Origin of the sequence: Streptomyces sp. CB02959 (genome assembly GCF_002803155.1) — a bacterium.
Classification (GTDB): domain Bacteria; phylum Actinomycetota; class Actinomycetes; order Streptomycetales; family Streptomycetaceae; genus Streptomyces.
In genome coordinates this window covers 170,080-212,038 of record NZ_NNBP01000019.1, presented here as the reverse complement: position 1 = coordinate 212,038, position 41,959 = coordinate 170,080, and the positions used below count along the sequence as shown (strand labels likewise).

At 74.3% G+C, this 41,959-nt stretch carries 38 protein-coding genes, 3 tRNA genes and 1 pseudogene (1 of these 42 cut by a window edge); 21 read left to right on the top strand and 21 right to left on the bottom strand.

Going from position 1 to position 41,959, the window contains the following annotated elements; genetic code table 11:
* Window positions 1-564 (top strand): sugar transferase (locus CG747_RS28560; RefSeq protein ID WP_146022167.1); only part of this gene is annotated, 564 nt, incomplete at its 5' end.
* Window positions 565-689: 125 nt separating this feature from the next.
* Window positions 690-1,928: a glycosyltransferase gene (locus CG747_RS28555; protein ID WP_100604707.1), complete on the top strand. Its 1,239-nt coding sequence runs from the start codon at window positions 690-692 to the stop codon at window positions 1,926-1,928.
* A gap of 112 nt (window positions 1,929-2,040) precedes the next feature.
* On the opposite strand, the gene CG747_RS28550 is transcribed toward CG747_RS28555, so the two are convergent.
* Entirely contained in the window at window positions 2,041-2,511 is a 471-nt protein-coding gene (locus CG747_RS28550; protein ID WP_100604706.1) for a hypothetical protein, read from the bottom strand.
* A 216-nt stretch (window positions 2,512-2,727) separates the two neighbouring features.
* Here CG747_RS28550 and CG747_RS28545 point away from each other — a divergent pair, with 216 nt between their 5' ends.
* Window positions 2,728-4,170 carry a transcriptional regulator gene (locus CG747_RS28545; RefSeq protein WP_100604705.1) on the top strand — a complete coding sequence of 481 codons (1,443 nt, stop codon included), beginning with the start codon at window positions 2,728-2,730 and terminating at the stop codon, window positions 4,168-4,170.
* Between the two features lie 36 nt (window positions 4,171-4,206).
* On the opposite strand, the gene CG747_RS28540 is transcribed toward CG747_RS28545, so the two are convergent.
* The gene (locus CG747_RS28540) at window positions 4,207-4,806 is read right to left on the bottom strand and encodes a histidine phosphatase family protein (RefSeq protein ID WP_100604704.1); all 600 of its coding nucleotides are present in this window, start codon (window positions 4,804-4,806) and stop codon (window positions 4,207-4,209) included.
* Between the two features lie 205 nt (window positions 4,807-5,011).
* Here CG747_RS28540 and CG747_RS28535 point away from each other — a divergent pair, with 205 nt between their 5' ends.
* From CG747_RS28535 to CG747_RS28510, 6 genes are all read left to right on the top strand, one after another.
* Window positions 5,012-6,214: a hypothetical protein gene (locus CG747_RS28535; protein ID WP_100604703.1), complete on the top strand. Its 1,203-nt coding sequence runs from the start codon at window positions 5,012-5,014 to the stop codon at window positions 6,212-6,214.
* Window positions 6,205-7,752: a hypothetical protein gene (locus tag CG747_RS28530; protein WP_100604702.1), complete on the top strand. Its 1,548-nt coding sequence runs from the start codon at window positions 6,205-6,207 to the stop codon at window positions 7,750-7,752. Before CG747_RS28535 ends, CG747_RS28530 begins: the two co-directional genes overlap by 10 nt.
* Before the next feature lie 49 nt (window positions 7,753-7,801).
* Window positions 7,802-9,160 (top strand): AAA domain-containing protein, encoded by a 1,359-nt coding sequence (locus CG747_RS28525; protein WP_100604701.1) that lies wholly within the window; start codon window positions 7,802-7,804, stop codon window positions 9,158-9,160.
* A gap of 124 nt (window positions 9,161-9,284) precedes the next feature.
* On the top strand, window positions 9,285-9,668 hold the full coding sequence (locus CG747_RS28520) for a hypothetical protein (protein ID WP_180985730.1): 384 nt from the start codon (window positions 9,285-9,287) through the stop codon (window positions 9,666-9,668).
* 251 nt (window positions 9,669-9,919) lie between these two features.
* Window positions 9,920-10,642 (top strand): bifunctional DNA primase/polymerase, encoded by a 723-nt coding sequence (locus tag CG747_RS28515; RefSeq protein WP_100604700.1) that lies wholly within the window; start codon window positions 9,920-9,922, stop codon window positions 10,640-10,642.
* 56 nt (window positions 10,643-10,698) lie between these two features.
* A tRNA-Lys gene (locus CG747_RS28510) sits at window positions 10,699-10,772 on the top strand.
* Window positions 10,773-10,842: 70 nt separating this feature from the next.
* Here the strand turns inward: CG747_RS28510 and CG747_RS28505 are convergent.
* Window positions 10,843-12,048 carry a M6 family metalloprotease domain-containing protein gene (locus tag CG747_RS28505; RefSeq protein WP_100604729.1) on the bottom strand — a complete coding sequence of 402 codons (1,206 nt, stop codon included), beginning with the start codon at window positions 12,046-12,048 and terminating at the stop codon, window positions 10,843-10,845.
* Between the two features lie 402 nt (window positions 12,049-12,450).
* On the opposite strand from CG747_RS28505, the gene CG747_RS28500 reads away from it, so the two are divergent.
* Window positions 12,451-14,280 carry a bifunctional diguanylate cyclase/phosphodiesterase gene (locus tag CG747_RS28500; RefSeq protein WP_100604699.1) on the top strand — a complete coding sequence of 610 codons (1,830 nt, stop codon included), beginning with the start codon at window positions 12,451-12,453 and terminating at the stop codon, window positions 14,278-14,280.
* A gap of 22 nt (window positions 14,281-14,302) precedes the next feature.
* On the opposite strand, the gene CG747_RS28495 is transcribed toward CG747_RS28500, so the two are convergent.
* From CG747_RS28495 to CG747_RS28485, 3 genes are all read right to left on the bottom strand, one after another.
* Window positions 14,303-15,433: an LLM class flavin-dependent oxidoreductase gene (locus CG747_RS28495; protein ID WP_100604698.1), complete on the bottom strand. Its 1,131-nt coding sequence runs from the start codon at window positions 15,431-15,433 to the stop codon at window positions 14,303-14,305.
* A 209-nt stretch (window positions 15,434-15,642) separates the two neighbouring features.
* Complete coding sequence (locus CG747_RS28490) at window positions 15,643-16,368, bottom strand: aspartate/glutamate racemase family protein (protein ID WP_100604697.1); 726 nt, start codon at window positions 16,366-16,368, stop codon at window positions 15,643-15,645.
* A gap of 55 nt (window positions 16,369-16,423) precedes the next feature.
* On the bottom strand, window positions 16,424-17,332 hold the full coding sequence (locus CG747_RS28485) for an aspartate/glutamate racemase family protein (RefSeq protein WP_100604696.1): 909 nt from the start codon (window positions 17,330-17,332) through the stop codon (window positions 16,424-16,426).
* 207 nt (window positions 17,333-17,539) lie between these two features.
* On the opposite strand from CG747_RS28485, the gene CG747_RS28480 reads away from it, so the two are divergent.
* Both CG747_RS28480 and CG747_RS28475 read left to right on the top strand, forming a co-directional pair.
* Window positions 17,540-18,523, top strand: a complete 984-nt coding sequence (locus tag CG747_RS28480; protein WP_100604695.1) for a D-2-hydroxyacid dehydrogenase — start codon at window positions 17,540-17,542, stop codon at window positions 18,521-18,523.
* Window positions 18,524-18,608: 85 nt separating this feature from the next.
* Window positions 18,609-20,027 carry an amidase gene (locus CG747_RS28475; RefSeq protein WP_100604694.1) on the top strand — a complete coding sequence of 473 codons (1,419 nt, stop codon included), beginning with the start codon at window positions 18,609-18,611 and terminating at the stop codon, window positions 20,025-20,027.
* 233 nt (window positions 20,028-20,260) lie between these two features.
* On the opposite strand, the gene CG747_RS28470 is transcribed toward CG747_RS28475, so the two are convergent.
* On the bottom strand, window positions 20,261-20,761 hold the full coding sequence (locus CG747_RS28470; RefSeq protein ID WP_100604693.1) for a DUF3830 family protein: 501 nt from the start codon (window positions 20,759-20,761) through the stop codon (window positions 20,261-20,263).
* A gap of 272 nt (window positions 20,762-21,033) precedes the next feature.
* Here CG747_RS28470 and ehuB point away from each other — a divergent pair, with 272 nt between their 5' ends.
* From ehuB to CG747_RS28440, 6 genes are all read left to right on the top strand, one after another.
* Window positions 21,034-21,858, top strand: coding sequence for an ectoine/hydroxyectoine ABC transporter substrate-binding protein EhuB (ehuB, locus tag CG747_RS28465; protein ID WP_100604728.1), 825 nt, complete (start codon window positions 21,034-21,036; stop codon window positions 21,856-21,858).
* Window positions 21,855-22,595 carry an ectoine/hydroxyectoine ABC transporter permease subunit EhuC gene (gene ehuC, locus CG747_RS28460; RefSeq protein ID WP_100604727.1) on the top strand — a complete coding sequence of 247 codons (741 nt, stop codon included), beginning with the start codon at window positions 21,855-21,857 and terminating at the stop codon, window positions 22,593-22,595. The genes ehuB and ehuC overlap by 4 nt, the downstream gene beginning before the upstream one ends.
* On the top strand, window positions 22,592-23,242 hold the full coding sequence (gene ehuD / locus CG747_RS28455) for an ectoine/hydroxyectoine ABC transporter permease subunit EhuD (protein ID WP_100604692.1): 651 nt from the start codon (window positions 22,592-22,594) through the stop codon (window positions 23,240-23,242). The genes ehuC and ehuD overlap by 4 nt, the downstream gene beginning before the upstream one ends.
* Window positions 23,232-24,059, top strand: a complete 828-nt coding sequence (gene ehuA, locus CG747_RS28450; RefSeq protein WP_100604691.1) for an ectoine/hydroxyectoine ABC transporter ATP-binding protein EhuA — start codon at window positions 23,232-23,234, stop codon at window positions 24,057-24,059. Before ehuD ends, ehuA begins: the two co-directional genes overlap by 11 nt.
* 570 nt (window positions 24,060-24,629) lie before the next feature.
* On the top strand, window positions 24,630-25,388 hold the full coding sequence (locus tag CG747_RS28445; RefSeq protein ID WP_100604690.1) for an IclR family transcriptional regulator: 759 nt from the start codon (window positions 24,630-24,632) through the stop codon (window positions 25,386-25,388).
* Window positions 25,389-25,548: 160 nt separating this feature from the next.
* Window positions 25,549-25,622, top strand: a tRNA-Lys gene (locus CG747_RS28440).
* A 101-nt stretch (window positions 25,623-25,723) separates the two neighbouring features.
* Here CG747_RS28440 and CG747_RS28435 read toward each other — a convergent pair.
* Both CG747_RS28435 and CG747_RS28430 read right to left on the bottom strand, forming a co-directional pair.
* Window positions 25,724-27,604: an AMP-binding protein gene (locus CG747_RS28435; RefSeq protein WP_100604689.1), complete on the bottom strand. Its 1,881-nt coding sequence runs from the start codon at window positions 27,602-27,604 to the stop codon at window positions 25,724-25,726.
* 209 nt (window positions 27,605-27,813) lie between these two features.
* Entirely contained in the window at window positions 27,814-28,407 is a 594-nt protein-coding gene (locus CG747_RS28430; protein WP_100604688.1) for a lytic polysaccharide monooxygenase, read from the bottom strand.
* A gap of 178 nt (window positions 28,408-28,585) precedes the next feature.
* Between CG747_RS28430 and CG747_RS28425 the strand changes: the two genes are divergently transcribed.
* Window positions 28,586-29,113 (top strand): DinB family protein, encoded by a 528-nt coding sequence (locus tag CG747_RS28425; RefSeq protein ID WP_100604687.1) that lies wholly within the window; start codon window positions 28,586-28,588, stop codon window positions 29,111-29,113.
* A 107-nt stretch (window positions 29,114-29,220) separates the two neighbouring features.
* On the opposite strand, the gene CG747_RS28420 is transcribed toward CG747_RS28425, so the two are convergent.
* Window positions 29,221-30,543, bottom strand: coding sequence for a hypothetical protein (locus tag CG747_RS28420; RefSeq protein WP_257980802.1), 1,323 nt, complete (start codon window positions 30,541-30,543; stop codon window positions 29,221-29,223).
* Window positions 30,543-30,962: an SsgA family sporulation/cell division regulator gene (locus tag CG747_RS28415; protein WP_257980801.1), complete on the bottom strand. Its 420-nt coding sequence runs from the start codon at window positions 30,960-30,962 to the stop codon at window positions 30,543-30,545. The genes CG747_RS28420 and CG747_RS28415 overlap by 1 nt, the downstream gene beginning before the upstream one ends.
* Window positions 30,963-31,566: 604 nt before the next feature.
* On the opposite strand from CG747_RS28415, the gene CG747_RS28410 reads away from it, so the two are divergent.
* Window positions 31,567-31,640: transfer RNA gene (locus CG747_RS28410), tRNA-Lys, on the top strand.
* Between the two features lie 34 nt (window positions 31,641-31,674).
* On the opposite strand, the gene CG747_RS28405 is transcribed toward CG747_RS28410, so the two are convergent.
* Both CG747_RS28405 and CG747_RS28400 read right to left on the bottom strand, forming a co-directional pair.
* Window positions 31,675-32,112: a hypothetical protein gene (locus CG747_RS28405; protein WP_100604685.1), complete on the bottom strand. Its 438-nt coding sequence runs from the start codon at window positions 32,110-32,112 to the stop codon at window positions 31,675-31,677.
* 544 nt (window positions 32,113-32,656) lie between these two features.
* Window positions 32,657-32,836 (bottom strand): annotated as a pseudogene (locus CG747_RS28400) (TIGR01457 family HAD-type hydrolase); the annotation flags it as partial.
* A 651-nt stretch (window positions 32,837-33,487) separates the two neighbouring features.
* Here CG747_RS28400 and CG747_RS28395 point away from each other — a divergent pair.
* Window positions 33,488-34,267 (top strand): HAD-IIA family hydrolase, encoded by a 780-nt coding sequence (locus CG747_RS28395; protein ID WP_100604684.1) that lies wholly within the window; start codon window positions 33,488-33,490, stop codon window positions 34,265-34,267.
* 194 nt (window positions 34,268-34,461) lie between these two features.
* On the opposite strand, the gene CG747_RS28390 is transcribed toward CG747_RS28395, so the two are convergent.
* The 8 genes from CG747_RS28390 to CG747_RS28350 all read right to left on the bottom strand — a co-directional run.
* On the bottom strand, window positions 34,462-35,526 hold the full coding sequence (locus tag CG747_RS28390; RefSeq protein WP_100604683.1) for a 2-aminoethylphosphonate ABC transporter substrate-binding protein: 1,065 nt from the start codon (window positions 35,524-35,526) through the stop codon (window positions 34,462-34,464).
* A gap of 60 nt (window positions 35,527-35,586) precedes the next feature.
* Window positions 35,587-36,384: an ABC transporter permease gene (locus CG747_RS28385; protein ID WP_100604725.1), complete on the bottom strand. Its 798-nt coding sequence runs from the start codon at window positions 36,382-36,384 to the stop codon at window positions 35,587-35,589.
* Window positions 36,371-37,396 carry a 2-aminoethylphosphonate ABC transporter permease subunit gene (locus CG747_RS28380; protein WP_100604682.1) on the bottom strand — a complete coding sequence of 342 codons (1,026 nt, stop codon included), beginning with the start codon at window positions 37,394-37,396 and terminating at the stop codon, window positions 36,371-36,373. The genes CG747_RS28385 and CG747_RS28380 overlap by 14 nt, the downstream gene beginning before the upstream one ends.
* Window positions 37,389-38,588, bottom strand: a complete 1,200-nt coding sequence (locus CG747_RS28375) for an ABC transporter ATP-binding protein (RefSeq protein ID WP_100604681.1) — start codon at window positions 38,586-38,588, stop codon at window positions 37,389-37,391. Before CG747_RS28375 ends, CG747_RS28380 begins: the two co-directional genes overlap by 8 nt.
* Window position 38,589: 1 nt before the next feature.
* On the bottom strand, window positions 38,590-39,348 hold the full coding sequence (locus CG747_RS28370) for a phosphonatase-like hydrolase (RefSeq protein WP_100604680.1): 759 nt from the start codon (window positions 39,346-39,348) through the stop codon (window positions 38,590-38,592).
* On the bottom strand, window positions 39,342-40,490 hold the full coding sequence (locus tag CG747_RS28365; RefSeq protein WP_100604679.1) for a TIGR03364 family FAD-dependent oxidoreductase: 1,149 nt from the start codon (window positions 40,488-40,490) through the stop codon (window positions 39,342-39,344). The genes CG747_RS28370 and CG747_RS28365 overlap by 7 nt, the downstream gene beginning before the upstream one ends.
* A 140-nt stretch (window positions 40,491-40,630) precedes the next feature.
* Complete coding sequence (locus CG747_RS28360) at window positions 40,631-41,401, bottom strand: GntR family transcriptional regulator (protein ID WP_100604678.1); 771 nt, start codon at window positions 41,399-41,401, stop codon at window positions 40,631-40,633.
* Window positions 41,402-41,700: 299 nt separating this feature from the next.
* On the bottom strand, window positions 41,701-41,959 hold the final stretch of the coding sequence (locus tag CG747_RS28350; RefSeq protein ID WP_374701826.1) for an ROK family protein. The gene runs 905 nt beyond the window's last position; the window shows 259 of its 1,164 coding nt (coding positions 906-1,164); the start codon falls outside the window, past its right edge; its stop codon occupies window positions 41,701-41,703.

Below are 41,959 nucleotides of genomic sequence, written 5' to 3'. Positions count from 1 at the left end.
CCGTTGGAGACCGCGCGGTCCCGGTCCGGCAGCCCGGCCAAACGGGCGCTCGACCTCGTCCTGGCGTCGGTGGCACTGCTGTTGACGGCGCCGCTGCTGCTCGGCTGCACACTGGCCGTGCGGCTGGTGGACGGGCCCGGGGTGTTCTGCCGGCCGGAGCGGGTCGGCAGGGACGGCCGGCGGTTCGCCCTGCTGCGGTTCCGCACCGCGCGCCCCGGTGCCCGGCCCGGCCGCCTCGGGCGATGGCTGCGGCGCACCTCGCTGGACGGGCTGCCGCAGCTGTGGAACGTGCTGCGCGGCGAGCTGAGCCTGGTCGGGCCGCACCCCGAACGGCCCTCCCGGGCCGCGGAGTTCGCCCGCCGGCACCCCGGCCACGCGGCCCGGCTCCGGATGCCGCCCGGCCTCACCGGCCTGGCGCAGGTGCACGGGCTGCGCGACGGCGCCCGCGCCGAGGACCGGGCGCGCTTCGACAACCTCTACATCGACGGCTGGTCGCCGGGGCAGGACCTGCGGATCCTGCTGCGGGCCGCGGCCCGGTCGCCGTTCCGGCGGGCGGGCCGGTGACCTCCGGCGCGGCGGCACCGACCGGCCGCCCCGCACGTCCGCCGCACCGCCGCGCGCTGCCCCCCCGACGAGGCCGACCCGGCCGCCGACCAGGCCACCCCGACCGCTACCCCTGGAGAGATCCGGTGAAAGTCCTGCACGTCATCACCGGCCTCGAAGTGGGCGGCGCCGCACAGCAGCTGCGGCTGCTGCTGCGCCGGCTGCCCGCCCACTGCGAGGTCGTCACCCTGACCAACCCCGGCCCGCTCGCCGAGGCCATCGAGGCGGACGGCACTCCCGTCACCCACCTCGGCATGACCGGCACCCGCGACCTGTCCGCGCTCCCCCGCCTGGCCGGCCTGATCCGCGCCGTCGGCCCCGACCTCGTCCACACCCACCTCTACCGGGCGTGCGTCTACGGCCGGATCGCCGCCCGGCTGGCCGGCGTCCGGGCGGTGGTCGCCACCGAGCACTCGCTGGGCGACGCGGTCATCGAGGGCCGGCGGCTGACCCGCGGCGTCCGCACCCTGTACCGGGCCACCGAGCGGCTGGGCTCGGCGACCGTCGCGGTCTCGGACACCGTCGCCGCCCGACTGCGCCGCTGGGGCGTCCCCGAGTGGCGGATCCACGTGGTGCCCAACGGCATCGAGGCGCACCGCTTCGCCTTCGACCCGGTCGCCCGGGCCGGGATCCGGGCCCGGCTCGGCCTGCCGCCCGACGCGTTCGTGGTCGGCGGTGCCGGCCGGCTGGTGCCCGGCAAACGGTTCGACGTCCTGGTCCGGGCGGTGACCCAACTGCCCGGCGTCCACCTGCTGCTGGCCGGGGACGGGCCGGAACGGGAGCTGCTGCGGCGGATGGCCGGGCAGTTCGGCTCCGCCGACCGGATCCACCTGCTCGGCGCCCGCGGCAGCGCGGACGGGCCGGCGGCCGGCGACGGGCCGGACATCCCCGGTCTGCTGTCGGCCGTCGACGTCTTCGTGTCGCCGTCGCCCGACGAGGCGTTCGGACTGGCCACCCTGGAGGCCCTGGCCGCCGGACTGCACGTCCTCCACGGCAGCTGCCCGGTCGTCGACGAACTCCCCGACGACCAGGCCCCCGGCGCCCGCCGCTTCGGTCACGGCGTACACGAACTCGCCGCCGCCCTGCGGGAGTTGCGGCGCACCGGAGTGGTCCGGCTGCCGGTGCCCCCGGTGGTGCGGCGCTACGACATCGACCGCAGCGCCCAGGAGCTGATGGCCGTCTACGAGGAGGCCCGCGTCGCGTCGCGGCGGACCCGTCCGGCGGCACCCGCCGGTCCCCCGCCCCAGGGCCTGCCCCCGGGCGTCTCGCTGCCCGACCCGTCCCCGGCGCCGGTGCCCGACGGGCGTTCGCTCTCCCAGCGCTGACGGGCCGGCGGGCCGGTCCGGAAGCGACCGAGGGGCGGCACCGCGGCCGCCCCTCACCGGCCCCGCCGCCCCACCGGCGGACCGGACCCGTCACCTCATCCGCGCCGCCGCCTCACTGGCAGCGGTCGACCGCCTCGATCGTGCGGGCCGCCTCCCCCAGCGCCGCACGCAGCACCACCGGGTCGGTGGCGTCGGCGTACGCCCCCTCCGGCGGCACCAGCCAGCCGGTGCCCTGCACCGGCGGCTCCGGCACCGCACCGCCGAGGGAGCTGCCGCGCGGGGAGGTCTGGGTACAGGCGCTGCCCGGTACGTCCCAGCCGTCGGCCGTCCCCGGCGGGACCAGGAAACCGAGGGTGTCGCAGGCGCCGTCGTGCAGGACCGGGCCGACACCGTCCCGCAGCCGCAGGATGTCCACCGCCTCCAGGCCCTGCCGGGCGGGCACCGTGACCAGGTCACAGGGCGGGGCGGCGGCCACCGGGGCGGTGCGCCCCTCGCGGCCCGCGGCCCGACCCGCGGACTCCTTGCCGCCCCTGCTGACGCCGGTCTCCCACACGGAGAACCCCTCCTCCTGCACGCGCCGCACCCTTTACACCCTCTCCAACGGCGAAACGCGTCAACAGCTACGGCGGCGGAACGCTGCAAAGGATGGCACTTCATGGCGGATCGCGGGTGAGATATTCCGGTTTGTTGCCAAACGCAGGGTGGCGGACCCGTCACAGCCGGTACCGTCGACCCGCCGCACCGCCAGGACGCGGCACGGTCACACGATGGCACGGAGTAGGGCACGGAGAGGTCCGCCATGGCGTCGCAAGCTCAGCGTTCAGCGTCGTCCCGCACCGTACCCGCCCGCCCGAACACCGCCTTCCGACAGCTGCGCGGCCGGCTGTCACCCGGCGAGTTCGCGGCGGCGGTCCGACGGTCCGCCCGTGAGATCGGCGAGCAGGTCTCGTGCGACGCCCGCTATGTGGGCCGCGTCGAGTCCGGGGAGATCCGGTGCCCGAACTACGCCTACGAACGGGTGTTCCGGCACATGTTCCCGGGGCTGACGCTGCCCGACATGGGGTTCGCGCCGCGGGAGACGGTACGCGGACGGGGGGCGCGTACGGCGGCGACGAGCGCCGCGGCCCTGGCGACCGACCCCGACCACCGCGATACCCGTATCCAGAACCGCAAGGAGAGCGACGTGCTACGTCGCGCGTTCATCACCGGCGGCCCGGCGGCCGCCCTGGGCCTGACCGGCCTCTGCCCGGCCGGCCCCCCGGCGCAGGCACCGGCCCCGCCGGACCGCTTCGCCGCGTCCGTGCCCGGACCCCGTATCGCCCCCGGCGCCCGGGCCGGCGCCGCCGAGGCCACCGCCGTCGAGGAGGCCGTCCGCCGGATCCGCCTGCTGGACGACCGGCACGGCGCCGACGGCCTGTACCACCGCGCCGCCCAGCCACTGCGCGCCGCCTACGAACTGCTGGACGCCGGCGCGCAACGCCGCGCGGTCTACGACCGGCTGCACGCCGGTGCGGGCGAACTCGCCATCTCCGTGGGCTGGTTGGCGCACGACTCGGGCCGCTTCGACGACGCCCGCTCGCACTACGCGGAGGCGCTGTCCACCGCCCGGGTCTGCGGCGACGCCGCCCTGGAGGCGCACGCGTTCTGCAACACCGCCTTCCTGGCCCGCGACGCCGGCCGGCCGCGCGAGGCGGTGCGGGCCGCCCAGGCCGCCCAACAGGCCGCCAAGCGGCTCGGCTCACCGCGGCTGCGGTCGCTGCTGGCCTTGCGCGAGGCCGGCGGCTGGGCGGGCCTCGGCGACCGTACCGGCTGCACGCAGGCGCTGACCCGGGCCGAGCGGCTGTTCGCGGCCGGGCCCGGGGAGCGCGATCCGGAGTGGATGACCTTCTACGGGGAGGCCGAGCTGGCGGGCCTCACGGCGCAGTGCTGGGCGGCGCTGGGTGAACGGGGGCGCGCGGCGGAGCACGCACGCCGGGCGGTGGCGCTGCAGGATCCGCACTTCACCCGCAACATCGCCCTGTTCACCACGGAGTTGGCGGGCAACCTCGCGGCCGGCGGCGCCGCCGAGGAGGCCGCCACGGCCGCTCAGCAGGCGCTCACCCTGCTGGCGCAGGTCCGCTCCGCCCGGATCCGGGCGATGCTGGACGACACCGCCCGGGCGCTCGGCCCCTATCGCAGCTGCGGCCCGGTCGCCGACTTCCTGGCGCGCCATCGGTCGGCCGGCGACCCCGTGGGGCGGTAAGCCGCCCCGGGCCGCCCCCGCCGAGGGCGGCGGGGCTCAGCCGAGGTCGAGGTGCCCGGTGTCGTTCCAGCTCACCACGGCCGGTTCGCCGTAGGCCCAGCCGAGCACCGACAGGGACGTCGGCGCCAGCCGGAGCCGCGCCGCGAAGGAGATGTCCAGGCCCAGCCAGCGCGCGCCCAGGACCCGCAGGATGTGGCCGTGCGCGAAGACCAGCACGTCGCGGTCGGCCGCGCGCACCCAGTCGACCACCTCGTCGGCGCGGGCGGAGACCTCGGCGAGCGTCTCGCCCCCCGGCACCCCGTCCCGCCAGATCAGCCAGTCGGGCCGGTCGGCCTTGATCTGCGCCGGGGTCAGCCCCTCGTAGGCGCCGTAGTCGATCTCCAGCAGCGCGTCCCACTCCTGGGCCCGTGCCCCGAAGCCGGCAAGTTCGCAGGTCTCACTGGCGCGCACCAGAGGGCTGGTGCGGACCTCGGCGTCCGGCAGGCCGTCCCAGGGGGCGCGGTGCAGCCGCTCGCCGAGGAGCTTGGCGCCCCGCCGCCCCTCGTCCAGCAGGGGGATGTCGGTCCGTCCGGTGTGCCGGCCGGAGACGGACCACTCCGTCTGCCCGTGCCTGGCCAGGAGAATGCGCGGTGCCATGGGTCGTACCTCTCGCCGGATTCCCGGCTTGTCGTCGTGCTTCGCTGGCGCGGGCGGCGCTGACCGCGGCCCTTCCATCATCGCGCACCCGGCGGGAACCCGGCCGGCGGCCCCGGCGGGGGGGCACCGGCCGGAGCGCGCGGGGGCCGCTGCCGCGACGGAGCCGGTGCGGGCACCGGGCGTGACGGATGGGAGACTTCGGCAGGTGAACGTTTCCCGCGAAAGCCCACCGAGCCTGCGGCAGCGTTTGACCGAGCTGCGCGGACCGGGGGTGCGCCCCCGGTCGCTGGACGCCCGCGCCCTCGCCGCGCTCGCCGCCAATCCCGGCTGCCGACGCCGGGCGCTGCTGGACGGCGCGGGCGTCGACAAGGGTGCGCTGGCCCGCGCGCTGGGCTCGCCCGCCGCGTACGGCCAGTCCCAGTTCGCGCTGGCCCGCGGCAACTCCTTCGAGGCCCGGGTGAAGGCCGACGGCGGCATCGAACTGCTGCGGCTGGTGTGCGAGCGGCTGGCGCCGGGCACGGCGGTGCCCGAGGACGGCGCGGTCGCCCGGCCCGACCTGTCCGCGGCCGGGCCCGAGGGCCGGGCGGCGCGCACCGCGCTGGCGCTGCGCGAGGCGACCGCGGCCGGCGGCTGGGCGCTGCTGGACCATCCGCTGCTGGCGATGGAGGTCGCCGGTTCGCCGGCCTACGTGGAGCCGGACGCCGTGGTCGTGCATCCGGACGGCAGCTGGACGGTCGTCGAGATCAAGTCCTTCCCGATGATCGACGGGTCCGCGGACGCCGCCAAGGTCGGTGCCGCGGCCCGCCAGGCGGCGGTCTACGTCCTCGCCCTGGAGGCGGTGGCCGAGCACACCGCGGCGCACACCGGCCGCCCGGCCCGGGTCCGTGATCGGGCGCTGCTGGTCTGCCCCAAGGACTTCTCCAACCTCCCGACCGCCGCCACCGTCGACGTCCGCAAGCAACTCGCCACCACCCGGCGCCAGTTGACCCGGCTCACCCGCGTCGAGGAGATCGCCGCCGCGCTCCCCGCGGGGACCACCTTCGACCTCGGGCTGACCGACGACGGCCGGACCGCGACCCGCCCGGCCGACGAGCTGACCGAGGCGGTGGAGGCGGTCTCCGCGGCCTACGCCCCGGAGTGCCTGGCCGCCTGCGAACTGGCCTTCCACTGCCGCAAGCGGTCCCGCCAGGACGGCGCGGTGGAGGCCCTGGGCCGCGGCGCGCGGGGCGAGTTGGGCGGGCTGCGGACCGTCGAGGAGGCGCTGGCGGCGGCCGCCGGCGAGCCCGGCGCCGACCCCGACGACCCCGCCGTCCGGGCCCTTCGCACGGCCGCCGCCCTGCGCGCCGCGGCCCTCACCGGGGCCCCCGCCCTGCCGGCACCGCGGACCGGGGAGGACGCATGTCGCTGATCGAGACGCTGGCCCGGATGGAGGCGGTGGCCGCCGGACGCGCCCAGCCGCTGGCCACGGTCCGCCACCGCCACCTCGCCGCCGACCCGCTGGTCCTCGTGCCGCTCACCACCTCCGGTGAGGCCGGTGCCCCGCTGGGCGCCCTGGTCGGCACGGACCGGGAGAAGCCCCTGCTGCTGACGGTCCCCCAACCCCGGGACCGCGACCTGCGGTTCGCCTTCCTCGCCGACCTGGCCGAGGCGGTGCTCCCCTACGTGGACGGCTTCGCCGACGACGTCGGCTTCGAGGAGCGCAAGGAGACCGACGCGGAGACCGGCGAGAAGGTCCCGGTGCAGGTCGAACTGTGCACCGACGCACCCCAGTTGATCGTGCCCAGCGCCGCCGGCGTCGAGTACGTCCGGCTGCTGGGCCGCTCGATGCGGTTCCGGCGGACGGTCGAGCAGGACCCGGAGACGCCCTACCCGGCGCCGCCGCACGTCCCGCTGCTGGGCCGCTGGTTCACGCACTTCGGCGAGCGGGCCCGAGTGCCGGGCGCCTGTCTGCTGCTCTCCATGACGGGCCTGCTGACCCGCCACTGGGCGACCGGCCAGAGCGTCCTGGAGGACCAGCACCTGGGTGCGCTGCTCGCCTGGATCGCCCCGCCGCCGGGCGTACCGGCCCGGCAGGCCGCCGAGTTCGCCGAGGCGGCCCGCGGCGCGGACGGGCAACTGCACTGCCCGCCGGCCGGACCGGCCACCGACCCGGCGTTCGACAACCGGCTGCTGGCCCCCGCGATGGCCCGCTACGACGCCGGGGCACCCGGCGCCGACGAGGAGGTCCGCGCCCTCGTCGAGAGCCAGCTGCGGCCCACCTGGGACGCCGTCTGGCAGGGCATCGACCTGCTCCGCGGCCTCCCCGAGGGCGCCCGGGTCACCGACCGCTGGAAGCGCGACCGCTGGTCGTACACCGCCCACCGCGACCGGATCCGCGCCGGGGAGCCGCCGCAGCCCAAGCAGGACGACGCGGTCACCGCCGCCCGGAAGCTCGCCGCCCGGGAGAGCGCGCAAGCCCAACTGGACGCCCAGGAAGCCCTGGACGACCCCCTGGTGATGGCCGCCCGGCGGCTCGCCGGCGAGGCGCTGCAGGGTAGGGTCACCGCCGTCGAGATGGCCCTCTCCGAGGGCCGGCGGCCGATGCCGCGCCCCCTGGTGACGCTGCACACCGCGGATCGCCCCCCGCTGGCCGAGGGCACCAAGCTCTACCGCGCGTCCCCCGACGGGCGCACCCAGACCGCCGAGTTCGTGGCGTACGCCGCCGGCGAGGAGGGCGCCCCGGTGGTCCGGCTCACCGGCGGCATGGGCCGCGGCCGCACCCCCGAGCCGGGTTCGGTCCCGGAGCCCGGCGACGCCCTGTGCTGGACGCTGTTCGAGCACGCCCCGCGCGGCGGCCCCACCCTCCCGGAGCCGGAGGACACGCCGTGGACGCACGGCGGCCCCCCGGCCGGCCCCGGCGACACGGCGCCCGCCGCCGATCCGGTCACCCCCGAGGACTTCCTGTGACCCGCGCCCACCGCCCCACGCCCGCCGACTCCCCGGAAAGCGCCACGGCATGACGCCCCCTCAGCACCTGCCCGCACCGCCGCCCGCGGACCCCGCCGCGGCGGCGGCCGAGGCGACCGACGCGATCCTCCACGACACCCTGCACAGCACCCGCCGCGGCGTGGTCGTCGACTCCCCGCCGGGCGCCGGGAAGTCCACCCTGGTCGTTCGCGCCGCCCGCGAACTGGCCGCCGCGGGCCGCCGCCTGATGATCGTCGCGCAGACCAACGCCCAGGTGGACGACCTCGTCCTGCGCCTCGCCGCGAAGGACCCCGGCCTCCCGGTGGGCCGCCTCCACAGCAGCGAACCCGGTGCCTTCGACCCCGCCCTCGCGGACCTCCCCGCCGTCCGCACCTCCGCCAAGATCGCCGACCTGGCCGCCCTGGACGTGGTCGTCTCCACCGCCGCCAAGTGGGCCTACACCAAGGTCGAGGAACCCTGGCGGCACGCCATCGTGGACGAGGCGTACCAGATGCGCTCCGACGCGCTGCTGAGCGTCGCCGGCCTCTTCGAACGGGCGCTCTTCGTCGGCGACCCGGGCCAGCTCGACCCGTTCAGCGTGGTCGGCGCCGACCAGTGGGCCGGCCTGTCCTACGACCCGTCCGCCAGCGCCGTCTCCACCCTCCTCGCCCACAACCCCGACCTGCCGCAGCACCGCCTGCCCGTCTCCTGGCGGCTACCGGCCTCCGCCGCGCCCCTGGTGTCCGGCGCGTTCTACCCGTACACGCCGTTCCGCAGCGGCACCGGCCCCGGCGACCGGCGGCTGGCCTTCGGCGTACGGGGCGACGGCTCGGCCGTGGACCGCGTCCTGGACGAGGCCGCCGAGTCCGGCTGGGGCCTGCTGGAGCTGCCCGCCCGGCACACCCCCCGCACGGACCCGGAGGCGGTCCGCGCCCTCGCCGGGGTCGTCCGCCGGCTGCTGGACCGGGGCGGGGCCGCCACCAGCGAGCACAGCGACGCTCCGGAGCCGCTGACGGCCGCCCGGATCGCGGTCGGCACCGCCCACCGCGACCAGGCCGCGGCGGTCCGCGCCGCCCTCGCCGAGCTGGGCGTCACCGGCGTCACGGTGGACACCGCCAACCGCCTCCAGGGCCGCGAGTTCGACGTCACCGTCGTCCTCCACCCGCTCTCCGGCCGCCCCGACGCGACCGCCTTCCACCTGGAGACCGGCCGCCTGTGCGTGCTCGCCTCCCGGCACCGGCACGCCTGCATCGTCGTCTGCCGCGCCGGCGTCGCCGAACTCCTCGACGAGCACCCCGCCACGGACCCCGTCCAGCTGGGCGTCACCGTGAAGTTCCCGGACGGCTGGGAGGCGAACCACGCCGTCCTCGCCCACCTGTCGGAGCACCGCGTCCCGCTGCGGGGGTAGCCGGCCGCCCCGCGTCGTGGCCGCGGTGGCCCGGGACCGCCGCGCGCCCCCGGCGGCACCCCCGGCGGCCCCCTTGCGCGGGGCGGGACAATGGAATGCGGCACACAACCATGGAGGTAGGTACATGTCCGAGCCGCAGCCGGCTCCCGATCCACGCGGTACGGCACCCGCCCCCCGCCGCATGAGGCCCGCGCAGTTGCTGTTCGAGCCCCCCGAGGCCACCGCCGACCCCGAGCACTTCTTCGGGCTGGAGTCGATGGAGGACCCCGGCGCCCTGCTCGGCCGCGCGTCCGAGCTCGCCCTCGCGTTCCGCGCGGCGGCCGACCGGGCGACGGAGTTCCAGGCGATGGCCGCCGCGCAGCTGACCGACCCCCGCCGCTTCGACCGGCTGCCGCTGGCGGTGGTCGCCGAGCGGGCCGACTGGACCGAGGACTACGCGCAGAAGATGGTCGAGTTCGGCCAGAGCCTGATGCGCAGCGGCAGCACCGTCCCGCCCGACGTCGACTGACCGGCGGCCGCGCGTGCGTCCGGCGCGTCCGGCGCACCCGCCGGGACCGTGCGCGCAGCGGTCCGCCCCCACTGCCCCGGCCACCACTCCACAGGAACCCCACCCACCGCAGGCCCCCCTCTCGGCTCATGGTCCAAGATCATGAGCCGCTGGCATATGCGGGCGGGGGAAGATACTCCCCGCCGCCCCGCCCTGTCCCGATTTCCGCCAATCAGCCCTGCCGGGACTCACCGGATCGGTAGACCTGTCCCATGAGCGACTGGCTGCCTGAGACCCCCCGGAACCTCGCCTTTCCCACCACGGCGTACGTCACGCTCGCCGGGGCCGACTGGCTCGCCTCCGCCAGCCCGCATCCGGAGCGCATGCACCGGCTGTGGGCCGAGCACCCCGCGGCGCCGAGCGTCCTGCCGTGCGGCGGGGTCTTCGACGTGATCAACGCCCCGGCGCTCTTCGGACGGCGCATGGCGGACCGCCTGTGGTCGGCCGGTCCGGGGTCGGGGCCGGTGGCCACGCACCGCGGCCGGATCCTGCTGTTCGCGGCCCCCGGTACCGCCCAGCGGCTGCCCGCGCTGCTGGCCTGGGAGGAGTGGGGCAGCGCCGTGCCGCCCCTGATGTGCCACGGGAGCGGGGACGCGGTGACGGTCCCGCCACTGCACCCCGGCCCCGGTGCGGCCGGAGCGGGAACGGGCGGTCCCGGGCACGCCGGGGCCGGCGCCGCACGGGGCTGCGGGTGGGCGTCACCGGAGGCGGGGTGTCCGGACGACCGTGCCGACCCGGGCGACCCCGCCGCGCCCACCGGGTCGCGCTGGCTGGTGGCGCCGGACGTCCGCGCCCCCTGGCTGCCGGGGCCCGAGATCCTGCTGTGGGCCTGCGTACGGGCCGCCCGCGGCGTGCTCGGCGCGGACCGGGAGACCGCCCGCGCGCACCACGAACCCGCTGTTCAGGGCGCGGATGCCGTGCTGACGGGGGGCTGAGGCGAATCGATTTTTGCCCTCCCCGGCCAGGATGCTAATGTTTCCTCCGTCAGCAGGCGCCGCTAGCTCAGTTGGTTAGAGCAGCTGACTCTTAATCAGCGGGTCCGGGGTTCGAGTCCCTGGCGGCGCACAGACGGTCGAAGGCCCCCACTCCGGTGGGGGCCTTCGGCGTGCTCGGGGCCTTCGGTCGCGGCGGGGCCTCATGAGGTGCTCCGGGTGACCTTGACCGCCCATTCGCCGTCGGTGCTCCGGCCCTGGACCTGGATGCGGACGCCGTCCTCGGTGTCGTTGAGGCTCTCCCCGACGCCGAGCGGCGCGTCGGCGAGCGGCGGGTAGACGGAGGTGCCCCAGCAGGCGGAGGTGCCGGGGTGCCCGTCGAGCACCTGGATGGGGCCGGAGCCGGAGGCGGTGGCGCTGCGGACCCGGTAGACGAGGATGCCCTCGGTGCAGGCGGAGCGGTCGTTGCCCTCGGCTCCGCGGGCCTCCATGGCGAGGGCGCTGTCGGGGCCGGTGCGGACCACCAGGAGGCGGGGGCGGCGGTGGTCGCCGGGGTCCTCGGGGGCGGAGAGGGTGCGCAGCGAGTGCATCCGGGGGCGGTCCAGGCTGACGCAGTCGACCTGGCCGTCGGTGATCCAGCCCAGCCGCCACTTGTGCCAGGCGAAGGGGTCGGGGGCCAGCCCGAACTGGCTGCCCATGAGGTCCCAGTCGCCCACGTGGGTGTCCCAGTCGCCGTGGCCGCTCTCGGGGCGGTGGTAGAGGTCCGGCAGGTCGAAGACGTGGCCGGTTTCGTGGGCGAGGACGTTGCGGTCGGGCGGGCTGTGCTCGAAGACGGTGACGAAGCGGCGGAGCTCGGCGCCGTCGGCGTGCATCGGCTGGTCGAGGTTGACGACCTTGGTGGCGTCCGAGTCGACGCCGGGGGCGGTGGGGTCGGCGACGAGGTAGACCAGGTCGTAGCGGCTGAAGTCGATGGCGGGGTCGGCGGCGGCGACCGCGTCGCGGAGGTAGGCGGAGCGGCGTCCGGATTCCCAGTCCCGTTGTATGCCGTACCAGGTGGCGGGGTGCGGCATGCGGACCCAGCGGCGGTGGATGTGGGTGCGGAGGTGGAACTTGCCGTACGAGGCGCGGTCGAAGAAGCGGGCGGTGGCGGGGAAGTAGTCGCCGGACAGCCGCTGGGGGGTCGTGGTGGGGCGGGCGTCCGGGAAGGACAGGAAGATCATCACCGCGTCGAGGCGGTGGTTCGGGCGGGGGTAAGCGCCGTTCCAGCTGTCGACGCCCTCGGAGTGGTGGGCGTCGGTGCGTCCCAGGGCGCAGGAGAGGGCCGCTTCGGAGGCGGTGGCGGGGCCGGCCACGATGGAGGTCGCGATGAGCGCGCTCAAGGAGGTGGCGACGGCTGCGACGCGCCGCATGCGACGGCGGTCCACCCCGTGGAGTGTCTGGACGCGCGGCACGTAGACCTCCAGGGACGGATTCGGGACACCCACTTACCCTGAGGTGATTTCATGCTCTTCGTCTCGTTATGGCAGCCCGTATGAGTGACCGTCGCGCCCCGGCCGCCCCGTAACGGAAAGTCACAAGCGACCAAAGGGGCAATAGGGGCGAACAGAGCCGGGCAGAATTGGCTGAACTTCCGTCATGCGTGCGGATGGTCACGGCTTCGTCGCTGGATCGGCCCTCGTGCCAGCCTCTATGATCGCCACACTTTCCAGCGCGAGGACCCCCTCCGTCACGCGACAAGCGCCATGCGGGAGCGAGCAGTGAGCGGACACCCCGACAGCACGGGCCGCACGCCCGGAGCGACACTGCCCTCGGTGACGGAGCGTGAGGGTTCGACCAACGAATCCACCGCCCGGCCCGCTCCCCCGTCCGCCTGCGACGCCTCGGCGCGGTGCGACGGCACCGCCGCCTCGCTCGGCGACTACCGCGCCGCCTTCCGCACCGCGAGCCTGCCGATGGCCGTCCTCAACCGCGACGGGCTGGTGCTCGCCGCCAACCCCGCACTGGGCGAGCTGGTCGGCACCGACCCGGACAACCTGGTCGCCGCCACCGCCGCCGACCTCACCGACCTGGGCGCCGACCCGCGGGTGTGGGCCGCGTACCGGGAGGTGCTGTGCGGCCGCAGCGACCGGTTGTGCTGCACCCGGCGGCTGAAACGGTCCGACGGGAGCTCCGTATGGGTGGAGGTGACCGTCGAACCGGTCACCGAGGGGCCGCTGGGCGGCGCGGAGCGGGTGCTGCTGTCGATCGCGGACATCAGCGACCGGCACGATCTGCTGGCCCGGCTGCGGCACCTTCAGATGCATGACGCGGTGACCCGGCTGCCCAATCGCACACTGTTCTTCGAGCGGCTCTCCTCGGCGCTGGAGGCGGCCGCGTTCGAGCGGTCCGGCACCGGCCGGATCGGGCTGTGCTACCTGGACCTGGACGGCTTCAAGGCGGTCAACGACACCCTGGGGCACCGGGTCGGCGACCGGCTGCTGAGCGCCGTGGCGCAGCGGCTGACACGCTGTGCGGAGAACGCCGCGGAGCGCGGGCCGGGCCGTGGCGGGCATCTGGTGGCGCGGCTGGGCGGCGACGAGTTCGCGCTGCTGGTCGAGGACTCCACCGGCACCGACCAGGTGGCCGAGCTGGCGCAGTGCGTCCTGGACGCGCTCCAGCGGCCCTTCGACCTGGCCGGGCAGCGGCTGTCGGTGTCGGCGAGCATCGGCGTGGTGGAGCGGACCGCGAGCGGCACCACCGCGACCGGACTGATGCAGGCCGCGGACACCACCCTGTACTGGGCCAAGGAGGACGGCAAGGCCCGCTGGACGCTCTTCGACCCGGAGCGCAACGCGCACCGGATGACCCGGCAGGCACTGTCCAGCACGCTGCGGCCGGCGGTGGACCGCGGCGAGTTCACCCTGGAGTACCAGCCGCTGGTGGGGCTGGGGGACGGCCGGGCGCAGGGCGTGGAGGCGCTGGTGCGGTGGCGGCATCCGCAGTTCGGGGTGCTGGCGCCGAATCGGTTCATCGCGCTGGCCGAGGAGAACGGCGCGATCGTCGAACTGGGCCGCTGGGTGCTGGAGCAGGCCTGCTATCAGGCGCGGGCCTGGCAGCTGGCGCACCCCGGGGGCGAGCCGCTGTTCGTCAGCGTGAATGTGGCCGTGCGTCAGGTGTGGGACTCCGACCTGGTCGCGGACGTCGCCGGGATCCTGGCGGAGACCGGGCTCCCACCGCAGCTGCTCCAGCTGGAGCTGACCGAGTCCGCGGTGATGGGGTCGGCGGGCCGGCCGCTGCAGGCCCTCCAGGCGCTCAGCGACATGGGCGTGCGGATCGCCATCGACGACTTCGGCACCGGGTACTCCAACCTCGCCTACCTCAGCCGGCTGCCGGTGTCCGTACTGAAGCTGGACGGGTCCTTCGTCCACGGCTTCCGCTCGCAGGAGCACCCGAACCCGGCGGACGAGATGATCGTGGAGGCGCTGGTCTCACTGGCGCACCGGCTCGGGCTCACGGTGACCGCGGAGTGCGTGGAGAGCGCCGAGCAGGCCGAGCGGCTCCGCCGGATCGGGTGCGACACCGGTCAGGGCTGGCTCTACTCCCGGCCGGTGGCCCCGGACCGGGTGGAGGCGCTGCTGGACGCGGGGCGCGCCTGCGGCTGAGCCGCGCGCCCCGCGCCGTGCGTCAGGCCCGCGGGAGTCCGTAGGCGTCGGCGATGAGGTCGTAGGAGCGGCGGCGGACCTCGCCGGTGTGGGCGTTGGCGGTGATCATCAACTCGTCGGCGCCGGTGCGCTTGGCGAGGTCGTCCAGGCCCTGGCGGACCGCGTCGGGGGTGCCGTGGACGACGTTCCCGAGCCAGCTGTCGACGAAGTCCTGCTCGATGTCGCTGAAGTGGTGGGCGGCGGCCTCTTCGGGGCTGGGGACCAGGCCGGGGCGGCCGGTGCGCAGCCGGATCATGGCGAGTGCGCCGGTGCGGACCTGGCGGAGGGCCTCCCGCTCGTCCTCGGCGGCCAGCGCGGAGACGCCGATCAGGGCGTAGGGCTCGGCGAGGACCTCGGAGGGGCGGAACGAGGCGCGGTAGAGGTCGAGCGCGGGGACGGTGTTGGCCGCGGAGAAGTGGTGGGCGAAGGCGAACGGCAGGCCGAGCGTGCCGGCCAGGCGGGCGCTGAAGCCGGAGGAGCCGAGCAGCCACAGGGGCGGGCGGTGCGGGGACTGGACGCCGCCGGGGGCGGTGGCCTGGACGGGGCCGGGGACGGCGTGGATCCGGGCGTACGGATGGCCGTCGGGGAAGGAGTCGTCGAGGAAGCGGGTCAACTCGGCGAGCTGCTGCGGGAACTCGTCGGCCCCCTCGTGCAGGCGCTCGGTGCGGCGGAGCGCGGCGGCGGTGGCGCCGTCGGTGCCGGGGGCGCGGCCCAGGCCCAGGTCGACGCGGCCGGGGGCCATCGCCTCCAGGGTGCCGAACTGCTCGGCGATGACCAGCGGGGCGTGGTTGGGCAGCATGACGCCGCCGGACCCGAGCCGGATGCGGTCGGTGTGGGCGGCGATGTGGGCGAGGAGCACCGCGGGCGAGGAGGAGGCGACGCCGGGCATGGAGTGGTGCTCGGCGACCCAGTAGCGGTGGAAGCCGCGGCGTTCGGCGGTGCAGGCGAGCTCGACGGCGGTGCGGACCGCGGCGGTGGCGGTGCTGCCGGCGCCGACCGTCACCAGGTCGAGCACGGACAGGGGGACGGGTGCGGTGCCCAGGGCGCTGCCCCGGATCCCGTCACCCCCGGGCTCGCCGTCGGTGCCCGGGGTCTGCTGGTCTTCGCCGCTCACGGTGCGGGTCCTCCTCGCGTCGTGCGATCTGATGCCGGTGGTCTGCGAGGAGGGTAACCGGAGTAGTTCTCCGGTTATTCCCGGGAGGGGGTGGAGATTCCGGCCGGGTGCCGAACCGGATCGCGATTCCGGCCGCGGCCCGGCCGGTGCCCGGCGGTTTCCGGCCGCGGCCCGACGGCTGCGGGGCGCGGCCGGACGGCGGCCGGGCGCTACCCGCGGGCCGTACGGGAGAAGAGCGCGCCCAGCTCCGGGCAGGGCAGCGGGCGGTCGAGCAGCCGCAGGCCCTCCCAGACCGTCACCTGATTGGCGGTGAGGACCGGTTTGCCCAGCGCGGCTTCCAGGGCGGGCAGGTGGGCGGCGGTGTGCAGGGCGGTGTCGGGCAGCAGGACGGCCTCGGCGTCGGGGTGGTCGCCGAGGCGCGCCAGGTCCAGTACCTCGTCGCGGCCCCAGGTGCCGACCTCGGCGGCGGTGACGATGCCGCTGCCGCGGGTGGCGACGACCTCGGCGCCGGCGGCCTTGAGGAACGCGTGGAAGTACTCGGCGACATCGGCGGGGTAGGTGGCGGCGATCGCGACCCGGTGGACGTCGAGGGCCCGGACGGCGTGCGCGAAGGCGAAGGAGGTACTGGAGGCGGGCAGCCCGGCGGTGGCCGACAGCTCCCGCACCTGCCGGTGGGCGCCGTCCCAGCCGTAGACGAAGCTGGCGCTCGTGCAGGCCCAGACGACGGCCTCGGCACCGCGGTCCCGGAGCGTGCCGACGCCGGCCGCGAGCCGGGCCGCGGAGCCCATCTCCAGCAGGGCGTCGACCCGGTGGGCGTCCTCGCCGATGTCGGTGTGGACGAGCGGCAGGCGGACCGTGCCGCCCAGAAGCGCTTCGAGCCGGGGGTAGTCGTCCTCGGCGGAGTGGCCGGGGTAGAGGAAGCCGACCGATGCCATGCAGGTCTCCCTTGCGGGTGGTGGGTGCGGTGTGCGGTGGTTCGGCGGACCGGGCTCAGCGCGGGGGCTGCGGGCCGGGATCCTCGGGGAGGTACGGGGGCGGTTCGGGGCCGTCGCCCGGCTCCGCGTCGGACGGCGCGGGCGGTCCGGCGAAGGCGGCCTCGGGGGTGGGCGGGGGTCCGCCGCACGGAGGTGGCCCGGTGCCGGCCATGGCGGCCGGGCCGGTGCGCGCCACCGGGTCGAGCAGCGCCTGGTACGCCCCGACGGCCTGGATGCCGATGGCGCGCAGCGCGGCCCAGATGGTCACCTGGTTGGCGGAGAGCACGGGCATCCGCAGCTCGGCCTCCAGTTGGGGGATGACGTCGTAGGTGGGGAGGTTGGTGCAGCTGATGAAGAGGGCGTCGACGGCACCGACGACGGCCGTGCGGGCCATGTCGACGACGTCGCGGTAGGGGACCTTCCAGATGTGCCGGGTGAGTCCGAGGTAGGCGCGGCCGGTGACCGTGATGCCGGCCTCGCCCAGGTATTCCTCCAGGGAATCGGTGACCGATTTGGTGTACGGGGTGACGACGGCGATGCGCCGGGCCCCGATCTCATGGAGCGCCGCGACCGCGGCACCCGAGGTGGTGAGGGCGGGTACCTCCCCCGCCTGGGCCATGGCCGCGCACATCGCGCGTTCGCCCGCCGTGCCGCCGACGAAGCTGCCGGACGTACAGGCATAGGCGATGACCTGGGGCGATACCTCGCACAGCGCCTGGACGGCGGCGTGCAGGGTCTCGTGCTCGCTGACCAGACGGGCCAGGTCGAGGCTGACCTCGACGGGCACGAAGGGAGTTCGGGTGAGGTGGAGGGACACGTCGTCGGGGACCCAGCGCCACAGCTCGCGGTCGAGCGCGAAGTCGAAGGGGGCGACGACGCCCACGCCGAGCTGCGGCTGTGGGCCACCCAGGAAAGAGACGTCCATGAAGGCCCCTAGAAGGCACGAAGGGCTGGTATGGCCCGGCCAGTGGCCGGAGAGGTGGTGCAGCCGGACAAGCCGGGGACGTCGGGACAGAGCCGTTGTTGACACGGTAGATACGACTTCTTAGCGTGGTCAATCCTCGCATCTCAGGCATCTGTCGGCGCCCTGTTCCGTGATACGGGGCACACGTTTCAGAACGGTTTCTGGCCTATGTCCGATAGCACCGGCAGCACCCTCAGCACCCTCCTCGTACTGGGTTCCGAGCCGCGCCCCCGGCTGGACCGGCTCGCCGGCCGGGCCGACGTCGTCTTCGCCGACGAGCAGACGCTGGCCGACCTACTCCCCACCGCCGATGTGCTGTTGGCCTGGGATTTCACCTCCGACGCGATCCGGACGAGCTGGCCGGAGAGCGGCCCGCGCCCCCGGTGGGTGCACACCGCGAGCGCCGGCGTGGACCGGCTGCTGTGCCCGGCGCTGATCGCCGACGACACCGTCGTCACCAACGCCCGCGGGGTCTTCGAGCAGCCGATCGCCGAGTACGTCGCCGGGCTGGTGATCGCCATGGCCAAGGACTTCTACGGCAGTTGGGAGCTCCAACGGCAGCGGCGCTGGCAGCACCGGGAGACGCTGCGGCTGGCCGGGACCCGCGCGGTGGTGGTGGGTTCGGGGCCGATCGGCCGGGCCGTCGGCACCACCTTGCTGGCACTGGGTGTCGAGGTCGATCTGGTCGGCCGCCGGGAGCGGACCGGCGATCCGGAGTTCGGCCGGGTGTACGCCGCGGGGGCCTTGAACGCGCTGCTGCCGCAGGCCGATTGGGTGGTCTGCGCGGCGCCCCTGACGGAGCAGACCCAGGGGATGTTCGGGGCCGCGGCGTTCGCGCTGATGCCGCGCCGGGCCCGCTTCATCAACGTCGCCCGCGGGCCGCTGGTCGACGAGGAGGCGCTGGTCGCTGCGTTGCGGGAGTGGCGGATCGCGGCGGCGGCGCTGGACGTCTTCATGCGGGAGCCGCTGGGCGCGGACAGCCCGCTGTGGGACGTGCCGCATCTGATCGTCTCGCCGCACATGAGCGGCGACACCCTGGGCTGGCGGGATGTGCTCGCCGCGCAGTTCCAGGACAACTTCGACCGGTGGGCGGCCGGGGAGCCGCTGCTCAACGTGGTCGACAAACACCTCGGATACGTACCGGTGCAGTGACCGCGCGGGCCGTCCGGGCCCGGCCCGCGGCGGTCCGCGCCCCCGCCCGCCGTCCCGCTCGGGGCGGCCGACGCTCGGAGGACGCATGACCAACGGACCGACCCGCCTCGCCGACCTGTCCGCCACCCGCCTGACGGCCGGCTACGCCGCCGGCGAGTTCTCCCCCGTGGAGGCGACCCGCGAGGTGCTGGAGCGCGCCGAGGCCGCCCAGGCCGCGGTCAACGCCTTCACCCGGATCGACGCGGACCAGGCGCTGGCGCAGGCGGCGGAGTCGGCGGAGCGCTGGCGGCGCGGCGCGCCGGCCGGACCGGTGGACGGGGTGCCGGTCACCGTCAAGGACCTGCTGCTGACCCGGGGTACGCCGACGCTTCGCGGGTCCCGGACGGTCCGGGCCGAGGGCGCGACGTGGGACGAGGACGCGCCGGCGGTGGCCCGGCTGCGGGAGTCCGGGGCGGTGTTCGTCGGCAAGACCACCACCCCGGAGTTCGGCTGGAAGGGCGTCACCGACAGTCCGCGGCACGGGGTGACGGGCAATCCGTACGCCCCGGGGCGCACCTCGGGCGGCTCCAGTGGGGGCAGCGCGGCGGCGGTGGCGCTGGGGGCCGGGCCGCTGAGCCTGGGGACGGACGGCGGGGGGTCGGTGCGGATCCCGGCGTCGTTCTGCGGGATCTTCGGCCTGAAGGCGACCTACGGGCGGGTGCCGCTCTATCCGGCGAGCCCGTTCGGGACGCTGGCGCATGTGGGGCCGCTGGCCCGGGACGCGGCGGACGCGGCGCTGTTGATGGATGTGATCTGCGGGCCGGACTGGCGGGACTGGTCGCAGGCGGAGCCGCCTTCGGGGTCGTTCCGGGAGGCGCTGGCCGGGAAGGTGTCCGGGCTGCGGGTGGCCTACAGCCCGTCGCTGGGCTGGGACGTGCCGGTGGCGCCCGAGGTGGCGGCGGCGGTCCGCCGGGCGGTGGACACCCTGGCCGGGCTCGGCGCGGACGTCGAGGAGATCGATCCGGGCGTGGCGGATCCCGTGGAGGCGTTCCACACGCTGTGGTTCAGCGGCGCGGCCCGGGTGGTGCAGCCGCTGGGGGCGGCCGACCGGGAGCTGCTGGACCCGGGGTTGCGGGAGGTCTGCGAGCAGGGCGCCCGCTACAGCGCGCTGGACTATCTGGCGGCGGTCGACGTCCGGATGGCGCTGGGTCGGGCGATGGGGCGCTTCCACAGCGTCTACGACCTGCTGGTGACGCCGACCGAGCCGCTCACCGCCTTCGCGGCCGGCGCGGAAGTGCCGCCTGGTTCCGGACACACCCGCTGGACGGGCTGGACGCCGTTCACCTATCCGTTCAACCTCACCCAGCAGCCGGCCGCGACCGTGCCCTGCGGGGTGGACGGCGACGGGCTGCCGATCGGGGTGCAGCTGGTGGGGGCGCGGCACGCGGACGCGCTGGTGCTGCGCGCCGCGCACGCCCTCTACGAGGCGGGGGCGGCGGAGATCCCGGCGCCGCGGGTGCCCTAGGTGTTCTGTCCGGGGAGGTTGTGGACGGGGGCGGAAGGTCCCGCGTGCCGTTCGGGCGGACGACGGGCCTTCGCGGACACACCCTAGGGCGGGGGCGAACACTTCCCGTAGGGGATGCCGGCGCCCCCTGCGGGGCCACAACGTGGCGGTGGCGGAGGGTATTCCGGCATCCCCGGGTGTGCGGGAGGAGCGGCGAGGGCGGGGACGGGGAGCGGCCGGGGAGGGCGGGGCCCTCAGGCCCGGCGGAAATTGAGGGTCTCGCCCAGGGCGCCGGCCCGCCACAGGTCCTGGCAGGCATCGGCCATCCGGTCCAGGCCGTCGACGACCGCGCCCCAGACGATGCCCGGCACCCAGCCCGCGTCGCCGTTGATCAGCAGGTTGTTCCGCTCGTAGAAGAGCGCGAGGTCGACGACGGTGGCGCGGCCCTGGTGCTTGGCCTCCCGCTCGTAGCCGTACGACGCGGTGCCCAACTGGGTGTCGCTGAAGGTGAAGTAGCACAGGTCGCCGGGGATCGGGGTGATCGTCGGGTTCTCCAGCGGCGGCTCCTCGGGCGCGAACGGCGGGACCAGCGCGTAGATCTCGTTGCGGGCGTACTTGGCGTGGTAGACGTCGCCGCCGAGCGGGAGCGCGTCCCAGATGGCGGCGCACGTGAGGGGAGCGCGATCGTCGAGCAACTTGGCCGTGCAGCTGACGCCGCGCTTGTCCAGGGAGACTTCGATGAAGCGATCGGTCATATCCCGAGCGTAGGGGGCATTACCGGCGTACGGAACATCTCCCGTGCCGATGTGAAGGGCTGGAAACCATCGGCATAGGTGTGAACGGTTCGGGTAGCCGCGCGCCCATGGCTCCACCACAGAGCACGGCCTCAGACAATCAAGGTCCTCATGACCCTCCTGGACAGCACAGACAGCACACCCGAGGACACGAAATAACAGGACAACGGACCAGCGGTATCCGCCGCCGGTCGCTGCTCGCGGGGGTGGCGGCGCTCGGCACAGCGGGTGCGATGGGCGCGGCGAGCGGTTGCAGCCGGGTCCCGACCGCGGCCGCGGCGGGCGGCGGCCAGCTGCTGGAGCGGCTCCGCAAGAAGGGCTCGGTCACCCTGGGCGTGGCCGGCGAGCAGCCGTACGGCTACATCGGCACCGACGGCAAGATGACCGGTTCGGCGCCCACCATCGCCCAGGTGATCTTCAAACGGCTCGGCGTGCCGCGCGTCGAGCCGTTCCCGACCGACTTCGGCTCACTGATCGTCGGGCTGAACTCCCAGCAGTTCGACGTGGTCGCGGCCGGGATGTACATCAATCCCGACCGCTGCGCACAGGTCATCTTCGCCGACCCCGAGTACCAGATGCTGGACGCCTTCATCGTCCGCAGGGGCAATCCGCTGAAGCTGCGCTCCTACAAGGACATCGCGCGGACCGGGGCGCGGATGGCCACCGGTGTCGGCTACGCCGAGATCGGCTACGCCAAGGAAGCCGGCGTCACCGACATCACCACGCTGCCGGACCAGTTGGCGGGACTGCTGGCGGTCGAGCAGGGGCGGGTGGACGTCTTCGTCGGGACCGCGGTGACGGTGCGCAACGTCGTGAAGCAGTCGCGGACCACCAAGGCGGAGGCGACGCCCGAGGTCACCCCGTACGTGAAGGGGAAGCCGGTGATCGACGTCGGCGGCTTCGCGTTCCGGACGCCCGAGACCAACCTCCGTGACGCGTTCAACCGCGAACTCCACAAGATGAAGCGGTCCGGGGAACTCCTGGACCTCATGCGGCCCTTCGGCTTCACCGCGCAGCAGATGACGGAGATCACCGCCAAGGAGAAGTGCCGGCCATGACTGACATCACCTGGGGTCTGTGGGAACTCCTCCTCAAAGGCGTCTGGATCACCGTCCAGCTGACCGTCTACAGCGCGGCCCTGGCCGCCGTCGTGGCCTTCGGCATCGGCCTCGCGCGCACCCACCGGCGGTGGATCGTGCGCTTCCTGTCCGGGGCCTATTTCGAGATCTTCCGCGGGACCTCCGCGCTGATCCTGATGTTCTGGATGTTCTTCGTGCTGCCGATGGGGTTCGGCTGGCAGTTGGTCCCGATGTGGGCCGCGGTGCTGACGCTGGGCCTGACCTACGGCGCGTACGGCTCCGAGGTCGTCCGGGGCGCGATCGCCGCGGTGCCTCCGGGCCAGCGCGAGGCCGGTATCGCGCTCAGCTTCTCCCCCGGCCAGCAGCTGCGGAAGGTCGTCCTGCCGCAGGCGTGGCCCGGCATGGTCCCGCCCTTCAACAACCTGCTGATCGAGCTGCTCAAGGGCACCTCGCTGGTGTCGATCCTGGGCGTCGGCGACATCGCCTTCGGCGCCTCCCTGGTGCGCAACGCCACCGCGCAGAGCGCCCCCGTCTACACGATCATCCTGGTGATGTACTTCGTCCTGGCGTTCACCCTGACCCGCGGGATGCGCGCGGTCGAGCGGCACGCCAAGGCGGGTGTCGGGCAGGCGCCGGCCAGGCGGTCGCGGCTGCGGCCCGCCACCGGCCCGGTGGTCACCGGTACCGCAGCTCCCGCGGAAGGTGAGGCCCGATGAAGTTCGACTGGTCCGCGGTCGGCGACTTCCTGCCGACGTTCTGGAAGGGCGTGCTGGTCACCCTCCAGGCCCTGGTCCTGGGGTCCCTGATCGCCTTCGCGCTCGGCCTGGTCTGGGCGGTGGCGCAGCGCTCGTCCCTGAAGGCGGTGCGCTGGCCGGTGACCGTGGTCACCGAGTTCGTGCGCAACACCCCGCTGCTGGTGCAGCTGTTCTTCCTCTTCTACGTGATGCCCGAGTGGGGCCTGACGCTCAGCGCCCTGGCCACCGGCGTGATCGGGCTGGGCCTGCACTACTCGACGTACACCGCCGAGGTCTACCGCTCCGGTATCGACGGCGTCCCGGCCGGCCAGTGGGAGGCGGCCATCGCGCTGAGCCTGCCGCGCCGCCGCACCTGGACCGCGGTGATCCTGCCGCAGGCGATCCGCCGCGTGGCCCCCGCCCTCGGCAACTACGTGATCGCGATGCTGAAGGACTCGCCGATGCTCTTCGCCATCGGCGTGCTGGAGATGCTGGGCGAGGCCCGGCAGTTCTCCTCCCAGACCTTCCAGACGGTCGAGCCGTACACGGTCGTCGGGGTCGCCTTCATCGCCATCGCCTACCCCGCCTCTCTTCTCCTGCGAGCCCTGGAGCGCCGCCTTGTCCGCTGACCGCAGCACCCCGAACACCCCGCCCGCCCCCGGCGGCGACGCGCCCGTCGAGGAGACCGAGCTGATCCGCTTCGACTCGGTCACCAAGCGGTTCGGTGCGCACACCGTCCTCGACTCGCTCGACATGAAGGTCTACTCCGGCAAGCACGTCACCCTGATCGGCCCGTCCGGCTCCGGCAAGACCACGATCCTGCGGCTGATGATGACGCTGCTGAAGCCGGACGAGGGCACCATCAAGCTGGGCGACCGGTACCTGACCCACGAGGAGAAGGGCGGCAAGCTCGTCCCGGCGAGCGACCGCTACAGCCGCGAGGTCCGCAAGAACATCGGGATGGTCTTCCAGCAGTTCAACCTCTTCCCCAACATGAAGGTGCTGCGGAACATCACCGAGGCCCCGGTGCACGTGCTGGGCCTCGACAAGGACGCGGCCGAGGAGCGCGCCCGCGAGCTCCTCGAACTCGTCGGCCTCACCGCCCACCTCGACAAGTACCCCACGCAGCTCTCCGGCGGCCAGCAGCAGCGGGTCGCCATCGCCCGCGCGCTGGCCATGCGCCCGCAGGTCCTGCTGCTGGACGAGGTGACCTCGGCGCTCGACCCGGAGCTGGTGGCCGGCGTCCTGGACCTGCTGCGGGACATCGCGCACTCCACGGACATCACCATGCTCTGCGTCACGCACGAGATGAACTTCGCCCGGGACATCTCCGACTGCGTGATGATGTTCGACGCCGGTCGGGTCATCGAGTTCGGCCCGCCGGAGCAGATCTTCACGGACCCGGAGCACGACCGGACCCGGGAGTTCCTGAGCGCGGTGCTGTAGGCGGCGCGGTGGGCGGTGCCCCCGGTGGTTACCGCCCCGGGGCGTGTGGGAGCGCGGCACGTGGTGCGCGCTCCGGCACGCCCCCCGCCGCCCGTTTCCCCGGCGGCCGAGGGCCGCTGCCCGGCATCCCACGCGTTTTGAGACATCCGCGCCCACTGCGATAGGCGTGAAAGATGAGGCGTACGGATAGCCGACGGGAAGAAGATCACCAGACGGAAGAATGAGGCGCCCGAGCCTCAGGCGAAAACCCGACACTCCGTCAACTTCGCACGTCACCACGGGCCGTCAACCCCGGCCGTCAGCGGGCCGCCCGCCCCGCCCGCGTCCGCCATTGCCGCCGGTCCGCGCGGGATTCAACGATCCGTTCATGACCTGGGCATATGCCAGAGTGCAGGGCGCCTGCACAGACGCGTGAACCGACCCGGTTTTCAGTCAAGACCCCCTCCATCCGGGCTCGTTGACCGCTATCGTGATACGAGCCCGTTGTCCGGAAGCGGCCCGCGTTCCACGCGGTCGCGGCCGTCAACAGCGGTCACGACGCAAGCGGTACCAACCTCTTAGGGGGACACCGTGGCGCTGAAGCCCGAGCCGACCGCGCCGTTCCATTCGGTGCAGTACGCCCTCCGCGTACTCGAAACGATCTCCCGGCACGCCGACGGCGTGACCGACGCGCAGATCGCCCGCGAGACCGGACTGCCGGCAGCCCACCTCACCCAGCTGCTGTCGATGCTGCGCCGGGAAGGCTACGCGCAGCAGCTCGCCGACGGCGCGTACGTCGTCGGCGAGTCGCTGCTCCTGCTCGGCTCAGGTGCCGACCGCAGCCGCGCCCTGCGCGACAAGCTCCAGCGCACACTGGACCAGCTGCGCGATTCGGTCGGGGCGGCGGTCTACATCAGCAGGTACATCGACGGCGAGGTCAAGATCCTCCACTACGCCGACGGCCCGCTGGCACCCAAGGTCAACGAGTGGGCCGAGTTCCGCCGCACGGCACACGCCAGCGCGGTCGGCAAGTGCCTGCTGGCCCAGCTCGACCACGACGGCCGGATGGACCACCTCTCGCGCCACAAGACCGCCCGGCTCACCTCCCGGACGATCACCAACGAGAAGGTGCTGTTCCACAAGCTCGACAGCCAGCCGCCGACCGTCCCCGTCCTGGACCTCCAGGAATACGCGGTCGGCACGGTCTGCGCCGCCGTTCCGATCACCGCCGGCAAGACGGTCGGCTGCCTGGCCCTGTCCATGCCGCTGGAGCACGCCCACCGTCTGCGGCAGGCCGCCGACACCCTCAACCGCAAGGCCGCGCCGGTCCTCCTGTCGCTGGCGATCTGAGGCCGGGCGCAGCCCGGCCCGTGGCAGCCCGGGGTCCCGGGCCGTCGCGGACTTGATCACGAGGGCGGCGAGGAGGGCGATCCCGTGGGTGCCACGGGGGCGGCCCCGCGGGTGGTCGTGAGCACCCCTCTCGACCAGGTAGTATTTCTTTTGTCAGCGCGCGCCGCTAGCTCAGTTGGTTAGAGCAGCTGACTCTTAATCAGCGGGTCCGGGGTTCGAGTCCCTGGCGGCGCACGTAGGAAGTGGGCGCCCTCGGTTTACCGGGGGCGCCCACTTCTTTTGCGTTCCGGGCCGGGCGCTCGCGCGGGGTACCGGCACGGTCGGTGAGGTGCCGGTCAGCGGTCGAGGAGATGCTCCCGATCGTGATCGCGGTACTGCGCCAGGAGGGCGGCACGGTCGCCGTCGGTGAAGCGGCGGTACCGCCACGGGGCGGCGCGGCCGTCATCGGCGGGCGGGCGGGTGGCCGGGAGCCCGGTCGGTCGCCACCAGACCGGATCCGGACAGCGGAAACCGGACCGCCGGAGGGCGACCCGGTGCACCTTGTTGGTCGCGGTGACCGGCAGCGCGGCGACGGTCCGCAGGAACCGGGGCGCCATCTTCGTACCGAGGTCGGGCTGGGCGGCGAGGAAGGCCGCGAAGTCCTCCGGGTCGAAGGCCGTGCCGTCGGGCAGTGCGAGCGCCGCCATGACCTGGTCGCCGGCGACCGGGTCGGGCACGGCGTAGACGGCGACGCCGGTGGCCGGAACGTAGCGGGCGAGGATGTTCTCGATCATCGCGGCGGCCAGGTTCTCGCTGTCGACCCGCAGCCGGTCGTCCGCCCTTCCGGCGAAGTGGAAGAACCCGGCCGGGTCCCGGAAGAACAGGTCACCGGTCCAGTACCACCCCGCCCCGGCGCGGCCCGGCGCGCGGCCCCGGGTGCGGGCGGCGGTGGCCTCCGGGTTGCGCCAGTAGCCCTCGAAGGCGCTGCGCCCCCGGTTGACCAGCTCCCCTATGGCCTGGTCCCCGTTGAGCAGCCGGCCGGCCGGGTCGAGCCGGGCGGGCGGCAGTTCGGCGCCGGTTTCCGGGTCGACGACGGCGAGGTCGTCGCCGGGGGCGGGCCGGCCGACGGCGCCGGGCGGGGTGTCCGGAGTGCGCTGCAGTGCCGCGCCGCCCTCGGAGGAGCCGTACCCCTCGACCAGTCGCACGCCGAACCGGTCGGCGAAGCGGGCGACGTCGACGGCGCCCGCCTCCGTGCCGAACCCGGTGCGCAGCGCGTGGTCGCGGTCGTCGGGGGCGGGCGGGGTGGCGAGGAGGTACTGCACGGCGCGGCCGACGTAGGTGAAGTAGGTGGCGCCGTGGCGGCGCACGTCGGGGAGGAAGGCGGAGGCCGAGAAGCGGCGGCGCAGGGCGACGGCCGCGCCGCCGGCGAGCGCCGGGGCCCAGCCGGCGATCACCGCGTTGCCGTGGAACATCGGCATGCACAGGTAGTGGACGTCCTCCCTCCGCACTCCGAAGTAGCGGACCAGGGACTGGCCGGCGGCGGCGAGCCTGCCCTGGCTGCACAGGGCGGCCTTCGGCGCCCCGGTGGAGCCGGAGGTGAAATAGAGGAGCATGCGGGTGGTGGGGCCCGGGGTGGACCCCCGCCCCTCCCCGGCAGTGCGGAGCGCGGAGCCGGTGACGTCTTCCGGCCGAACGCCCTCGAACGGGGCGAGCAGCTGCTGGTAGGCGGGGTCGTCGGTGACCAGTATCCGCTCGGGCGGGAGCACCGGGTCGAGGCCGGCGAGCAGCGGCAGGTGCGCCCGTTCAGTGATCAGCAGGGCGCAGTCCGTGTGGGCGATGTCTCGGGCCAGCTCCGGGCCGCGGCGGGTGGGGTTGATACCGGCGACCGCGGCTCCGGCGAGCGCCGCCGCGCCGAGCCAGAGCGGGAACTCGGGGACGTTGTCGAGCAGCACCCCGATGTGCGGTTCCGCGCCGCGCGGCAGCAGCTCCCCCAGCAACGCGGCCCGCGCGGCGGCGGCACCGGCGACCTGGTGGTGGGTGAGCGCCACCTCCTGGTACTTGAGGGCGGTGCGGTGGTCCGTCCACTGCGCCTGGACCAGCTCGGCGATGGTGCGGGGGGCCGAGGCGGAGGCGGTGCGGGCGGCCGGGTTGCGGGTGGGTGGGGTGCCGGTGGCTGGGGTGCGCTCATCGGGGTCGCGGGCGGGCGGGCTGTCGCTGCGGGAGCTGTCGGCCACCATGACGGCGGAGCTTAACTGACGTTGCGTCAGTTTTGCAGGGTGCGGGGAGGTGGACCGGGGCGGGGATGCGGAAGGGTGAAGGAGAGTGTGCAGGAGCCGCGGACGGTTCCGGAGCCGCGAGGGCCTCCCCGGAGGAGGACGGGGAGGCCCGACGGAGACTTCGCACCTGCCGACGGGACGCGGCGGCAGCGCCAGGGGCGGGGTCGGGGTCAGGACAGGTCGACGTCCGAGCAGGCGTAGAACGCGTTGCCCGTGTCGGCGATGTTCCATACGCCCAGGATGATGTGGTGCCCGGACTTGAGGGTGGGGACGGTGCCCTGGTGCTGCACCGTCTCGCCCGGTTGCGCGCCGCCCATCGGCACCGTCATGAACGGCTCCGGTTCGAGGTCGGCGCGGGTGAGCGGCTTGGCGGGGTCGTAGCCGTCCTTGGTGATGAAGTACTCGAAGTCCGTCGTCGCATGCCGGGCCGTGAGCCGCCAGGTGAAGGTGTAGCCCTGCCCCGGGGAGAGCTTGGTCGCCGGCCACTTGCCGCCGCGCGGGTCGTCCAGTTGCGCGAAGTTGTCGTGCCCGCCGGAACAGATCTTGCCGTCGGCCGGCCCGGCGGCCGGGAACCCCTTGGGCGCCTCGACACTCTGCGGCTCGTACTGAATGGCGCCGCAGTCCTTGACGGTGCCGTTGGCGCAGAGCGCCTGACGGCTCGGCGGCGCGTCGCTGTAGCCGTGGCTGGAGGCGCTGCCCGTCGCGAGGAAGGAGGCCCCGACGATACCGAGACCTATGACGGCGGCACTGAGCTTCTTACGCATGCTTCGCTCCTGAAAAAACGGTGGGGGGAGGGGAGTTCTGCGAGTCGAGTGAAGTGCGGTGCGGTGTGCGGTCCAGACCAACCGGCAGATTAGTAAGGGGAACTGCACATGTCTAGACCATGACGCGATCATGTCCGCGCGACGTCCGTCGCGCCGCCGGTGTGTGAGGGTGAGGGGCATGGATACGACACCGGATCGCCGCCCCGTCCCGCCGCCGCACGCCGGGGACCGCGAAAGCCTGGAGAGCTGGCTGGACTTCCACCGCGCCACACTGGAACTGAAGTGCGCGGGCCTCGATGACCGTCAGCTGCGGCTGGCCTCGGTGGCGCCGTCGCCGATGACGCTGCTGGGCCTGGTCCAGCACATGGCGGAGGTCGAACGCAACTGGTTCCGGCGGGTGTTCGCGGGACAGGACGTGCCGCCGGTGTACGGGGAGGGTTCGGGCGACGGCTTCACGCTCGTTCCGGGCCGCGGGATCGACGAAGCCCTGGGCCTCTGGCGCGCGGAGGTCGCACGGAGCAGGGAGCTGATCGCCGGCTCGTCGCTGACGGACTCCGGCAAGCCCTCGGAAGAGGAGGCCCAGTACCTCGGTGACCAGGGAGTCTCGTTGCGCTGGATCCTGGTCCACATGATCGAGGAGTACGCACGCCACAACGGCCACGCGGACCTCATCCGGGAGTGCATCGACGGCACGACGGGCGCCTGAGGCACCCCGCGTCATGGCCGGACCGGCCGGCACTCCGGCCGGAACGCACCGTCCGGCGGACCAGCGCGGCCCGCCCGGCTACCTCGGGGTGCCCGGGAGCTGTGGAATCACGCCGCTTCCGGGAGGGGGCCCGGGGTGGGGGCGGCGGCGGTCTGGACGAGGGCGGTGTAGGTGCGGCGGAGGGCGATGAGGGATTCCTGGGCCTCGCGGTAGACGGCGGCGTCGGGGCCGCCGCGGTGGGCGAGGGTGCGGACGGGGGCGCAGTGGCGGTCCATGGCGCTGAGCCAGGCGCGGTGTTGGGCCGGGAGGTGGCGGCGCAGGTGCTGGCGCCGGCCCTCGCCCAGGCGGCGTCCGCCGATGCCCAGGACGGCGTCGGCGGCCTGGAGGACCGGCGGTTCCAGGGCGCCCTGTTCGGCGAGCGCGCCGAGCACCGCGCGCTGCTGGTCGGTGGCCGGGGCGGACGCAAGTTCCGCGGCCTCGGAGTGGAGCTGGGCGCGCAGGGCGTGCTGGATGCGGACCAGGCGGCGCAGTGCCGTCGGCGTGGACGAGTCGTCGGGGGCGCGGCCGGCCAGGGTGTCGGCGAGGCGGAAGAGCCAGATGCCGTGCGCCTCCAGCCGGGTCGCGGCGAGCATCAGCCGGTCCAGGCGGCTGAGCGGCTGGCCCTCCGGGGCCCAGCGCACGATCGGGACCAGCTGTTCGGTGCGGGCCAGTTGGTCGATGGGGATGTGGCGGCGCGGTTTGCGTTCCGGGGCCCAGTTGTGGAGCGCGAGGGTGGGCAGGGCGACGAACTGGTCGTGGTCGATGCGGTGCGCGATGGCGGCCCAGAGTTCCAGGAACGCCTCGTTGGCGACCTCGCGGGCGGCCGGCGCCTGCGGGTCCAGGGCGCTCCAGCCGCAGGACACCGCGATGACCGCCACGCGCATCGCGGCGGCCTCCGCGTTGCGCGGCGAGAGGCGGGAGACGCGCTGCCGCAGGGCGGTCAACTCCTCAGCGCGGTCGGCGCGTCCGACGACGTCGAGGGCGGTCGCACGGTCGGGCGCGACGGCCGCCTCACGAGCCATGGCGTCCAGCCGGGTCCACGTGCCGATCATGGATCGTACGGGGGGCCGCTCGGGGAGGAAGCCGTGCGCGCAGGGGTCGTGCGGGGCCGGTGCGCCGGAGGTGTCGCCGTCGGTGGGCGCGGCGTCGGCCGCACCGGTGGGGTCGGCGGCGGGGCCGCCCTGCGCCGGGATCCGGACGGCGGGGTCGGCGCCGGACCGGGCCGCGGGGATGCGGGGACCGGCGGCCCGGCCGACCGCGCCGGGGGCGGCCGATTCGGCCGGATCCCGCGGGTCGGCGGTCGCGGTGGTTCCGGGGGCGCCCGTCTGGGGTGTCGTCGCGCGAAGGGCGAGGAGGGCGTCGGGCGTCGTCGTCATGGGAGTGGGAGTCATCAGCACTTCCCCGCTAGCAGGCGGGCCAGGTGGGCGTCCATATCGAGATAGCGGTCCTCGTGGCCGGGCGGGACGATGGCCGCGGTCTGCTCCAGCCAGGCGGTGAGTTCCGTCGCGCGCACCGTCAGCTCGCAGACGTTGTCGTCGGTGGCGAGTTCGATGTGCACGCGGCGGGACGCGCCCGTACGGCTGGCGGGCCACACCCGCACGTCGCCCTGTCCGACCTCGCCGGACAGCCCGCCGAGCAGCAGTTCGCGGGCGAACAGCCAGGTGGCGACGGTCTCGCCGCGACTGAGGAACGCGACCTCGACCTCGTAGGGGCGGTCACTGCGGTAGCCGAACCGGCCGGCCACCGGAACCGATTCGTCCGGCCCTAGGAGGAGCTGCATCTCAAGGGTGCGCTTGGCTGTCGACACCACGACGATCAACCTTTCCAAAGAGGGGCGAGTCCCGGGGCCCCGGTTCGGGGCTCGCGTCCTAGCAGACGTCGGCTTGCGGGATGGGGTTGCAGGTGATGGCGGACTAGTGATGGACGCCATGGTCCGCGGGGGACGCGCGGGCGGGGGTGACGGTCGGCGTCCGGCCTGGCGGCGGGGTGACGCGCAGGGCGCCGTGGGCGGTGCCTTCCGGGACCGTCATGCCCGCTCTCCTCCAGGCCGGCTGCTCGTCCGGACCTCGCGCCCGGCATCGGCCCTGCCGTGCCCCGGCGCTGGCCTCAGCCTCTCAACTGGCAGGAGATACCGCATGTTGACGGGGCAACTGATGCACTACGGCACCGAAGTCGATCTTCGCAGACCAATTCGGGCGCCCCTTCGGGCAGAGGTCCCGACGTCCCGGGACGTTCGCCCCGAGACGGGAGGGGTTCCGGCGAGATAGGGGGCGGGTGGGGCTGGTGTGGTCGATGGCGGGCCGGCGACCAGGCGGGGCCGGAGTGGCGGGGATCACACAGAGCGGAAGCGTGGGGGGCGCATTCCTGGGTACGGACCACCCCCGGAGTTCGTGTAGAGTTTTCTTCGTCAGCGCGCGCCGCTAGCTCAGTTGGTTAGAGCAGCTGACTCTTAATCAGCGGGTCCGGGGTTCGAGTCCCTGGCGGCGCACGTAGGACTGAGGCCCCTCGCATCGCGGGGGGCCTCAGTCGTGTTCTGTCACGGCGCCGAGACCCACCGGGGCTCCGATGCGCGTCGCGGGCGCGGAGGCCGGGTGCGGCCGGGCGGGCGTACGGGCCGGCGGGCGGCCGACGGCGGCGGCGTCGCCGGTCGCGGGGAGCCGCACCGGGCCGCCGTCCGGGAGATCCGGGCCACCGCCGCAGAACCAGCAGGCCAGCAGCAGGACGCCCCAGGCCAGGCCCGCCAGGAGGCGGGGGGCGGCGGATGCGGGGCGGGCACCTGGTGACCCCGCCGGCACGGCGCCCGGCGGGACCGCCGCGGCGCCGGTGCCGGTGCCCGTCGGGGCGGCTGCCCGCACGGCGGCCATGGGGAGTGCCGCGTTCCCGGTATCCGTCCAGCCGTGCCGGCCGGGTGCGTGCTCGGCGTCCCACGGGGTGGCCGCTTCCTCAACGTTCGTCGGCACTGCCGCTCCCCTGGCGTTCGCGGCGGAGCCGGAGTCTGAGGCGGAGCAGCTGGCCGGCGATGACCAGGATCGCGCCACCCGCCAGGACGAGGGCGACCGCGGAGGTGCTGCTCAGCTCCCGGTGGGCGGTGACCCGGCGGGGCGCGAGGTGGACCCGGGCGGTCAGGACGGGCGCGGCACGGGCACGCGCCGGACCGGCCGGGCCGGCCGGATCGGTGGCCCGGGTGGTGTCGGGGCCGGCGGAGTGCGGGCCGGTGGGCGGGGTGCGGTGCGGGCCGGGCGCGGCCGGGGCCGCGACGGTGGTCTGGGCGGTGCCGGTGCCGCGTCCGCCGTCGGTGGCGTACGCGGGTGCCGCCGTCACCGCGCACGTCGCGACCGCGGCACAGAGGGCGAGCTGCGGTGAGCGCATGGTGTACCTCCGGATACTCCGAAGGTCCGCCGGTGTACTGCCGCGCGCATCCGGGGCGGGGCGGGGCTGCGCCGTTCGGGTGGCCGGGAGCCTCCGCCGGCGGCTCCCGGGGCAGGGTTGCCGCGGGGGTGGGACTGGCCCCGGGCCGGGGGCCTTGGTGATCAGGGCGGCGGCGGAACCGGTGAACGGGGAGGGCGCGTCGGGCGAGGGGCCGGTCCCGTCGGGGTTGGTGGTGATGAAGCGGGCGCCGTTGCCGATCAGCCGGATGGACTTGGTGAGGGCCTCGAAGCCGTAGGTGTGGGTCTCACCCCGTACACGCACAACGTATGGGCGTGAGGTGATCATGGAAGCGAAGGCGACGAGGGGGAGACCTGCTCGCGGTCGGGTGGGTGCGCCCGTATCTCGGACATCGGCCGGACAGCCGGCGGGAGAGGGGTACGGGTACGCAGTCACGGACTCGGCGGCCTTCGCTGGTCTTCCAACGCGGCTTCGCGCGGCAGCCGTTGAACTTGGTGGAAACGCGGAGGCTTTGCGCATCTCCGTGCAAACTGGCGCAAACAACCAGGCTGCCGATGACTGGTTCTCGATCGTCATCCACTAGTCGCACGCGAGCCGGACCGTGGCTGCGCCCGCCCCCGTGGGACGTTCAGCGTGTCCGGCGGATCACCGCTCGGCCTCCGTCCAGGTCGATGCCCATGCCACGACGTCAGGATGACTGTCCTACGTGGAGGTGGACGGAGGAGCGCTCCGGCGGTCGAGGCGTACGGGACGTACGAGACGCGCAACCCCGATGCCGAAGCCGGCGCGGCATGCCGTTCCGGCACCCGGCGGACAGGCCGCCTCCGACCGGAGTCGAAGGCATCAGCCTGTGCATGAACTGACAAGTCCTGGCCCTGGCTACGCTGGGGGTGCCGGAACGACTGCGTGCCGGCACCCCCAGCAAGCTCGTGTGTACAGGAGACCGGCATGGCAGAGCGCAAGCCCATCGAGTCGTGGCTCACCGACATGGACGGCGTGCTGATGCACGAAGGCATCCCGGTGCCGGGGGCGGACGCGTTCATCAAGAAGCTGCGCGACTCCGGCAAGCCGTTCCTGGTACTCACCAACAACTCGATCTACACCGCCCGCGATCTGCACGCCCGGCTCGCCCGCATCGGCCTGGAAGTACCTGCCGAGAACATCTGGACCTCCGCGCTGGCGACCGCGAAGTTCCTGGACGACCAGCACCCCAACGGCTCCGCGTACGTCATCGGTGAGGCCGGCCTCACCACCGCGCTGCACGAGGTGGGCTATGTCCTGACGGACACCGACCCCGATTTCGTGATCTTGGGTGAGACTCGGACCTACTCGTTCGAGGCCATGACAAAGGCCGTCCGACTGATCAACGACGGGGCCCGGTTCATCGCGACGAACCCGGATGAGACGGGGCCCTCCGCCGAAGGTGCGCTTCCCGCGACGGGAGCCGTTGCCGCTCTCATCACCAAGGCGACGGGGAAGGCTCCCTACTTCGTGGGCAAGCCGAATCCGCTGATGATGCGTACCGGCCTCAACGCCATCGGCGCCCACTCCGAGTCCAGCGCCATGATCGGCGACCGGATGGACACCGATGTGCTGGCCGGCCTGGAGGCGGGCATGGAGACGTTCCTGGTCCTCACCGGGCTGACCGCTCCGGCGGACATCGACAAGTTCCCCTACCGCCCGACCCACGTCAGGGACTCCATCGCGGACCTGGTCGAGCTGGTCTGATCGCGGGGTGCCCCGGCCGCTCCGGCGGACCGCTCAGGCGGCCGGGGCCAGCCCTTCGGGGGCCGTCATAGCGACGTCTCCGCGGCTCAGGGCCGGGGGCCGGCCGGACGGCCAGGGCCCCGGCCGGGCCCGAACGGGCGGCCGGCGGCCCCGGCCCGAGTCGGCGGCGGCACGCCGGCCCCGGTCGGTGGTGGTCAGCTTCCGGTCGCCGACTTCCAGGCGCCGATGTAGGTGTCGAGGTTCTTGTCGATGTCGTTCCAGTCGGGCTGGAAGACGTCGACCCCCTTCATGATCGTGGCGAGGGCCGTGGCGTTGGGGTCGGTGGCCTTGATGTCCTTGCGGGAGGTGAAGCCGCCGCCGACGGCGGAGACCTGTTCCTGGACCGGCTTGCTGAGCAGGTAGTCGAGGAACTTCCGGGCGTTGGCGGCGTGCGGGGCGTCCTTGACCAGGCCGGCGGCGTAGGGGAGGGCGAAGGTGGCGGGGCGGGCGCCGGGCTTGGCGGCGGGGAAGAAGATGCCCTGGTTGGGCATGGACTTCATGTTGGCGTAGTTCATCTGGACGTCGCCGTTGGCGACCAGCAGTTCGCCCTTGTCGGTCTTGGGGGCGAGCTGGCCGGTGGAGGAGGACGGGCCGACGTTGTTGGCCTGGAGCTTCTTGAGGAAGTCCATGGCGGGGCCCTGGCCGCCGAAGTCGTGCAGGGCCTTGATGAGGACGGCGGTGCCGTCGCCGGCGACGCCGGGGGTGGAGTACTGGAGCTTGCCCGCGAAGCGGTGGTCGGTGAGGTCCTGCCAGGTGGCCGGGGGCTCCTTGAGCTCCTTCTTGTTGTAGATGAAGCAGAAGTAGTTGTTGACGACGGAGACCCACTTGCCGTTGGGGTCCTTGTCGGCGGCGGCGACCTGTTCGGAGCCGTGCGGGCGGTAGATGTCCAACAGGCCCTTGCCGTCGGCCTGCTGGATGAACGGCGGCAGGGTGACCAGGACGTCCGCCTTGGTGTTGGCGCGTTCCCTGGCCAGGCGCTGGACGGCGGCGCCGGAGCCGGACTCGACGTAGTTGACCTTGATGCCGGTCTGCTTCTCGAAGTCCTTGAAGACCTTGTCGTAGAAGCCGTCGCCCTGTTCGCTCTTGAGGCCGTCGGCGCTGTAGACGGTGATCTCCTTCGCGTTCGGGTCGGCGGCCGAGGAACCGCAGGCGGTGACGGAGGCGGCCAGGACGAGGACGGCGGCGCCGGCGGTGACGGGGCGGTACAGGCGGCTGGGCATGGCGGGTGCTCCTGGGGGAACGGGTCGCGGGCGACGGGGAGTCGGGGGGTGGCGCGGGGGTCAGCGGTAGGCGGCCCGGGTGCGGATGCGGGAGACGCCGAGGAGGACGAGGAGGGTGGTGGCCATGAGGGCCACCGCGAGCGCGGCGCCGGTGAAGAGGGCGCCGCGGTCGGTCGCGGCGAAGATCTGGACGGGCAGCGGCATCCAGTCCGGGGGGTAGAGCATCATCGTGGCGCTCAACTCGCCCATGGAGAGCGCGAAGCACAGGCCCGCGGCCGCGGTCAGGGACGGCAGGAGCAGGGGGAGCTTGACCCGCCACAGGACGTAGCCGGGGCGGGCGCCGAGGCCGGCGGCGCTCTGCTCGTAGGCCGGGTCGAGGCGGGCCAGCGCGGCGGTCACCGACTGGTAGGCGAAGGCGGTGACCAGCACGGTGTGGGCGATGATCACGATCTGCGGGGTGCCGTTGAGGAGGAACGGCGGCTGGGAGAAGGCGACGAGGAGGGCGAGGCCGACGACGACGGAGGGGACGGCGACCGGCAGGAGGAAGAGCCCGTCGAGGACCCGGCGGGCCCGCCGGCCGAGCTTTTCGGCGGCCAGGGCGGCCCAGGTGCCGGCGGTCAGGGCGGCGGCGCTGGCCGCGAGGGCGGTGAGCACGCTGGTGGTCAGGGCGGTGAGCGCGTCCCCCTTGGCGATGTCCTGATAGTGCGCCAGGGTCAGGCCGGAGGGCAGGGCGCCGCTCCAGCCGCCGGCGAACGAGGCGGCGGCGATCACCAGCAGCGGGAGCGCGAAGACCGGGACGAAGAGGAGGAAGAACACCGCCCAGACGACGCGGCGGGCGGCTGCGCTATGCACGAGCACGGTCGGCACCTCCTGCGGCGAGGGCGGGGACGGGGGTGGAGGAGGCAGCGGGGGTCGTGGAGGAGACCTCGGCCCGGCCGACGACGGCGGGGGCGGCCGGCTCGGTGTCGGCTGCGTCGGCGGGCGCTCGGCTGCGCTTGCGGCGCCCGGGGGTGCCGCCCGTGCGGGCCATCACCGCCCGGTAGAGGGCGTACAGGGCGACCGACAGCACGATGTTGACGACCGCGACGACGCAGGCGCCGGTGTAGTCGCCGTCGAGGATCGCCTTGGTGTAGACGAGCATCGGCAGGGTGACGACGTTCTTGGCGCCGGTGAACAGCACGATGCCGAACTCGTTCAGGCACATCACCAGGACCAGCGCGCCGCCGGCGGCGAGCGAGGGCAGCGCCTCGGGCAGGATCACCGTCCGCACGATCCGCCACGGCCGGGCGCCCAGCGACCCGGCGGCCTCCACCTGCGCGGTCTCCACCTGCGAGAACGCCGCGAGCAGCGGGCGCATCACGAACGGGGTGAAGTAGGTGACCTCGGCCAGCAGGACGCCCCAGGGGGTGTGCAGGAAGTCCAGTGGCCCCTGGGTGGCGCCCGTGACGTCCGTCCACAGGCCGTTGGCGATGCCGACGGTGCCGTAGAGGAACAGCAGGGCGAGGGTGATCAGGAAGGACGGGAAGGCCAGGAAGATGTCGATGAAGCGGGCCAGCGCCCTGCCGCCGGGGAACGGGACGAAGGCGATGACGAGGGAGAGCAGCAGGCCCAGGAGGAGCGCGCCGAGGGTGGCGCCCGCCGCGATCAGCACGGTGTTGGCGAGCGCGTCCCGGAAGGAGGTGGCGGCGAGGACGGCGGCGTACGGGGCGGTGGACGGCCCGCCGCCGTTCTCGGGGGTGACGGACTGGCGGACCACCAGGGCGAGCGGGTAGAGGAACACCACCGCGAGGGCGGCGACCGGCGGCAGGGCCCACAGGGCGGCGGTCCGGCGGGGGCGGCGCCCGGCTTCCGGTGTGGTGCGGTCAGGCATGGCGCGGCCCGCCGTCCGCGGCCGCCGCCAGGGTGCCCGCCGGGGCGCCCGCGGGGATTCCCGTCCCGGTGCCCGGCTGGATGCCCGCCGGGATGAGGACCGCGTCCTCCGGGGCGAAGTGCAGGGTGAGTTCCGTGCCGAGCGGCGGGGTCTCGCGCAGTTCCCGCAGGTCGGCCAGGACGCGGTGGCCGTCGACCGTGAGGTACAGCCGGTGGGTGGCGCCGCGCCACTGGACCTCGGTGACGGTGCCGCGCAGGGTGTTGCCGTGCGGGTCGGGGGCGGCGCCGAGGCCGAGGAGGTGCGGGCGGACGCACAGCGTGGCGGTGGCGCCCGGGGTGGCGTCCCCGGTGGGGACGGCCAGCGGTCGGCCGGCGAACTCCACGCCGCCGTCGTGGCGCACGGTCACCGGCAGGAGGTTCGCGGTGCCGACGAACGACGCGGTGAACTCGGTGCGCGGGCTGCGGTAGAGCGCCTGCGGGGTGCCGCACTCGCGCAGCCGGGCCGACTCCAGTACGGCGATCCGGTCGGCCAGGGTCAGCGCCTCGACCTGGTCGTGGGTGACGTAGAGGATCGAGACGTCCGGCAACTCCCGGTGCAGGCGGGCGAGTTCGGTGAGCATGCCGGAGCGCAGCTGGGCGTCGAGCGCGGACAGTGGCTCGTCCAGCAGCAGCACACCGGGGCGGATGGCGAGCGCCCGGGCGATGGCGACCCGCTGCTGCTGGCCGCCGGACAGCTCGCGGGGGTGCCGGTCGGCGTAGGCGGCCATGCCGACCAGCTCCAGGGCTTCGGCGACCCGGCCGGGGATCTCGGCGCGCGGGGCCTTATGCGCCTTGAGGCCGAAGGCGACGTTCTCGGCGACCTTCATGTGCGGGAAGAGCGCGTACTGCTGGACGACCATGCCGATGCCGCGCTTGTAGGGCGGCAGGGCGGTCACGTCCCGGCCGCCGATCAGGACCCGCCCGGAGACCGGCCGGACGAAACCGGCGACCGCCCGCAGTGCGGTGGTCTTGCCGGAACCGGACGGTCCGAGCAGGGCCATCACCTCGCCCGGCTCGACGGTGAGGTCGAGGGAGTCCAGGACGGTGTGCTCGCCGCGCCGGCCGTGGGCGACGGTGACGCGGTCGAAGCGGATGCCGGAGGCGGGGCGCGGCGCGGCGGAGGGGGCGGCGGCCGCGGCGGAGGGGGTGGGCATCTCACACCACTCCCAGCAGGGCGGGCAGTTCGGCGACCGAGCCGAGGACGTGGGTGGCGCCGGCGGCCGACAGCTGCGCGGCGGCGTGCGCGCCGGTGAGCACCCCGGCGACCACGGCGGCGCCGCTGCGGCGTCCGGCGGTCATGTCGTAGGAGGTGTCGCCGGCCACCGCGATCTGCGCCACGTCGTCGGCGGCGCCGGTGCGCAGCAGGGCGGCCAGCACCATGTCGGGGTACGGGCGGCCGCGGCCGCCGGCGTCGGCCGGGCAGAGGGTGAGCGGGACCAGGTCGCGCCAGCCGAGCGCGTCGAGGATGGCGTCCTGGGTGACCCGGGCGAATCCGGTGGTGAGGACGACGGTGCGGCCGGCGGCCTGGAGGGCCTCGATGGCGGCGCGGGCGCCGGGGAGGGGGGCGATCCGGCCCTCGTCGACCAGGGCTCCGTAGGCCGTCTCGAAGGCGCGGTTGGCGCGCTGGGCGGCGTCCTCGGTGGCGCGGGGGTCGCCGTCCGGGGCGGCGAACAGGTGCCGGAAGACGGAGATCTTGGACTCGCCCATGGTGGCGCGGACGTAGGCGAGGTGCTCGGCGTGCCGGGGGCTGCCCGGCTCGACGCCCATGTGCCGGGCGGCGGTGTCGAAGGCCCGCTCGACCAGGCCGTCGTCGGCGACGGTGGTGCCGGCCATGTCGAGGACGACCAGCCGGACGTCCTCGGGGCGGGCGGGGCGCTCGGGGTGCGCGGTCGGGTTCGTCAACGGGCTCACCATCCCAGTTCGTTCGCGGTGGTCTCGGCGATGGCCGGGGAGCAGGTCATACCGCGTCCGCCGGGTCCGGTGACCAGCCAGACGCCGTCGCGGACCTGCTGGCGGTGGACGACCCGGCTGGGGGTACCCCCGGCGGAGCCAGGGGGAGTGTCGGTGCACTGGGCGTAGACGCCGGCCCAGCGGTGGCGGATGCGGGGCAGCGGGCGGCCCAGGATCGTCTCGACGACGCCGGTGAGGTGCTCGTAGGGCTCCTCGACGGTGTCGAAGGCGAACGGCGTCTCGTACTCGTGGGTGTCGCCGATGGTCAGGCCGCCGTCGGCGCGCTGGACCATCAGCAGCTGCATCTTGTGGGCGGCGGCGGTCGGGGTCTGCGCCTGGCCGGCGTTGAGGGCGTCCAGGGCGTCGCCGCGGTAGGCCGGGTAGTAGCGGAAGCTGTCGGCGTCGGCGACGGAGGTGGTCAGCGCTTCGCCGAGCGGGTCGGTCTGCATCATCTGGAGGCGCACCCGGCGCACCGGCAGGTCGGGGACGAGTTCCCGGACCAGGCCGCCGAGCCAGGCGCCGGTGCACAGCACCACCGCGTCGCCGTGGTGGGTGGTGCCGTGGTCGTCGCGGACCGCGCGCTCGCCGACCACGTCCCGGACCTCGCGGTTGCCGAGGTAGGTGTACCGGCCGGACGCCAGCAGGGCTTCCTTCAGGGCGCGTTGGGCGACCCGGGGTTCGACGGCGGCGTCCCGTTCGCACCACAGGGCGCCGGTGAAGTCGCCGCGCAGGGCGGGGTTCACGGCGCGGGCCTGGTCGGCGTCGAGGAGCCGGTAGCCGCGGGCGGCGGCGTCCGGGCGGCGGGCGGCGGCCTCGGCGACCGCGCGCTCGGTGTCGTTCCGGACGACGGTCAGCGAGCCGATGGCCCGGAATCCGATGCCGGGGACGCGGGCGCCGATGCCCTCCCAGAGTTCGCGGGCGCGCAGTGCGGTGTCCAGTTCCTCGCCGCCGGCGCGGCCGCTGACCCAGATCTGCCCGAAGTTGCGGACCGAGGCGCCGCGGGCCTCGGCCTCCCGCTCGATGTGGAGGACCTCGTGGCCCCGTTCGACTGCGTGCCAGGCGTGCAGGGTTCCCAGCACGCCGGCTCCGACGACTATGACTCGCATGCCCCAGACGGTCGCGGCGGTGGATGGCCCGCGGGGGACGGTTCGGCGACGGGTCGGTTAACACGGGCTCAAACTTGGCCTAGACCCGTTATCTTTCCGTGACATTCCAGGGGGCTGCGACGGCCGCGGGAAGGTCCCCGTCAGGACTCCCGCGCGCCCCCCAGGTGGGTGGTGAACGAGAACCGGTCGCCCCGGTAGAGCGAGCGCACCCGCTCCAGCGGGCGGCCCCCGGTGTCCCGGGACAGCCGGTGGATCAGCAGCATCGGCAGCGCGCCGGGCGTGCCGATCAGCAGTGCCTCGCGCGGGGTGGCCAGGACCGTCTCCAGGCGCTCGTCGGCGTCCCCGAAGCCGATGCCGAGCCGCTCGTGGAGGTAGGCGTAGAAGGACGAGTCCGGCTCGAAGTCGCTCGCCAGGTCCGGGACCCGGGCCACCGCGACGTAGGTGCTCTCCAGGCCGACCCGCTCGTCGTCGGCGAGCAGCACCCGCTCCATGTGCCACACCGGGTCGCCCGCGGCGAGCCCCAGGTCCTCGGCGAGCGCGGGCGGGCTGGCGAAGCGGTCGAGCGAGACGAGGTGCCGGCCGGGCGTGCGGCCCTGGCGGCGGACGCCCTCGGTGTAGCTGGCGAGCGAGAGCGGCTGCGCCATCTTGGGGCCGGCGACGACCGTGCCGCGCCCCAGCCGGCGCAGCCGCCCCTCCAGTACCAGTTCCCGCAGGGCCTGGCGCAGCGTCTCCCGGGACACCTCGAAGCGCAGGGCCAGTTCGCGTTCGGCGGGCAGCGGTTCACCCTCGCCCAACTCCGCCAGCAGGGCGGCGATTTCGACCTTCGCCGCGTAGTACTTGGGGATGCGTCCATGCTCGGGGATGCCGGACCGGACGGGTGCGCCAGGATCCTGGCCGTACGGGAACTCCACCCGGCGATCTTCGCACCCGCGGGGGCCGGGAGGACCGCCGCCCCGGCATCCCGGTGTCGCCCCGCGGCTCGCGGCACGTCGCGCGGAGCGGCCCGCCCCGTCCTGCGGGGGCTTCGTCCGCGACCCCGACGGCGATCCCGACAGCGACCGCGCCGAGGCGGTCCGCCACCGGAGCGGTCGGGGCCGGTCGGGGCCGGTCCGGTCGGGGCCGGTCCGGCGGGTTCCGGTCCGGCGGGTTCCGGTCCGGCGGGTCCGGTCCGGCGCGTCCGCGGCGCCGGGTGGGGCGACGCGGCGGCGCCTCAGCGGAACAGCCCCGTCAGGACCAGTTCCGCGGCGCCGTCCGCGACGGCCCGGGACCCGCCGCGGGCCAGCGCCACCGGCACCGCCGCCGCGGCGCCGCCGCCGGGCGCCGCCCCCGGTCGCCCGCGGAGGGCCGCGTGGTCGGCGAGGGCCCGGGCCACACCGTCCCGGAACCGCTCCGGGTGCGCGAGGACGGTGCGGCCGCCGAGCAGCACCCGGTCGATGTCCAGCAGCTCCACGAGGTTGGCCGCGGCCACG

Bases quoted from the DNA above. Each gene is read 5' to 3' on its own strand.
- CG747_RS28420 (WP_257980802.1), bottom strand. From the start codon at position 30,543: ATGACTCCCACTCCCATGACGACGACGCCCGACGCCCTCCTCGCCCTT.
- ehuC (WP_100604727.1), top strand. From the start codon at position 21,855: ATGACTGACATCACCTGGGGTCTGTGGGAACTCCTCCTCAAAGGCGTC.
- CG747_RS28395 (WP_100604684.1), top strand. From the start codon at position 33,488: ATGGCAGAGCGCAAGCCCATCGAGTCGTGGCTCACCGACATGGACGGC.
- CG747_RS28370 (WP_100604680.1), bottom strand. From the start codon at position 39,348: ATGGTGAGCCCGTTGACGAACCCGACCGCGCACCCCGAGCGCCCCGCC.
- CG747_RS28480 (WP_100604695.1), top strand. From the start codon at position 17,540: ATGTCCGATAGCACCGGCAGCACCCTCAGCACCCTCCTCGTACTGGGT.
- CG747_RS28540 (WP_100604704.1), bottom strand. From the start codon at position 4,806: ATGGCACCGCGCATTCTCCTGGCCAGGCACGGGCAGACGGAGTGGTCC.
- CG747_RS28435 (WP_100604689.1), bottom strand. From the start codon at position 27,604: ATGGTGGCCGACAGCTCCCGCAGCGACAGCCCGCCCGCCCGCGACCCC.
- CG747_RS28545 (WP_100604705.1), top strand. From the start codon at position 2,728: ATGGCGTCGCAAGCTCAGCGTTCAGCGTCGTCCCGCACCGTACCCGCC.
- CG747_RS28380 (WP_100604682.1), bottom strand. From the start codon at position 37,396: ATGCCTGACCGCACCACACCGGAAGCCGGGCGCCGCCCCCGCCGGACC.
- CG747_RS28490 (WP_100604697.1), bottom strand. From the start codon at position 16,368: ATGGCATCGGTCGGCTTCCTCTACCCCGGCCACTCCGCCGAGGACGAC.
- CG747_RS28505 (WP_100604729.1), bottom strand. From the start codon at position 12,048: ATGCGGCGCGTCGCAGCCGTCGCCACCTCCTTGAGCGCGCTCATCGCG.
- CG747_RS28390 (WP_100604683.1), bottom strand. From the start codon at position 35,526: ATGCCCAGCCGCCTGTACCGCCCCGTCACCGCCGGCGCCGCCGTCCTC.
- CG747_RS28425 (WP_100604687.1), top strand. From the start codon at position 28,586: ATGGATACGACACCGGATCGCCGCCCCGTCCCGCCGCCGCACGCCGGG.
- CG747_RS28520 (WP_180985730.1), top strand. From the start codon at position 9,285: ATGTCCGAGCCGCAGCCGGCTCCCGATCCACGCGGTACGGCACCCGCC.
- CG747_RS28365 (WP_100604679.1), bottom strand. From the start codon at position 40,490: ATGCGAGTCATAGTCGTCGGAGCCGGCGTGCTGGGAACCCTGCACGCC.
- CG747_RS28430 (WP_100604688.1), bottom strand. From the start codon at position 28,407: ATGCGTAAGAAGCTCAGTGCCGCCGTCATAGGTCTCGGTATCGTCGGG.
- CG747_RS28525 (WP_100604701.1), top strand. From the start codon at position 7,802: ATGACGCCCCCTCAGCACCTGCCCGCACCGCCGCCCGCGGACCCCGCC.
- ehuD (WP_100604692.1), top strand. From the start codon at position 22,592: ATGAAGTTCGACTGGTCCGCGGTCGGCGACTTCCTGCCGACGTTCTGG.
- CG747_RS28530 (WP_100604702.1), top strand. From the start codon at position 6,205: ATGTCGCTGATCGAGACGCTGGCCCGGATGGAGGCGGTGGCCGCCGGA.
- CG747_RS28475 (WP_100604694.1), top strand. From the start codon at position 18,609: ATGACCAACGGACCGACCCGCCTCGCCGACCTGTCCGCCACCCGCCTG.
- ehuB (WP_100604728.1), top strand. From the start codon at position 21,034: ATGGGCGCGGCGAGCGGTTGCAGCCGGGTCCCGACCGCGGCCGCGGCG.
- CG747_RS28470 (WP_100604693.1), bottom strand. From the start codon at position 20,761: ATGACCGATCGCTTCATCGAAGTCTCCCTGGACAAGCGCGGCGTCAGC.
- CG747_RS28515 (WP_100604700.1), top strand. From the start codon at position 9,920: ATGAGCGACTGGCTGCCTGAGACCCCCCGGAACCTCGCCTTTCCCACC.
- CG747_RS28485 (WP_100604696.1), bottom strand. From the start codon at position 17,332: ATGGACGTCTCTTTCCTGGGTGGCCCACAGCCGCAGCTCGGCGTGGGC.
- CG747_RS28375 (WP_100604681.1), bottom strand. From the start codon at position 38,588: ATGCCCACCCCCTCCGCCGCGGCCGCCGCCCCCTCCGCCGCGCCGCGC.